The sequence below is a fragment of the Kitasatospora sp. NPDC052868 genome (assembly GCF_044547105.1).
Lineage (GTDB): Bacteria > Actinomycetota > Actinomycetes > Streptomycetales > Streptomycetaceae > Kitasatospora.
This window is the reverse complement of record NZ_JBITZW010000010.1, coordinates 198,779-256,449: the sequence shown is the minus strand read 5'-3', so window position 1 is coordinate 256,449 and position 57,671 is coordinate 198,779. Positions and strand designations below refer to the sequence as shown.

The 57,671-nt window shown below is 73.4% G+C and carries 43 protein-coding genes, 1 tRNA gene, 1 pseudogene and 1 riboswitch (1 of these 46 cut by a window edge); of the genes and pseudogenes, 13 read left to right on the top strand and 32 right to left on the bottom strand.

Annotation, left to right across the window (positions count from 1 at the left end; all coding sequences use genetic code 11):
• Positions 1-663, bottom strand: partial view of a cystathionine beta-synthase gene (locus ACIGZJ_RS19540; protein WP_392928645.1) — the 5' portion only. Its footprint begins 738 nt before the window's first position; 663 of the gene's 1,401 nt are visible here — the first part of the coding sequence; it begins with the start codon at positions 661-663; its stop codon lies beyond the left edge, outside the window.
• A gap of 233 nt (positions 664-896) precedes the next feature.
• Between ACIGZJ_RS19540 and ACIGZJ_RS19535 the strand changes: the two genes are divergently transcribed.
• The 3 genes from ACIGZJ_RS19535 (at position 897) to ACIGZJ_RS19525 (ending at position 4,554) form a co-directional block, all read left to right on the top strand.
• Positions 897-1,979 carry an SGNH/GDSL hydrolase family protein gene (locus ACIGZJ_RS19535; RefSeq protein ID WP_396458354.1) on the top strand — a complete coding sequence of 361 codons (1,083 nt, stop codon included), beginning with the start codon at positions 897-899 and terminating at the stop codon, positions 1,977-1,979.
• Positions 1,980-2,088: 109 nt separating this feature from the next.
• Complete coding sequence (locus ACIGZJ_RS19530; RefSeq protein WP_396458353.1) at positions 2,089-3,309, top strand: acetyl-CoA C-acetyltransferase; 1,221 nt, start codon at positions 2,089-2,091, stop codon at positions 3,307-3,309.
• A gap of 291 nt (positions 3,310-3,600) precedes the next feature.
• Positions 3,601-4,554: a hypothetical protein gene (locus ACIGZJ_RS19525; protein WP_396458352.1), complete on the top strand. Its 954-nt coding sequence runs from the start codon at positions 3,601-3,603 to the stop codon at positions 4,552-4,554.
• 151 nt (positions 4,555-4,705) lie between these two features.
• Here the strand turns inward: ACIGZJ_RS19525 and ACIGZJ_RS19520 are convergent, their stop codons facing one another.
• From ACIGZJ_RS19520 to ACIGZJ_RS19510, 3 genes are all read right to left on the bottom strand, one after another.
• Entirely contained in the window at positions 4,706-5,146 is a 441-nt protein-coding gene (locus tag ACIGZJ_RS19520; protein WP_396458351.1) for a hypothetical protein, read from the bottom strand.
• Between the two features lie 88 nt (positions 5,147-5,234).
• The gene (locus tag ACIGZJ_RS19515) at positions 5,235-6,146 is read right to left on the bottom strand and encodes a Bax inhibitor-1/YccA family protein (protein ID WP_396458350.1); all 912 of its coding nucleotides are present in this window, start codon (positions 6,144-6,146) and stop codon (positions 5,235-5,237) included.
• 138 nt (positions 6,147-6,284) lie between these two features.
• Positions 6,285-6,369, bottom strand: a tRNA-Leu gene (locus tag ACIGZJ_RS19510).
• Between the two features lie 298 nt (positions 6,370-6,667).
• Here ACIGZJ_RS19510 and ACIGZJ_RS19505 point away from each other — a divergent pair.
• Complete coding sequence (locus ACIGZJ_RS19505) at positions 6,668-7,519, top strand: ABC transporter ATP-binding protein (protein WP_396458349.1); 852 nt, start codon at positions 6,668-6,670, stop codon at positions 7,517-7,519.
• Between the two features lie 47 nt (positions 7,520-7,566).
• Positions 7,567-10,125 carry an ABC transporter permease gene (locus ACIGZJ_RS19500; protein ID WP_396458348.1) on the top strand — a complete coding sequence of 853 codons (2,559 nt, stop codon included), beginning with the start codon at positions 7,567-7,569 and terminating at the stop codon, positions 10,123-10,125.
• A 275-nt stretch (positions 10,126-10,400) separates the two neighbouring features.
• On the opposite strand, the gene ACIGZJ_RS19495 is transcribed toward ACIGZJ_RS19500, so the two are convergent.
• From ACIGZJ_RS19495 to ACIGZJ_RS19465, 7 genes are all read right to left on the bottom strand, one after another.
• Entirely contained in the window at positions 10,401-11,774 is a 1,374-nt protein-coding gene (locus tag ACIGZJ_RS19495) for an NAD(P)/FAD-dependent oxidoreductase (protein ID WP_387952114.1), read from the bottom strand.
• Positions 11,775-12,276: 502 nt separating this feature from the next.
• A complete protein-coding gene (locus ACIGZJ_RS19490; RefSeq protein ID WP_396458430.1) occupies positions 12,277-13,212 on the bottom strand; it encodes an exopolyphosphatase in 936 nt (311 codons plus the stop codon).
• 2 nt (positions 13,213-13,214) lie between these two features.
• Positions 13,215-13,883, bottom strand: coding sequence for a DUF501 domain-containing protein (locus ACIGZJ_RS19485; protein WP_396458429.1), 669 nt, complete (start codon positions 13,881-13,883; stop codon positions 13,215-13,217).
• Positions 13,855-14,364: a septum formation initiator family protein gene (locus ACIGZJ_RS19480; protein ID WP_392928629.1), complete on the bottom strand. Its 510-nt coding sequence runs from the start codon at positions 14,362-14,364 to the stop codon at positions 13,855-13,857. The genes ACIGZJ_RS19485 and ACIGZJ_RS19480 overlap by 29 nt, the downstream gene beginning before the upstream one ends.
• Positions 14,365-14,495: 131 nt before the next feature.
• Positions 14,496-15,782 (bottom strand): phosphopyruvate hydratase, encoded by a 1,287-nt coding sequence (gene eno / locus ACIGZJ_RS19475; RefSeq protein ID WP_387952110.1) that lies wholly within the window; start codon positions 15,780-15,782, stop codon positions 14,496-14,498.
• A gap of 354 nt (positions 15,783-16,136) precedes the next feature.
• Positions 16,137-17,054 (bottom strand): transglycosylase family protein, encoded by a 918-nt coding sequence (locus ACIGZJ_RS19470; protein WP_396458347.1) that lies wholly within the window; start codon positions 17,052-17,054, stop codon positions 16,137-16,139.
• A gap of 5 nt (positions 17,055-17,059) precedes the next feature.
• Positions 17,060-17,231, bottom strand: a riboswitch (cyclic di-AMP (ydaO/yuaA leader).
• A 210-nt stretch (positions 17,232-17,441) separates the two neighbouring features.
• The gene (locus tag ACIGZJ_RS19465; RefSeq protein ID WP_396458346.1) at positions 17,442-19,037 is read right to left on the bottom strand and encodes a cytochrome P450; all 1,596 of its coding nucleotides are present in this window, start codon (positions 19,035-19,037) and stop codon (positions 17,442-17,444) included.
• A gap of 156 nt (positions 19,038-19,193) precedes the next feature.
• On the opposite strand from ACIGZJ_RS19465, the gene ACIGZJ_RS19460 reads away from it, so the two are divergent.
• On the top strand, positions 19,194-19,628 hold the full coding sequence (locus ACIGZJ_RS19460) for an SDR family NAD(P)-dependent oxidoreductase (RefSeq protein ID WP_396458345.1): 435 nt from the start codon (positions 19,194-19,196) through the stop codon (positions 19,626-19,628).
• Positions 19,629-19,729: 101 nt separating this feature from the next.
• Here the strand turns inward: ACIGZJ_RS19460 and ACIGZJ_RS19455 are convergent, their stop codons facing one another.
• From ACIGZJ_RS19455 to ACIGZJ_RS19445, 3 genes are all read right to left on the bottom strand, one after another.
• The gene (locus ACIGZJ_RS19455; protein ID WP_396458344.1) at positions 19,730-20,746 is read right to left on the bottom strand and encodes a MazG family protein; all 1,017 of its coding nucleotides are present in this window, start codon (positions 20,744-20,746) and stop codon (positions 19,730-19,732) included.
• A gap of 313 nt (positions 20,747-21,059) precedes the next feature.
• Positions 21,060-21,662: a hypothetical protein gene (locus ACIGZJ_RS19450; protein ID WP_396458343.1), complete on the bottom strand. Its 603-nt coding sequence runs from the start codon at positions 21,660-21,662 to the stop codon at positions 21,060-21,062.
• Between the two features lie 425 nt (positions 21,663-22,087).
• Positions 22,088-22,309: a hypothetical protein gene (locus ACIGZJ_RS19445; RefSeq protein ID WP_396458433.1), complete on the bottom strand. Its 222-nt coding sequence runs from the start codon at positions 22,307-22,309 to the stop codon at positions 22,088-22,090.
• On the opposite strand from ACIGZJ_RS19445, the pseudogene ACIGZJ_RS19440 reads away from it, so the two are divergent.
• Positions 22,269-22,547 (top strand): annotated as a pseudogene (locus ACIGZJ_RS19440) (phosphatase PAP2 family protein); the annotation flags it as partial. The gene ACIGZJ_RS19445 and the pseudogene ACIGZJ_RS19440 sit on opposite strands and share 41 nt — an antisense overlap.
• Before the next feature lie 111 nt (positions 22,548-22,658).
• Here ACIGZJ_RS19440 and ACIGZJ_RS19435 read toward each other — a convergent pair.
• The 5 genes from ACIGZJ_RS19435 to ACIGZJ_RS19415 all read right to left on the bottom strand — a co-directional run bounded on the left by ACIGZJ_RS19435 (position 22,659) and on the right by ACIGZJ_RS19415 (position 30,466).
• Positions 22,659-23,384: a response regulator gene (locus ACIGZJ_RS19435; RefSeq protein WP_396458342.1), complete on the bottom strand. Its 726-nt coding sequence runs from the start codon at positions 23,382-23,384 to the stop codon at positions 22,659-22,661.
• 7 nt (positions 23,385-23,391) lie between these two features.
• Entirely contained in the window at positions 23,392-24,789 is a 1,398-nt protein-coding gene (locus ACIGZJ_RS19430) for a sensor histidine kinase (RefSeq protein WP_396458341.1), read from the bottom strand.
• Between the two features lie 376 nt (positions 24,790-25,165).
• Positions 25,166-26,986, bottom strand: a complete 1,821-nt coding sequence (locus tag ACIGZJ_RS19425; RefSeq protein WP_396458340.1) for a protein kinase — start codon at positions 26,984-26,986, stop codon at positions 25,166-25,168.
• Entirely contained in the window at positions 26,983-27,639 is a 657-nt protein-coding gene (locus ACIGZJ_RS19420; RefSeq protein WP_396458339.1) for a hypothetical protein, read from the bottom strand. The genes ACIGZJ_RS19425 and ACIGZJ_RS19420 overlap by 4 nt, the downstream gene beginning before the upstream one ends.
• A 646-nt stretch (positions 27,640-28,285) precedes the next feature.
• Positions 28,286-30,466: an N-6 DNA methylase gene (locus ACIGZJ_RS19415; RefSeq protein WP_396458338.1), complete on the bottom strand. Its 2,181-nt coding sequence runs from the start codon at positions 30,464-30,466 to the stop codon at positions 28,286-28,288.
• Positions 30,467-30,678: 212 nt separating this feature from the next.
• Here ACIGZJ_RS19415 and ACIGZJ_RS19410 point away from each other — a divergent pair, with 212 nt between their 5' ends.
• The gene (locus ACIGZJ_RS19410) at positions 30,679-31,296 is read left to right on the top strand and encodes a DUF4352 domain-containing protein (RefSeq protein ID WP_396458337.1); all 618 of its coding nucleotides are present in this window, start codon (positions 30,679-30,681) and stop codon (positions 31,294-31,296) included.
• A 264-nt stretch (positions 31,297-31,560) separates the two neighbouring features.
• Here the strand turns inward: ACIGZJ_RS19410 and mfd are convergent, their stop codons facing one another.
• Positions 31,561-35,187, bottom strand: coding sequence for a transcription-repair coupling factor (gene mfd / locus ACIGZJ_RS19405; protein WP_396458336.1), 3,627 nt, complete (start codon positions 35,185-35,187; stop codon positions 31,561-31,563).
• A 666-nt stretch (positions 35,188-35,853) separates the two neighbouring features.
• Between mfd and ACIGZJ_RS19400 the strand changes: the two genes are divergently transcribed.
• Positions 35,854-37,167, top strand: coding sequence for a nucleotide sugar dehydrogenase (locus tag ACIGZJ_RS19400; RefSeq protein ID WP_396458335.1), 1,314 nt, complete (start codon positions 35,854-35,856; stop codon positions 37,165-37,167).
• Positions 37,168-37,315: 148 nt separating this feature from the next.
• Here ACIGZJ_RS19400 and ACIGZJ_RS19395 read toward each other — a convergent pair whose 3' ends face one another.
• Positions 37,316-37,657, bottom strand: coding sequence for a beta/gamma crystallin domain-containing protein (locus tag ACIGZJ_RS19395; RefSeq protein ID WP_396458334.1), 342 nt, complete (start codon positions 37,655-37,657; stop codon positions 37,316-37,318).
• 388 nt (positions 37,658-38,045) lie between these two features.
• Between ACIGZJ_RS19395 and ACIGZJ_RS19390 the strand changes: the two genes are divergently transcribed.
• The gene (locus ACIGZJ_RS19390; protein WP_396458333.1) at positions 38,046-38,762 is read left to right on the top strand and encodes a hypothetical protein; all 717 of its coding nucleotides are present in this window, start codon (positions 38,046-38,048) and stop codon (positions 38,760-38,762) included.
• A 49-nt stretch (positions 38,763-38,811) separates the two neighbouring features.
• On the opposite strand, the gene ACIGZJ_RS19385 is transcribed toward ACIGZJ_RS19390, so the two are convergent.
• The 7 genes from ACIGZJ_RS19385 to ACIGZJ_RS19355 form a co-directional block, all read right to left on the bottom strand.
• Positions 38,812-40,320: a hypothetical protein gene (locus ACIGZJ_RS19385; protein ID WP_396458332.1), complete on the bottom strand. Its 1,509-nt coding sequence runs from the start codon at positions 40,318-40,320 to the stop codon at positions 38,812-38,814.
• Positions 40,321-40,585: 265 nt separating this feature from the next.
• Positions 40,586-43,312 (bottom strand): SUKH-4 family immunity protein, encoded by a 2,727-nt coding sequence (locus ACIGZJ_RS19380; RefSeq protein ID WP_396458331.1) that lies wholly within the window; start codon positions 43,310-43,312, stop codon positions 40,586-40,588.
• Positions 43,313-43,465: 153 nt separating this feature from the next.
• A complete protein-coding gene (locus ACIGZJ_RS19375) occupies positions 43,466-44,467 on the bottom strand; it encodes an SMI1/KNR4 family protein (RefSeq protein ID WP_392928596.1) in 1,002 nt (333 codons plus the stop codon).
• Positions 44,468-44,715: 248 nt separating this feature from the next.
• Positions 44,716-45,828, bottom strand: a complete 1,113-nt coding sequence (locus ACIGZJ_RS19370) for a DegT/DnrJ/EryC1/StrS family aminotransferase (protein ID WP_396458330.1) — start codon at positions 45,826-45,828, stop codon at positions 44,716-44,718.
• Between the two features lie 156 nt (positions 45,829-45,984).
• Positions 45,985-47,130: a DegT/DnrJ/EryC1/StrS family aminotransferase gene (locus tag ACIGZJ_RS19365; RefSeq protein WP_396458329.1), complete on the bottom strand. Its 1,146-nt coding sequence runs from the start codon at positions 47,128-47,130 to the stop codon at positions 45,985-45,987.
• A 51-nt stretch (positions 47,131-47,181) separates the two neighbouring features.
• A complete protein-coding gene (locus tag ACIGZJ_RS19360; protein ID WP_396458328.1) occupies positions 47,182-48,162 on the bottom strand; it encodes an NAD-dependent epimerase/dehydratase family protein in 981 nt (326 codons plus the stop codon).
• Positions 48,159-49,427 carry a Gfo/Idh/MocA family protein gene (locus ACIGZJ_RS19355; RefSeq protein ID WP_396458327.1) on the bottom strand — a complete coding sequence of 423 codons (1,269 nt, stop codon included), beginning with the start codon at positions 49,425-49,427 and terminating at the stop codon, positions 48,159-48,161. Before ACIGZJ_RS19355 ends, ACIGZJ_RS19360 begins: the two co-directional genes overlap by 4 nt.
• 363 nt (positions 49,428-49,790) lie before the next feature.
• On the opposite strand from ACIGZJ_RS19355, the gene ACIGZJ_RS19350 reads away from it, so the two are divergent.
• Together ACIGZJ_RS19350 and ACIGZJ_RS19345 are read left to right on the top strand one after the other, a co-directional pair.
• Positions 49,791-50,252, top strand: a complete 462-nt coding sequence (locus tag ACIGZJ_RS19350; RefSeq protein WP_396458326.1) for a YwqJ-related putative deaminase — start codon at positions 49,791-49,793, stop codon at positions 50,250-50,252.
• 44 nt (positions 50,253-50,296) lie between these two features.
• Complete coding sequence (locus tag ACIGZJ_RS19345) at positions 50,297-50,842, top strand: SUKH-3 domain-containing protein (RefSeq protein ID WP_396458428.1); 546 nt, start codon at positions 50,297-50,299, stop codon at positions 50,840-50,842.
• Between the two features lie 87 nt (positions 50,843-50,929).
• Here ACIGZJ_RS19345 and ACIGZJ_RS19340 read toward each other — a convergent pair whose 3' ends face one another.
• Positions 50,930-52,198: a sensor histidine kinase gene (locus tag ACIGZJ_RS19340; protein WP_396458325.1), complete on the bottom strand. Its 1,269-nt coding sequence runs from the start codon at positions 52,196-52,198 to the stop codon at positions 50,930-50,932.
• Positions 52,199-52,459: 261 nt separating this feature from the next.
• Here ACIGZJ_RS19340 and ppc point away from each other — a divergent pair, with 261 nt between their 5' ends.
• Positions 52,460-55,258: a phosphoenolpyruvate carboxylase gene (gene ppc, locus ACIGZJ_RS19335; RefSeq protein ID WP_396458324.1), complete on the top strand. Its 2,799-nt coding sequence runs from the start codon at positions 52,460-52,462 to the stop codon at positions 55,256-55,258.
• 184 nt (positions 55,259-55,442) lie between these two features.
• Here the strand turns inward: ppc and ACIGZJ_RS19330 are convergent, their stop codons facing one another.
• The 3 genes from ACIGZJ_RS19330 to ACIGZJ_RS19320 all read right to left on the bottom strand — a co-directional run bounded on the left by ACIGZJ_RS19330 (position 55,443) and on the right by ACIGZJ_RS19320 (position 57,276).
• The gene (locus ACIGZJ_RS19330) at positions 55,443-55,775 is read right to left on the bottom strand and encodes a hypothetical protein (RefSeq protein WP_392928583.1); all 333 of its coding nucleotides are present in this window, start codon (positions 55,773-55,775) and stop codon (positions 55,443-55,445) included.
• Between the two features lie 142 nt (positions 55,776-55,917).
• On the bottom strand, positions 55,918-56,499 hold the full coding sequence (gene pth, locus ACIGZJ_RS19325; RefSeq protein ID WP_392928581.1) for an aminoacyl-tRNA hydrolase: 582 nt from the start codon (positions 56,497-56,499) through the stop codon (positions 55,918-55,920).
• A 180-nt stretch (positions 56,500-56,679) separates the two neighbouring features.
• The gene (locus ACIGZJ_RS19320) at positions 56,680-57,276 is read right to left on the bottom strand and encodes a 50S ribosomal protein L25/general stress protein Ctc (RefSeq protein WP_396458323.1); all 597 of its coding nucleotides are present in this window, start codon (positions 57,274-57,276) and stop codon (positions 56,680-56,682) included.
• Positions 57,277-57,671 lie beyond the last annotated feature (395 nt).

Genomic DNA, 57,671 nt, shown 5'->3' with positions numbered 1-57,671 from the left:
GTACGGCCGGCCGGTGCCGCCCGAGTAGACCGAGCCCTCCGGGTCGGCGCCGATCACCTTGACCTTGCCGCCGGAGACCTCCTTCAGGTAGTTGCCGGTGCCGGAGATGGTGCCGCCGGTGCCGACGCCCGCCACGAAGTGGGTGATCCGCCCCTCGGTCTGCTCCCACAGCTCCGGACCGGTGGAGTGGTAGTGCGAGGCCGGGTTGTCCGGGTTGGAGTACTGGTCCGGCTTCCAGGCGTTCGGGGTCTCCCGGACCAGCCGGTCGGAGACGTTGTAGTACGAGTCCGGGTGCTCCGGGGCGACGGCGGTCGGGCAGACGACCACCTCGGCGCCGTACGCGCGCAGCGTGTTGATCTTGTCGGTGGACACCTTGTCCGGACAGACGAAGATGCACTTGTAGCCCTTCTGCTGGGCCACGATCGCCAGCCCGACACCCGTGTTGCCGGAGGTCGGCTCCACGATCGTGCCGCCGGGCTTGAGCGCGCCCGAGGCCTCCGCGGCCTCGATCATGCGCATCGCGATGCGGTCCTTGACCGAGCCGCCGGGGTTGAAGTACTCGACCTTGGCCAGCACGGTCGCGCTGATGCCCTCGGTGACCTTGTTCAGCTTGACCAGCGGCGTGTTGCCGACCAGGTCGATGATCGAGTTGTGGTACCGCACGGGGGTCCTCCCGGTCTGTGGGCATGCAAGTGCATTCGGTACTGCAAAGCCTAGGGCGTGCCACCGGCCCCAGCCCGCCCTTGCGCCACACCGGCCCCGGCCCGGCCGCCGGGGGGCCGCCCCACGGATGGCCCACGCCCGCCGATAGCTCACGGCCGGGGGCGGGTAGGAGGGGGGTGCAGGCAACGGGAGCGCCCCGCAGGGGCGGCACGAGGACGTGGAGGGGGCACCGGATGTCAGGGACACAGGAGTCGCGGGCCCGGGTGGCCCGGCGGATCGCCACCGCGGCGGCGTACGGCGGCGGCGGGCTGGGCCTGCTGGGGGTGGGCCTGGTGGGCCTGCTGCTCACCGAGAGCAAGCTGGCCGTGCAGGCCATCGGCATCCTGGAGGGCGACCCTCCCAAGGCCGACGGCGTCTACGGCGAGGCCTTCGCGGACACCGGCACCGAGCCGCAGCCACCGCTGGTGCTCGCCTTCCTCGGCGACTCCACCGCCGCCGGCCTGGGGGTGCTGCGCGCCCGCGAGACCCCGGGAGCCCTGCTCGCCGCGGGCCTCGCCTCGGTGGCCGAGCGGCCGGTCCGGCTGGTCAACGTGGCCCGCTCCGGCGGGCGCTCGGCGAACCTCTCCGGCCAGCTGGAGCTGGCCCTGCCGCACCGCCCCGACATCGCCGTGATCATGATCGGCGCCAACGACGTCACCCGGCACAGCCCGGCCCAGCTCGCCGTCCGCCAGCTCGGCGAGGCGGTCGCCGCGCTGCGCGCCAACGGCTGCGAGGTGGTGGTCGGCACCTGCCCGGACCTCGGGACGATCAAGCCGGTCCACCCGCCGCTGCGCTGGGTGGCCCGGCGCCTGAGCCGCCAGCTGGCCGCCGCCCAGACCATCGCCGTGGTGGAGGCGGGCGGCCGGACGGTCTCGCTCGGCTCGCTGCTCGGGCCGGAGTTCGCGGCCCGCCCGGAGATGTTCGCCGCCGACCGCTACCACCCCTCGGCGCAGGGCTACGCGACCGCCGCGATGGCCGTCCTGCCCTCGCTCTGCGCGGCGCTCGGCCTCTGGCCGGAGGAGGACCGCCCGAGCGGCCCGGTGCCCGGCGACACGGTGCTGCCGGTGGCGGTGGCCGCCGCGGCCGCGGCCGACCGGGCCGGCACCGAGGTGGCCGCCGTCGGAGCCGAGGGCGCGGCCCGGCGCTGGGCGCTGCTGCGCCACCGGCTGCGGGTCGGCCTGCCCGGCTCCCTGGCGGCCGAGGCGACCGTCGCCCGCCTGCCGGAGGCCGACGGGAACACGTCGGCGACCTCACACGCCGGGGCGGGTGACGCCTGACCTACCAGGCGGTAACTTTCCTCCCGGGCGTCCGACCGTCCCGCCCGGCCGCCCGTCGGCCCGGGACCGGGCGCCCCCAGCCCGAAGGTCACTCAGCGAGGAGCACGCCATGCCCGAAGCCGTCATCGTCAGCGCCGCCCGTTCGCCGATCGGCCGGGCGTTCAAGGGTTCGCTCAAGGACGTCCGCCCGGACGACCTGACCGCGCACATCATCGGCGCCGCGCTGGCCAAGGTGCCCCAGCTCGACCCGCGCGACATCGACGACCTGATGCTGGGCTGCGGCCTGCCCGGCGGCGAGCAGGGCCACAACCTGGCCCGCATCGTGGCCGTCCAGATGGGCATGGACTACCTGCCCGGCGCCACCATCACCCGGTACTGCTCGTCCTCGCTGCAGACCACCCGGATGGCACTGCACGCGATCAAGGCGGGCGAGGGCGACGTCTTCATCTCGGCCGGTGTGGAGACCGTCTCGCGCAGCGTCAACGGCACCTCGGACGGCATGCCGGGCACCATGAACCCGCTCTTCGACACGGCCCAGGCCCGGACCGCCAAGCGGGCCGAGGTGGGCGGCGGCGAGTGGCACGACCCGCGCGAGGACGGCCTCGTCCCGGACGCCTACATCGCGATGGGCCAGACCGCCGAGAACCTGGCCGCGCTCAAGGGCATCACCCGGGCCGAGCAGGACGAGTTCGGCGTGCGCTCGCAGAACCTCGCCGAGGCCGCCATCAAGGCCGGCTTCTGGGAGCGCGAGATCACCCCGGTCACGCTGCCGGACGGCACCGTGGTCAGCACCGACGACGGCCCGCGCGCGGGCGTCACCGTGGAGGGCGTCTCCGGCCTGAAGCCGGTCTTCCGCCCCGACGGCACCGTGACCGCCGGTAACTGCTGCCCGCTGAACGACGGCGCCGCCGCGCTGGTCATCATGTCCGACACCAAGGCCCGCGAGCTGGGCATCACCCCGCTCGCCCGGGTCGTCTCCACCGGCGTCAGCGGCCTCTCCCCCGAGATCATGGGCTACGGCCCGGTCGAGGCCTCCAAGCAGGCGCTGCGCCGCGCCGGGCTGAGCATCGGTGACATCGACCTGGTCGAGATCAACGAGGCCTTCGCCGCCCAGGTCATCCCGTCCTACCGGGACCTCGGCATCGACCTGGACCGGCTGAACGTCAACGGCGGTGCGATCGCGGTCGGCCACCCCTTCGGCATGACCGGCGCCCGGATCACCACCACCCTGATCAACTCCCTGCAGTGGCACGACAAGCAGTTCGGTCTGGAGACCATGTGCGTCGGCGGCGGCCAGGGCATGGCGATGGTCATCGAGCGGCTCAGCTGACCCTCCCGCGTCAAGCCCGCGCGGTCCAGACCACCCGTTTGGAGTGACGCAGAGTAATTGAGGGCCGGATCACACCGCGAGGTCGATCCGGCCCTCTTTCCTTTCGAAAACGGCCCGGAAATCGACAGTGCGGAGCGGATCAACTCCGCAGCGTAGAGCGGTGTTACCTAACAATTTGGGGACAAGTGCGAAAGTCACGGACAAATTAGACATTCGCCACTGCGGTAACACCCCCGCATGCGGCAGTGTGGAGAGGTAACCCCGTTCCACTCCTCCCTAGGAGTACGTTCCGTGAGCGCCGTCTACACCATCCTGCTGCTGATCCTGATCGCCGTGTCGACCACTGTGCTGGTCCATGTCCGGGGGCTCTCCCGCCGACTGGACGCGCAGGCCTCGGCCGAGCCCGCACCCGTCGACGAAGCCGCGATACGCCGGGCCGTGGCCGAGGCCCTCGCCGCCGACCGCGAGCGGGAGATCACCGAGGCCCGTGCGTTCTGGGCCGAGCAGGAGGCCCGCGCGGCCGAGGACGCGCCGCTGTTCGACTCCCCCTTCGCGAGCGTGCTCGGCAGCACCGAGGAGTGGCCGCTCTTCTTCCCCCGGCCGACCGGCCCACAGGACGCCGCCGACAACTCCGGCACCATGGACCCGGAGTTCGGTGAGGCGCTGCGCTCCGCGCTGGAGGACCTGATCAACGAGGGCGGCACCGGCCCGGTCGACCCGGGAGCGGGCCCCGAGGGCGGCGCCCCGCTGCGCCCCGCGCACCCGGCGGGCGCGCCCGCCGCCGAGACCGGCGGCGACGCCCGGGCCCGGCGCGAGGCGGACCTGCTGGCCACCGGCCTGGAGGCCGGGCTGCTGGACACCGAGTCGGCCGTCGAGGAGGCCCCGGTGGCCGCCCCCGACCCGCGCCGCCACCCCTCGCACCCCGACTTCGTGCCCAGCCAGGCGCCGTCCCGCGAGTGGACCGACACCCGGCTGGCCACGCTCGCCGAGGAGTGCGTCGCCCTGACCGACGTCCGTCCCGGCCCGCTCGGCACCCTGGACGTCTACGCCTTCGCCGACGGCACCACGCTCTGCGTGGCCCCGGGCGACCGCGAGGCCGCCTACCGGCTGATCGACGCCGTCCGGGCCGGCGAGGACGTCCGACTGCTCGGCGGCTCGCGGTTCTCCGGCTCGTACTCGCTGACCTTCTCCACCGACGAGGACGCCGTGTACGTGCTCGCCGACCGGGTGGTTGCGAGCATCTGACACCTCACCAGGAGGCCGGCCGGATCGGGGGGTTACCGATCCGGGCGGCCTTTCGCCTGTCCGGGCCCGCGCCGCTCAGGCGCAGGGCCGCTCAGGCGCAGGGCCGCTCAGGCGCAGACGCTCAGGCGCAGGGCCGCTCAGGCGCAGACGCTCAGGCGCAGAGGGCGGCGGTGGCGGCCACCTCGGCCAGGGCCCCGGCCAGCACCGCCGCACCGTCGACCCCCGTGCCGTCGACCGGGGTCGCGCTGCCGGCGGCGCCGTTGGCGGCGGCCGGGTCGTCCGCCGGGTCGTCCGCCGGTCCGGGCAGCAGCACCCGGGCACCCTCCGGCAGCGCCGCCAGCGCGGCCGCCAGATCGTGCCCGGCCACCGCGAGCTGGTCGCCGACCGCGAACGCCCCGGCGTCCGGGAAGTCCCGTACCGGCAGCCCCTCCACCGCCTGCGCCGCCCCGGCCAGCCACCGCGCCAGCACCAGCGCGGCCGCCGCCCGCGAGGCGTGGCCGGGCACCGCGCCCAGCAGCCGGCTCTGCGGCATGGAGCGGAAACGATCCGCCAGGGAGTCGACGGCTTCCACGAGGGGCGTTGCTTCGGGCATACGGCGAGCCTAACGAACGCCGCCGGGCCCCGGAGCGGGAGGCTCCGGGGCCCGGCGGGCCGTGCACAGTGCGGTGGGGCTGCGGGGACTAGTCGTCGCCGCGCAGGCTCGCGATCAGCCGCAGCATCTCGATGTAGATCCAGACCAGCGACAGGGTCAGCCCGAAGGCGGCCCGCCAGGCCTCCTTCTGCGGGGCGCCCTGGGCGATCGCCCGCTCGATCTCGCTGAAGTCCAGCGAGAGGTAGAAGGCACCGATGGCGATACCGACCAGCCCGACCACGACGCCCAGCGGGCCCTGCCAGAGGTTCAGACCGGAGCCGAACACCCCCGCGAGCACGTTGACCAGCATCAGGATCGCGAAGCCCATGCCGATCGCGATGCCGATCCGCTGGTAGCGGGCGGTCACCCGGATCCGGCCGGACTTGTAGGCGAGCAGCATCGCGGCGAAGACCGCCGCGGTGCCCAGCACCGCCTGGATCGCGATGCCCTCCAAGATGGTGTTGAGGAAGTGCGTCATCGCCCCGAGCGCGAAGCCCTGCAGACCCGCGTACACGAGGATCAGCGCCGGGCTGACGTTCGGCTTGAACGTGATGAACAGGCCGACCACGAGGGCGATCAGCGAGGCGCCGGTCGCATAGCCGTAGTTCTCGGTCGGCAGCACGAACCAGGCGACCGCGCCGGCGGCGACCAGGGTGAGCAGCGTCATGGCGGTCCGCGCGACCACGTCGTCGAGCGTCATCCGACCCGTCGCCAGCGGACCGGCCGACGGCGCCTGGTACATCTCGACGAGCTGCTCGTCGGTCAGCGGGCCCTGCCCCTGCGGCTGCTGGCCGTACGGGCTGCCCGCGTACGGGTTGTTGCCGTACGGGTTGCCCTGCCCACCGGGCTGGTTCGCGTACGGGCTCCCGGCCGGCGGGGCCTGCGTGGCGCCGAAACCCGCGTAGCCGGGCTCGCGGGTGAAGGATCCCTCCCGCGAGAAGACCGGGTTGCTGCTTCTCATTGCTCATTCCCTCCGTGGCGGCACTGGCGCCGCCCGAAGCACAAGGGTAATGGCTTGGCAAAAAAATAGGGATACGCCGCGAGGAGGATCTACCAGGGGGCGCTCGGCGGGGACGCCCGGCGGCGCCCCCGCTTCGAGTGGTGCCCGGAGCCGGACTCGAACCGGCACGGCCTCACGGCCAAGCAGTTTTAAGCTGCCCGTGTCTGCGTTCCACCATCCGGGCGCGCTGCGGACCGGCACCGCCGCCGGCCGGAGGTAAGCCGCTCCGGGGCGGGCCACCCCTGAGCCTAGTCGCCCGCCTCCCCCTTTCGCATGTTCCCGGCCAGGGAAGTTGTCATGTTTCCTTGCCATCTGACGAACAGTCCGTGATTTGGCCACCGGAAGCGCGGGTTCCGGCCAACGGCCCCCGCTCAGGGTCCGTGTCATACCGGAGGATGAGGCCTTCATCAGGGCGTACGCCCAGCGGCGGTCCCCCCAACCGTCCCGCGGAGCGACGAACAACCATGATCACGTAGCGGAGTATGGGGATACCGCCGGAACCTCCGGGGATCCGGCCGTCCAACCCCTCTCCCCCAGTCCGCTACACAAGGAGCACCCCCGTGACCACGTCGACCGCAACCGCCGTCCGCACCGGCCGGGCGGCCGCCCGCGCCACCGGCCTCAACAAGGTCTACGGGGAGGGGGAGACCCGCGTCGTCGCCCTGGACAACGTCAGCGTGACCTTCCCGCAGGGCGAGTTCACCGCCATCATGGGCCCCTCCGGCTCCGGCAAGTCCACCCTCATGCACTGCATGGCCGGCCTGGACACCGTCACCTCCGGCTCCTCCACCATCGGCGACACCGAGCTGGTCGGCCTCAAGGACAAGCAGCTCACCCAGCTGCGCCGCGACCACATCGGCTTCATCTTCCAGGCCTTCAACCTGCTCCCCACGCTGACCGCGCTGGAGAACATCACCCTCCCCATGGACATCGCCGGCCGCAAGGCCGACAAGCCCTGGCTCGACCGCGTCGTCGACACCGTCGGCCTCTCCGGCCGTCTCTCGCACCGCCCCAGCCAGCTCTCCGGCGGACAGCAGCAGCGCGTCGCCTGCGCCCGCGCCCTCGCCGGAAAGCCCGACATCATCTTCGCCGACGAACCGACCGGCAACCTCGACTCCCGCTCCGGCGCCGAGATCCTCTCCTTCCTGCGCAACTCCGTACGCGAACTCGGCCAGACCGTCGTGATGGTCACCCACGACCCCGTCGCCGCCGCCTACGCGGACCGCGTCGTCTTCCTCGCCGACGGCCGCATCGTCGACGAGCTCACCAACCCCACCGCCGACACCGTCCTGGACCGCATGCGCCGCTTCGACGCCAAGGGCCGGACGAGCTGACGCTCCGCCGGTAGCAGCCCGTCCCTCCTCCAAACCCAGGACACCCCATGTACCGCACCGCACTGCGCAATGTGCTGGCCCACAAGGGCCGACTCCTGATGACGGCTCTGGCCGTCATGCTGGGCACCGCCTTCGTGGCGGGCACCATGGTCTTCTCCGACACCTTCGGCAAGGCCATGGAGGACAGCAACTCCAAGAGCTACTCCGACGTGTCGGTGCAGATCGTGGACCGGGCCGCCGGCTCCGGCGCGAGCGCCCGGGACAAGAGCGAGAAGAGCCAGGCCACCCTGACCGACGCGACCGTCCAGCAGCTCGCCGCGCTGCCCGGCGCCGCCGGCGCCCGCGGCGTGGTCAGCGGCTTCACCGGCGTCGCCGACCGCAGCGGCAACCTGATCGGCCAGGCCTGGACCGCCAAGGGCGCCAACTTCGCCCCGGGCCCGGACGGCAAGGACGCGCGCTACCCGATAGCCGAGGGCCAGGGCCCGAAGACGGCCAAGGAGATCGCGCTCGACCGCAAGACCGCCGACAAGGGCGGCTACAAGGTCGGCGACACCGTCCGCGTCGCCTCCAACGGCCCGGTCGTCGAGGCCCGGCTGACCGGCATCTTCACCACCGACGACCCGGTGGTCAGCACCGGCGGCACGCTGACCCTGTTCGACCGCGGCACCGCCCAGCAGCTGCTGCTGGAGCCCGGCCGCTACAGCAGCATCGTGCTCGCCGCCAAGCCCGGCACCACCGAGGACGCCCTGCTCGCCCAGGCCGAGCAGAAGCTCCCGACCGGCCAGCAGATCCACGTCGAGACCGGTCAGCAGCTCAAGGACGAAGACCAGAAGATGATCGCCCAGGGCACCGACGGCATGCGCACCATGCTGCTCGCGTTCGCCGGGATCTCGCTCTTCGTCGGCATCTTCATCATCGCCAACACCTTCACCATGCTGGTCGCCCAGCGCACCAAGGAGCTCGCGCTGCTGCGGGCGATCGGCGCCAGCCGCAAGCAGGTCACCGCGTCCGTGCTGATCGAGGCCCTGGCGATCGGAGCGGGCTCCGCCGTGGCCGGTCTGGTGGCCGGTGTCGGCATCGGCGCCGGGATGCAGTCCCTGATCGGCGCGCTGGGCACCGACATGCCCTCCGGCTCGCTGGTGATCAAGCCGCTCACCGTGGCGGTCACCCTGGTGGTCGGCGTCCTGGTGACGGTGCTCTCCGCCCTGCTGCCCGCCCTGCGCGCCGCCCGGATCGCCCCGGTGGCCGCGATGAGCAGCGGCGACCAGCCGAGCAGCCAGAAGAGCCTGGTGGTCCGCAACGCGATCGGCTCGGTCGGCGCGGCCGGCGGCGTCGCCCTGATCGCCTTCGGCGCCTCCACCGGCAACGGGGACGGCCGGATGCCGGTCGCCCTCGGCGCCTTCCTGGCCCTGGTCAGCGTCTTCGTCCTGCTGCCGCTGCTCTCCCGGCCGGTGATCGCCCTGCTCGGCCCGGTGCTCGCCAAGCTGGCCGGCACCCCGGGCAAGCTCGCCCGGCGCAACGCGGTGCGCAACCCGCGCCGCACCGCCTCCACCGCCGCCGCGCTCACCATCGGCCTGACCCTGGTCTCCGGCCTCACGGTGATCGGCGCCTCGGTCGGCGGCGCGCTCGACAAGGCCGTCACCAGCTCGATGAACGCCGACTACCTGGTCTCGGCCGCCAACGGGATGAGCCTCTCGGCGAAGGTCCCGGCCGAGATCGCCAAGGCCCCGGGGGTGGCGGCCTCCTCGCCGCTCACCACCGTCTACTGGGACCTGAACGGCACCCAGAAGTCGATCACCGGCCTGAACACCGACAGCTTCGACAAGCTCGTCGCGGTCAAGCTGACCAGCGGCTCCACCGCCGGGCTCGCCAAGGGCCAGATCCTGGTCGACGCGGACTACGCCAAGAAGAACACGCTCAGCCCCGGGTCCACCATGACGGTCACCTACTCGGACGACAGCACCGGACAGGTCACCGTCGGCGGCGTCTACGAGGCGAGCGCGATGCTCGGCCCGGTCATGATGGCCAACTCGGAGATCGCCAAGCACGAGCCCGAGCCGTACATCAGCGACGTCCTGGTCAAGGGTGCCGACGGCGCCACCGGCCCGCTGAAGCAGGCCCTCAAGGACGCCACCGGCGCCAACCCGGTCATCGAGGTCAAGTCCAAGCAGGACGTCCGGGACGACTTCAGCCAGATCATCACCTTCGCCCTGAACATGATGTACGGCCTGCTGGCGATGTCGGTGATCGTCGCGATCCTCGGTGTGGTCAACACGCTGGCGATGTCGGTCTTCGAGCGCAAGCGCGAGATCGGGATGCTGCGGGCGATCGGCCTGGACCGCGGCGGCATCAAGCGGATGGTCCGCCTGGAGTCCGTGGTGATCTCGGTCTTCGGCGCCGGCGTCGGCCTGCTGCTCGGTTGCTTCATCGCCTGGGCGATCAACGGCACCCTGAAGTCCAGCATGGCCGGTCTGACCACCGTGCTGCCCTTCAGCCAGCTGCTGCTCTTCCTCGCCCTGGCCGGTCTGGTCGGCCTGGTGGCCGCGATCTGGCCCGCCCGCCGGGCCTCCAAGCTGGACATCCTGGAGAGCATCAAGACCGACTGACCCATCCGGGACGCCCCACCGCCCGGACCGCCCGGACCGCCACCCAGGCGGTCCGGGCGGCGGTCCGTTCCGGGCCCGCACCACCGGCCCACTCGCACTATCCGCACAAACGGGAAGTCCCCCACCGGAGGGTTCGGTGGGGGACTTCCCGTACTTCTGTACTCCGCCCGGTCGCACGGCCGGCTGAGCACCACGGAGGTCGTGGTCCGGCGACGCTGCCGGGCGGAGGGCCTCCGACTCATTTCCCGGTGCTCCCACACCGGGATCTCAGTCGCTTACTTGCTGGTGGCGAGTTCCTTGTCGGCGGCCGGCTTGGCGGCCTCGACGGGCTTCGGCGCGGGCGCCGCAGCCTCCTGGAACGCCTCGAACGGCTTCTCCATCTGGGCCAGGCCGACGGCCTCGCGCTTCAGGAACACGGCCAGGGTCCAGTCGGTGAACACGCGGACCTTGCGGTTCATGGTCGGGACCATGGCGCCGTGGTACAGGCGGTGGAACCACCAGGCCGGACGGCCCTTCAGCTTGTACTTGCCGAAGAGGATCGCCACACCCTTGTGCAGGCCGAGACCGGCGACCGCACCCAGGTTCTTGTGCTTGTACTCCTGCTGCGGGAAGCCGCGCATGCCGGAGATCACGTTGTCGCCGAGGACGGCGGCCTGACGGACGGCGTGCTGCGCGTTCGGCGGGCACCAGGCGCCCTCACCGGCGGCGAGGTCCGGGACCTGCGCGTTGTCACCGGCGGACCAGACGTAGTCGAAGCCCTGGACCTGCAGGGTCGGCGCGGTGTCGACGTGGCCGCGCGGGCCCAGCGGCAGGCCGAAGTTGGCCAGCACCGGGTTCGGCTTCACGCCCGCCGTCCACACGATGGTGGAGGCGTCCGCCTCGACGCCGTTCTTCAGCACGACGTGCTGGTCGACGCAGGAGTCCATCGAGGTCTCGATGTAGATCTCGATGTTGCGCTCTTCGAGCTTCTCCTTGGTCCACAGACCGAGGTCCGGGCCCATCTCCGGGAGGATGCGGTTGGCCGCCTCCACCAGGATGAAGCGCATGTCGTCGCGGCTGACGGTCCGGTAGATCTTGGCGGCGTCGCGCGCCATGTCCTCGATCTCGGCGATCGTCTCGACGCCGGCGAAGCCGCCGCCGACGACGACGAAGGTCAGCGCCTTGCGGCGGACCGCCTCGTCGGTGGTGGACTCGGCCTTGTCCAGCTGCGCCATGACGTGGTTGCGGAGGCTGATGGCCTCTTCAACCGTCTTCATGCCGATGCCGTGCTCCGCCAGACCCGGGATCGGGAAGGTGCGGGAGACCGAGCCGGTCGCGACGACCAGGTACTCGAAGGGCAGCTCGTACGAGTCGCCTGCCGCCGGCTGGATCGTGGCGACCTTGCGGGCGTGGTCCACACCGGTGACAGCACCGGTGAGCACCTCCGCCTTCTTCAGGGCGCTGCGCAGCGGGGCGACGAGGTTGCGAGGCGCGACGTTGCCGCCGGCCGCCTCGGGGAGGAAGGGCAGGTACGTCATGTACGACCGCGGGTCGACGACCGTGACGGTCGCCTCCCCGTAGCGCATCTTCTTGAGGATGCGCATCGCGGCATACAGGCCGACGTAACCACCGCCGACAATGAGGATGCGAGGACGCTCCGTGGTGCTCATATCCGAAAGTATCCAGCACCGTCCGGAGCAGCCTTCGTGAGCCCGGTCACAAGCTCCTGGACACCCTGTGATACACTTCGCGGCCCCTTTTCGGGGTGCCGGGTACCGAACCTCCGGCCGAAGGGGCGCCCGGCGGGCACCCGGGCGGCAATGACCCGGCTGAGCAGCAACGATCCGCACCAGGCCTGGGTTCCCGCATGTGATTTCGATTTTCAAACCTGCAGGGGGGCGTCACCTGCGATCCAGCGGTCGGCGCGCCGAACAGGCCTTCGGTCCCACATTTCGGACGTAGCGGACCATCGGGTGCAACGAATGGCCCGATCGCCATGTGAAGAAATTCACGAACTTTCCCGCGGAGCCCCGGGCGCGGCGCGGCCCCGGGCCCCTGAACGGGGCTCCGGGGCCGAAAACGTAAGGCCCGCACATGGTCTGGAGACCGTACCGGCCGTACTCCGCCGGACCGGCCGGGAGGCCCCGAGGGGCGGCCCGGCCGGTCCGCGGCTCAGGAGGCGATGCTCCAGGCGATGCCGTCGAGGATGTCGTGCTCGCTGACCACCAGCTCGGCGGCGCCCGTCCGCTCCATGATCTCCAGCAGCTCCAGCGCACCGGCCGCGATCACGTCCACCCGGCCCGGGTGCATCGACGGGATGGCCGCCCGCTGGGCGTGGGTGGCACCGAGCAGGTCGGCGGCGATCGCGGCCACCCGCTCCCGGCTGATCCGCGAGTGGTGGATCGCCTCGCTGTCGTACGCGGGCAGGTCCTGGGCGATCGCGGAGACCGTGGTGACCGTCCCGGCGAGACCCACCAGGGTGGCCGCACCGGTCAGCGGGACGGCCTGCTCGGCCTTGTCCAGCTCGGCCCGGACGTGCGCCCGGGCCTCCTCGACCTGCTCCGGTGTCGGCAGCTCGGCGCCGTCGAAGTGGCGCTCGGTCAGCCGGACGCAGCCGATGTCCACCGAGCGGGCCGCCTGGACGTCCTGCGTGCCGAGCACGAACTCGGTGGAGCCGCCGCCGAGGTCGAAGACGAGATAGGGCGCCGGGAACTGACCGCCGGTGAGCTCCTTGGTCGCACCGACGAAGGAGAGATGTGCCTCCTCCTCGCCGCTGACCACCTCGGGTCGGACGCCGAGGGCGTCGTGCACGCCCTGGGCGTACTCCTCGCTGTTCTCGGCGTCCCGGGAGGCGCTGGTGGCGACGAAGCGGATCCGGTCCGGGCCGACCCCGTGGGCGGCGATCACCTCGGCGTACTCACGGCAGGCCGCGAAGGTGCGGGCCAGCGCGTCCGGGTGCAGCCGGCCGGTCCGGTCCACGCCCTGGCCGAGCCGGTTGACGACCATCCGGCGGTCGAGGTCCGTGATCTCCCCGGTCTCCGGGTCCAGGTCGGCGACCAGCAGCCGGATCGAGTTGGTGCCGCAGTCGATCGCGGCGACCCGGGTCATGCTCATTCGCCGGCCTCCTCGGCGCCCTCGGCCGCGGCGGCCTTCCTGGCCGCGCGCTCGGCGGCCTTCTGCTGCTTGGCCGCGATGACCGCCTCGTGGTCCTGCGCCTTGGCGCGGTTGCGCGCCACCCGCTCGCCGGCGGCCTCGACCTCGGCGGCGGAGACGCACGGGCCCTTGGCCCACCAGTCCTCCAGCATGCCGATCGCCTCGTCGCCGAGCGGGTTGACGCCCTCGCCGGCCGCCAGCGAGTGGCCGACCAGCACGTGCAGGCACTTCACCCGGTCCGGCATGCCGCCGGCGCTCGGGAAGCCCTCCAGCACCTCGATGGCATCGCGCCGGGCGATGTAGTCCTCGTGCGCCTTCTGGTAGGCGGCGGCCAGCTCCGGGTCCTCGGCGAGCCGGGCGGTCTGCTCCTTCATCACGCCGTCCGCCTCCAGGGTGCCGATCAGCGAGGCGGCCTTGGGGCAGGTCAGGTAGTACAGGGTCGGGAACGGCGTACCGTCCGCGAGCCGGGGGGCCGTCTCCACGACGTCCGGGTTGCCGCAGGGGCAGCGGTGCGCCACCCCGCGCAGGCCGCGCGGGACACGGCCGAGCTGCGCGGCGATGGCCGCGACGTCGGTGTCGGAGACGTTGGGGTGGTTCTCAGTGGTCATGGGGGGAGCTGTCTCCAGCGGAGGCGGGGGCGGGGACTGTTGGGGCGGGCGGGGCGAGGGCGGCGGTATCGGCGGCATCCACCGAGTCCCAGACGCTCGCGTACCAGGGCTTGGCGGCCTTCACCGGCCCGGTCGAACCGGACGGACCGGACGAACCGGGTGCGGAGGGGTTGGCGGGGGGCGGTCCGGCGGGCGCGGAGGAGCCGACGGCACCCTGGCCGGCCGGGGGCACCGAGATGTACGGGGTCTCCCCCGGCATCGCGTAGTGCAGCCGGGCGCGGGCCTGCGCCTTGACGTACTCCGGGTCCTGCCAGCGGGCCTTGTCCCGGCGCAGCTGCTCGACCTGCTGCCTGGCGTGCTCGGCCTTCGCCCGCTGGGCGGAGATCTCGGAACGCTGGGAGATGAACTGCCGCGTCGGATAGGCCAGGATCGCCACCAGCGAGCAGAGCACCAGGACGAGGACGGTCGCCCGGCTCGTGAAGCGAGGCCGGGCCGCCAAGCCCGGGATCCTCCAGCCTGCCATCTCCCGTATCCCCTCCTGGTCGCGACGGTGCCCCGCCGTCCACCCTACGGGGTGAACGGCGGGGCACCGGTCAGGCGTGCGCTACCGGACGGGCTCGGCCGTCGTGCTCAGCCCTCGTGCTTGAACCGCGGGAAGGCGCCGCGGCCGGCGTACTCGGCGGCGTCGTCGAGGATCTCCTCGATGCGCAGCAGCTGGTTGTACTTGGCGACGCGCTCGGAGCGGGCCGGGGCGCCGGTCTTGATCTGGCCGCAGTTGGTCGCGACGGCGAGGTCGGCGATGGTGACGTCCTCGGTCTCGCCGGAGCGGTGCGACATCATGCAGCGGTAGCCGTTGCGCTGGGCCAGCTCGACGGCGTCCAGGGTCTCGGTCAGCGAACCGATCTGGTTCACCTTCACCAGCAGCGCGTTGGCGGTGCCGGTCTCGATGCCCTTGGCCAGGCGGGCCGGGTTGGTGACGAACAGGTCGTCGCCGACCAGCTGGACCTTGTCGCCCAGCTTGACGGTCATGGCCTTCCAGCCGTCCCAGTCCGACTCGTCCAGCGGGTCCTCGATGGAGACCAGCGGGTACGCGGCGACCAGCTCGGCGTAGTACTCGATGAGCTCGGCGGCGGAGATCGCCTTGCCCTCGAACTGGTAGGCGCCGTCCTTGTAGAACTCGGAGGCGGCGACGTCCAGGGCCAGCGCGATGTCCTTGCCGGGCACGTAGCCGGCCTTCTTGATGGCCTCGGTGATGAGGTCCAGGGCCTCGCGGTTGCTGTCCAGGTTCGGCGCGAAGCCGCCCTCGTCGCCGAGGCCGGTGGACAGGCCGCGCTCCTTCAGCACGCCCTTGAGCGTGTGGTAGACCTCGACGCCCCAGCGGACGGCCTCGGAGAAGGACTCCGCGCCGATCGGAGCGATCATGAACTCCTGGATGTCGACGTTGGAGTCCGCGTGCGAGCCGCCGTTGAGGATGTTCATCATCGGGACGGGCAGGACGTGCGCGTTCGGGCCGCCCAGGTAGCGGAACAGCGGCAGGTCGCTGGCCTCGGAGGCGGCGTGCGCGACGGCCAGCGAGACGCCCAGGATGGCGTTGGCGCCGAGCGAGGACTTGTCCGGGGTGGCGTCCAGGTCGAGCATGGCCTGGTCGATCAGGCGCTGCTCGGTGGCGTCGTAGCCGACCAGCTCCGGGCCGATCTGCTCGATGACGGCCAGGACGGCCTTCTCCACGCCCTTGCCGAAGTAGCGGTTCTTGTCACCGTCGCGAAGCTCCAGGGCCTCGAAGGCCCCGGTGGAGGCACCCGACGGGACAGCGGCACGGCCGGTGCTGCCGTCGTCGAGGCCGACCTCGACCTCGACCGTGGGGTTGCCACGCGAGTCGAGAATCTCACGGGCTACGACGACATCGATGGACGGCACGAGGCATCTCCTAGCGGAAGCAGGGGTCCCGCTGACGGTGGTGATGTCGGCGGGACGATTGCGGAGTCGTTACGAACCAGAGCCTAACCGCACGGGCTCCCAGGGCCACGTCGGCCTCGGTCCCGTCTCAGCGTGTGGCCTGGCTACCCACCGGTAGTTCACCTGGTTGACCGATGGGATGTACCCAGAGGCGGACGAAGGGGGCCGAACCGGCCCCCTTCGTGACACCGCGTCGGTGGTTGCGGCCGTGGAGCCCGCGGGGTGCCGCGCTCCTGGCTGCCGTGGGTGCCTCGGCTTCCGCGGTTCCGGCGGGTGCCGTGGTTGCGGCGGGTGCGGGCGGCCGGGGTGCGGCGGTCAGCCGAGGGTGAGCACCTGGCCGGGGACGATCAGGTCCGGGTCGCCGCCGACGGTGCCCCGGTTGCCGTCGTACAGCGCCTGCCAGCCGCCGGAGAGGTTCTGGTCGGCGGCGATGGTGGACAGCGTGTCGCCGGACTGGACGGTGTAGCCGTGACCGCTCCTCGGCGCGGCCTGGGCCGCGGGAGCAGCCGGAGCGGCCGGGGCGGCGGCCGGGCGGGTGTCCTGGCTCGCGCCCTGGTACCCGGCCTGGCCGGCGTACTGCTGGTAGACGCTCTGGTGGCTGGTCCAGTACCAGGCGCCGTTGTTCTGGTACCAGAACACCTTGGCGTCGGCGTCCCAGCCGGACTGGCCGGAGAAGCCGGGCGCCTGGGAGTACTGCTGCACGGGCTGCTGGGCCGGCTGCTGCACGGCGGGCTTCTGGGCGGCCGGCTTCTGGACCGGCTTGGGGGCGGCCGGCTGCTGGGGGGCGGGCTTCTGAGCCGGCTTCGGGGCGGCGGGCTTGGCGTCCGTCGAGGTGTCGACCGAGGCCGGCGCGCCGCCCTTGCTCAGCCCGGCCTTCTGCGAGCAGACGGGCCAGGCGCCCGGGCCCTGCGAGGCGAGGACCTTCTCGGCCACGGAGATCTGCTGGGCCTTGCTGGCCTGGTTGGCCTGCGGGGCGAAGGAGCCGCCGCCGTACGCCTTCCAGGTGCTGGGGGTGAACTGCAGACCGCCGTAGAAGCCGTTGCCGGTGTTGATGCTCCAGTTGCCACCGCTCTCGCACTGCGCGACCGCGTCCCAGGTGGAGACGGGGGCCGCCGAGGCGCCGGTGGCGGAGAGGAGCGGCAGTGCGAGTCCGACGCCTGCCACGCCTGCGACGGCGATGGCCTTCTCGGTCTGGGTGCGACGACGGTGACGGCCGGTTCCAACGAACAGCATGAAGGTGTCCCTCTCCGCACGCCTGCGAGGTGAGCTGTCGGGTTCGGACCGGGAGGTGGCCCGGCCGCGTCGCGCGGAAGGCTTTCAGCCCGCGCGGGCGGCTTCACCCCAAGCCGTGGGGAACGGCACTAAACCTGGGTCCCCCGCCCCTGCCCAAGGGTCTGGTCGGTTTCCCGTGAAGCGGCGGGCAGGATTCGGCGTTCCGCGCACGAGGTCCGCAGCTGCGAACTTCAGGGAGAGTAGACAGATCCTCACATCAATCACAAGCTCATATCGCCGGTATCACATAGAAATTACGACGCGTGGCCGATCGCCTACCAACAGAGCAGATATGTCCGGATTGATGACGGTTCAGATCGGCCACACCGGGGTACCGGCGACGCCTCGTCAGCGCGTCGAGGTCTCGGAGGGGTCGCCTGACGGGTCCTCCGGCGGGCCCTCGGACTGCACGTCAGCCGATGTGCCGACAGGGATCTCCGGCGCGAATTCCACCGGCAGTTCGCGAAGTCCGCGCATGATCAGACCACCCCGCCAGCGCAGGTTCTCCGGGCTCTCGGCGAGCCGCAGATCGGGCAGCCGGGTGAACAGGGTGGACAGCGCGGCGCGACCCTCCAGCCGGGCCAGCGGAGCGCCGATGCAGTAGTGGATGCCGTGGCCGAAACCGAGGTGCGGGTTGTCGGCGCGGGCCAGGTCGAGGGTGTTCTCGTCGGCGAACCGCGCCGGGTCCCGGTCCGCCGCCGCGAGCACCACCAGCACCGGGTCGCCGACCGGGATCTCCACCCCGCCGATGGTCAGCGGGCTGGTCGCGAACCGCCAGGTCGCCAGCTCCACCGGCCCGTCGTAGCGCAGGAGTTCCTCGATGCCGGTGTCCAGCAGGCCCGCCTCGCCGCGGGCGATCGACCCCTGGAGCAGGGCCCGCTGGTCCGGGTTACGGAATAGCGCGTACATGCCATTACCGATGAGGTTGATGGTCGTCTCGAAGCCGGCGAACAGGAGCACGAAGCACATCGCCGCGGCCTCGTTCTCGGTCAGGTGCTCACCGTGGTCGCTGGCGCGGATCAGACCGGAGATCAGGTCGTCGCCGAGGTCCGCCCGCTTGCGGTGAATCAGGTCCGCCAGGTACGCCCGCATCCGCTTGACCGCGCGCGCCACGCCGCCGCGCGGGCCTCCGCCGTGGCGGATCATCATCCCGGCCCAGTCCCGGAAGTCGTCCTGGTCCTCGGGCGGCACTCCGAGCAGGTCGCAGATCGCGTAGATCGGCAGCGGGAAGGCGAACTCGTGGATCAGATCCGCCGAGCCGCGCTGCGCGAAGCCGTCGATCAGCCGGTCGGTGAGCTGCTGCACCCGGGGCTCGAACTCGGCGATCCGGCGCGGCGTGAACGCCTTCGACACCAGGCGGCGCAGCCGGGTGTGGTCCGGCGGGTCGATGTTCAGCAGGTGGGTCATCAGATCGGCCTGGCGTTCGCCCGGGATGCCGACCCGCCCGGTGCGGTGCGCCTGCCCGCTGTGGTGGGCGGGGTTCTTGGAGAGCCGGCTGTCGGCGAGTGCCTGCCTGGCGTCGGCGTACCTGGTCACCAGCCAGGCGTCCACCCCGCTCGGCAGGGTGGTGCGGTGCACCGGCGCGTGCTCGCGCAGCCAGGCGTACGCCGGGTAGGGGTCGGCGGCGAACTCCCACGTGAAGAGTGGGGGGCGGGGGGTTTCGGCGGTGGGTCCGGGGGTGTCGGCCTCGGGGGTGCCGGTCTCGGGGGTGCCGGTCTCGGGGGTGCCGGTCTCGGGGGTGGGGGCTGCGGAGGTCGGGGCGTCCGGCGTGGGGGTCTCGGAGGTGGGGGTCTCGGAGGAGGAGGTCTCCGGGGTGGGGGTCTCCGAGGAGGGCGAAGCGGCGACCGGGCAGGCGGGGGCCGGGGAGGCAGGGGTCGACGGGCCCGGCTGGGCCTGGCTCGGCCGGCCCCCGCTCGGCTGGTCGGAATCGGGCTGAACTGGCATGCGACGACCGTATCCGGTGGATGATCGTCGGCCGTGAGGCGTGAGCCTGGTCACCTGCGGGGTAATCCCTGTTGCGGAGGGTCAGGACCTGCCTACGATCCTCCGACGGAAATCGTGGGCGCCGGTGCGGAGTCGCCCACCAGGGAGGAGCCCAGCATGCGGGTAACCGGGGCGGTCGTGGTCATCGCCGTACTGGAAGGCGGGTCGGGTGCCGACCTCGCCCGCCGCTTCACCGCCGCCGGCGCCGCCGGGGCACTCATCGCCGACCAGCGGGTCGCCATCGCGGAGGACCTCGCCGCGGAGCTCGACCGGCCGGGCTGCCCGGTCGTCGGCGTGTCCGCCGACATCCGGCGCCCGAGCGACGTCGCGGCCCTGGTCGACACCGCCGAGAAGCACCTCGGCCCGATCGACCTGTTCTGCGTGGCCGGGCCCGACGGCGAGCGGATCATCTCGCTCGCCGAGCTGCCCGCCCACCTCGACCTGGAGCGCCTCGTCGAGCTGGTCGCCCTGGTCGGCGAGGCGATCGGAGAGGTCATCGGCCAGGTCGTGCCGCGGCAGCGCCGGTCGGTCGAGGACCGGGCCGCCGTCTAGGGCCTGTCCGTGTCCGGTACGCCGTGAGGGCGCGGCCCGAGGTGTTTCCTCGGGCCGCGCCCTCACTGCGTGTCCTCAGGTCGTGTTCCCAGGACGTGTCCTCAGGGCTTGAGGCCCTCGGCCGCCCGGACCGCGTCCCGGTAGCCGCGGGCGGCCGCGCGCAGTGCGGCGTCCACGTCCACATCGGCGTCGTGCGCCCGCTGCGCCACCGCGAGCAGCAGCCTGCCCGCCGACTCCGCGGTGAGCGCGGCGGGCAGCACGTACTCCTCGTCCGGTACGCCCGTGAAGCCCGACCGGCGCACCCGCGAGACCAGCTTCGCCGCGTACGCCAGCGACGGCAGCCCGGCCGGGACCCCGTCCAGCACCGACTCGCGATCCGACTTCTCGGCGGCCTTCAGCTGCTCCCAGTTCGCCTCCACCTCGGCGGCGCCCTCCGCCTCGACGTCGCCGAACACGTGCGGGTGGCGGTACATCAGCTTCTCCACGATGTCGCCGGCCACGTCGTCGACGGAGAAGGGGTCCGTGGGGTGCTCCTCGGCGATCCGGGAGTGGAAGAAGACCTGGAGCAGGACGTCGCCCAGCTCCTCGCGCAGGGTGTCGCGGTCCCCCTCCTCGATCGCCTCGACCAGCTCGTAGGCCTCCTCGACCAGGTACTTCACCAGACTGTCGTGGGTCTGCTCGGCGTCCCAGGGGCAGCCGCCGGGCGAGCGCAGCCGGTCCATGACGGAGGCCAGGTCGAGCAGCCGCGCGCCGGGCAGGTCGTACGAACCGGGCAGCACCTCGATCTCCGGCACCTCGCCCGCGTGCTCGACCGCGAGGCGCGCCAGTGCGTCGGTGAGCCCCGGGTCGCCGTCCGGACTGCCCAGCCAGACCACGGAGCCAGCCTCCGGGGACCCTCCGGTCAGCAGCCGGGCGAGGGCCGGCGCGGAACCGGGCGCCACGACCTCCACCTCGACCCCGGCCTGCCGCACCGCCGCCAGCTGGGGGTGCTCGGCGTCCCCCGCCAGCACCCGGCCGGCCGTACGCAACGCCTCCCAGGCGGGCCACGCCAGCAGCCCGGGGGCCACCCGGTGGGTGGTGGTGAGCAGGATCAACTTCGCGCCCGGAAGATTCGTCACGCTCCGAACCTACCCGGCCGGGGCGGTGCCCTGCGCGGGGGTTTCGGCGGTCCTGCTGCGCGCGGCGGGCGGCGGCGGGGGCACGGCGGGTGGCGAGGGTGGCGCGGCAGCACGGGCAGTGGCGACAGTGCCGGGCGACGGCCGCGACAGCGGGAGGGCGGCGGCTGGCCCTAAAAATATGTAGACCGATCTACTGACTTGGTTCTCTGTAGACCGATCTACTGATTCCTGCTCTATAGACCGGTCTACAGATTCTGCCTGCCTCCTCAGATTCTGTAGACCGGTCGAGATATTTTCTCGGCCCTGGCGGTGGTCAGCGCTGCGGAGTCAGCCAGGGCGGGTTGTCCGGGAGCAGGGCGACGTGCTCCGGGTCCCAGGTGCCGTAGCGGGGGTTGACGCGCAGGTGCAGGGCGATGGCCGCGTCGGCCAGGGCCCGGCGGACGACCGCGTCACCCGCCGGAGTGGTGGCGTCCTGGCCGGCCTCCGCGGCGAGGCGGCGGAGGCCCACCTGTCGGCGGTAGTAGGCGTCGATCGCGCCTTCCGGCACGCCCTCCCCGGCCAGCACGCGGCCGAGCTGTCCGGCGCCACCGAACCTCTCCTGCTCCGCCGCCCGGGCGGCCGCGACCTCGGCGCCGGTGACGGTCAGCCGCCGGTCGGACAGTGCGCGCGCCACCACCGCGTCGAGCACCAGGTCCGTCACGGCCTGCCGCGCCGGCGCGTCCGCCCGCTCGCGGGCGTCCGTCGAGGCTCCGCCCGTCCCGTCCCGCAGCTGCGCCACCCTGGCCTCGACCGCGCCGATCGAGATCCGCCGACCGTCCAGCACCGCCGCCGTTCCGGCGGTCAGCCCGCCGCCCCCGCAGGCGGTCAAGGCCGAGGCGGCGAGCAGGACGCCGACGACGGCGGTCCGACGGTGCATGGCTGGTCTCCCGGTGACGGCGGCCCCCGGCCGGGCGCTCACCCGAGAGTAGGGCGGCCGGGCACCCGACGCCCGGACCGTGCTCCGAATGGGTCATCCGCTGCGGCGGCACACGGCGGCCGTCCGAGTGGCCGTCCGAGTGGTCGTCCGAACGGCCGTCAACCCTGACGATCGTCCAGGTCCCGGTCTGTCTTTCGGGTCGGGTCGTCGCGCCCGGCCGCTCCTACGGTCCTGACCATGACGAACAGGGGCAGGACGACAGACAGACGGCGGCAGGGTGGCCTGGGCGCCGGCGCGCGGTCGGCGGTGGCGGTGGCGCTGCTCGGGGCGGGTACCGGTGTGGTCGGGTGGCTGGCCCCCGCACGACCACCCGACGGTGCCGGGGGCGCCCCGGCGCGGGTGGTCGGCGGGGTGTCCGCCGGGGGCTACCGGCGGGTGGTCGAGGGCGTATCCGACGCGCCGCACTGGTTGGCCTCGCTGCTGGAGCCCGCCACCGAGGCCGGACTGCTCGTGCTGGGCCTCCTGCTGGCACTCTGCTGGTGGACCGCCCGGGGCCGGCGTTCGGTCCGCCTGGTCGCGGGCGTCCTGCTGACCGGTCTCGGCACGGTGCTCGCGTACGGGGCGAGCGAGGTGCTGAAGCTCGTCATCGACGAGGAACGCCCCTGCCGCGCACTGACCGGCATCTCCGCCGCTGCCGAGTGCCCACCACCCGGAGACTGGTCGTTCCCCAGCAACCACGCCACCCTCGCCGCCGCTCTGGCCACCGGTCTGGTCCTGCTGCGGCCGCGCTGGGCGCTGCTGGTCCTCCCGGTGGGCGGCGCCACGGCCGCCCTGCGGGTGGCAGCGGGAGTGCACTACCCGCACGACGTGCTGGCCGGGGCCGTGCTCGGCGCCACCGTCACGGCGGCCGTGCTCATCGCCTTGCTCCCACTGGGCACCGGGCTGGTGGGGACGCTGGGCGGCGTGCCGGTACTCGGCGCGCTGCTGTCGGCCCCGTCAGTCGCGCGGCCCGCCCGCGCAGGTGCCGCCGACGGTCAGGCCGGCCTCGTGCGCGAGGACGGCGGCCGCCGCCCGGTTGGCCACCCCGAGCCGGGCCAGGACGGAGCTCACATGGGCCTTCACGGTGCCCTCCACCACACCGATCCGACGGGCGATCTGGCCGTTGGACAACCCGGCGGCGACCAGCGCCAGCACGTCGCGTTCCCGGACGGTCAGCGCGGCCACCTGATCCCGGGCGGCGGTCCGGCGGTCGGCCGACCCGCCCGCCCCGCCGGCGGCCAGGTGGGCGACCACCCGGGCGGCCACCTTGGGTGACAGGTAGGCGGCGCCGTCCGCGACCGCCCGCACCCCGGCGATCAGCTCCTCGGGTTCGCCGGATTTGATCAGGAACCCGTTGGCGCCGCCGCCGAGTGCCCGCAGGATGTAGTCGTCCTCGCCGAAGGTGGTCAGCATGACGATCCCGGCTGCGGCGCCGGCCCGGCGGATCTCGGCGGCCGCGGTGATGCCGTCGGTACCGGGCATCCTGATGTCCAGCACGACGACGTCCGGCCGGTGGCGCAGGACCAGGTCGACGGCCGCGCGACCGTCCCCGGCCTCCGCGACGATCTCGATGTCGGGGTCGGTGGCGAGCACCGCGCGCACGCCGGCCCGCACCATCGGTTCGTCGTCGGCGATCACCACGCGGATCCGTGCCGCGTCCTCGGCCCGCTCCTGGCCGCTCATCCGGCGATCACGAGATCAGCGCGTCCACGGAGATCAGCACGTCCCTCTGGAAGCAGAGCCGATAGGCATCCCCGGAGCGGTCGTTGTTGAACGGTTCGGCCGTGATCGCGTAGTACTCGCACGTCACTCCTTCTCCCCGGGGCGGCGGGTTCTTCTCCGACGAATGGTACGGATACTGACGCTCCGGCAGGAATCGCTGCACTGTGGCCCGGTCCTGGCCGACCCGCAGCGAGGCGTAGTCCGCCGGGTCCAGCACGGCGCGGGCGGTGGTGTAGATCGTCCATCCGCGCAGGACGGCGGTCAGCACCAACGCGGTGGCCAGCGGCACCAGGACGACCGCTGCCATCATCCGGCCCACCCGGTGGCGGGTGCGGTGCAGTTCACCGGCCGGGGACACCGCGGTGGGCCCGGGGGCCGGTTCGGCGCCGACGCCGGGGAGTTGCGCGGAGACTTCGAAACCGCCGCCGTCGGCACGGACCCCCTGACTGAAGGTGCCGCCCGCCAGTCTGACGCGCTCGGCCAGGCCGATCAGCCCCCGGCCGCCTTCACCCGGCGGAGCCGCCGGCCCCGTCGGCGACGGGCCGTTGGCCACGCGGATGCGGGCGCCGTCCGACGTGTAGGCGAGTTCCACCGCGACGGGTGCCTGCGGTGCGTGCTTGGCCGCGTTGGTCAGCGCCTCCTGGACCACTCGGAACGCGGCGTGTTCGACCGCACGCGGCAGGCCGTCCGGTTCCCCGGTGACGGTCAGCCGGACGTCCAGACCGGCCGCGACCGCCTCCCCGACAAGCTGGGGGACACCGGTGTCGGCCGGACGGGCCGCCGCCTCGTCCCGCTCGTCCCGCAGGATTCCGATCACCTCGCCCAGACGCTCCACGGCCGCCGCCACACCCGCCCGGATCTCCTGCGCCGCCTCCCGATGCGGTGGGGCCAGGTCGGGCGCCAGCTTCAGCGCACCGGCCCGCAGGGCGATCAGGCTGAGGTCGTGGCCGAGAGCGTCGTGCATGTCCTGCGCGATCCTGGCCCGCTCGCGCAGCCGGGCCTGCTCCGCCACCAGTTGCTGTTCGCGCTCCAGCCGCTCGGCCCGTTCCCAGCCGGCCCGCACCAACTCCTGCGACTGCCGCCAGAACCGGCCCACCATCCAGGGCCCCATCCCGGCGCAGACCGCCAGGGACACGAACGACGTCCCCGGCACCATCCACTCGGGTATCAGCACCGCCGCCGCCACACCCACGGCAACCATCCCGGTCAGCACCACCAGCGCCGGCCGGGCCCGCTCCATCCGTCGGCCGGCCAGGAACGCCGCCGCGATCGCGGCCAGCACCCACCAGATGTCGACCAGGCACAACCCGATCGCAACCGCCGCCACCGCCAACAGCCCGCCGTCGACCCACTGCCGTCTGCTCATACGCACAGGCACGACAGTACGGAGGGAGGGGGGCGGACGGATCTGCCGAAAGTCATGCCCCGCACCGCACAGGAAGTCGGCGGGTCCGACTTCCTGTGCGCGGCAAGTGGCGGACAGCACGGGAGCGCCCAGGGCGGGCCGCACACAAGGCAGGCCGTCCCTAAAGCTTGTTGCAGAAGGTTGGGCGCGGGCAGGTGGGGGCGTGGTCTGACCTGCTGGTTCAGGTGGTTCGGGCGAGGCACCGCCAGGGCCGTCGCCACCACGCTCCCGCACCAGACCCTCGAACTGCCGCACACGCAGCCCCGTGAACGTCTCCACCCATACCGGGGAAACGCCCGGCCCCGGACCTTCCGGAAGAACCTTCAGGGCGAGCGGGTCAGGAGCCGGGGGCGTAGGGGTTGCCGACCGGCCAGGGGGTGGCACGGGGGTCTGGCGGCTGGGGGTTGTTGGTGGTGCGGTGCGGCTGCAGTTGGTCCAGGCTCTGCCGGAGACGGCGCACGGCCTGGTGGTGCGGACCGTCGCGGCGCTCCCGGTCGAAGAGCAGCTGCAGCAGCCACTGCCAGGCGCCCTCGGCGTCGCCACCCGCCGCGAGCAGCAGACCGATCCGTTCGCGGAGGTCGAGCGCCCGCTCCGCGTCGGCGTCCAGCCCCGCGTCGAGTCGCGCGGTGTGGGCGGCGAGCAGAGCCCGGTACTCGGCGAGGGCCTCCGCACCGTGGCCGAGCTGTTCGAGGCAGTCCGCCGCGCGGTACCGGTGCTCAAGCCCCTGCGGCCCGTGTGGGCCTCCGTCGGCGGTGACCGCGAGGATCCGGTACTCGGGGAGCGCGTTCCGGTAGCGGCGCTCCTGGAGCAGCGTGCGGGCGTAGATGGTCCGGATGGTGCGGACGAGTGGTGCTCCGTCGCCGAGTTCAGCCTGGGCGCGGGGCAGCAGACGGGCCGCGAGGTCGAGCACCTCGGCGTGGCGCCCGGCATCGACCAGGTCGGAGAGCCGGGCGCAGGCCGCCGCCAGATCCGGGGCGGAGGGCGCGGACACGGGCGTGGAGGCAGGGGCAGGAGTGGGAACCGCGGTCGACGGGGTGATCGGGACGGCCGTCATCAGCAGTGGCTGCGGCTCCACGCGTGCGGCGGCCTGCGCGGGGTGGGCGAAGGGCTGCCGGGCCGTCGGGGCGGGCGCGGGCGACGGGACCGGTACGGGGACGGCGGTGTCCAGCGGCCGGGGCTGCGGCTGGTGCGGGTGACGGTACGGGCGGGCGGGATCGGGCAGCGGACCGTACCGGGGCTGCGGGGCCGCCTCGGCGGGCGGGAGCAAGGGAAGCAACCGCCCGTAGACCTGCTGGGCGTCGGCCGGGCGCTCGGCCGGCTGCTTGGCGAGCAGGTCCAGGACCAGCCGCTCGAGAGCCTCCGGCACCTCGGGGCGCAGCTCGCGCAGGGGCGTCGGCGGCTCGTCGACGTGTCGGCGCAGCACGCCGAGGGCGGTGGGCGCGCGGAACGGCTCCTCGCCTGCGAGCATCTCGTGCAGCAGGCAGCCGAGGGCGTAGAGGTCGCTGCGCGGGTCGGCGGTCGCGGCCAGGGCCTGCTCGGGCGCCATGTAGGCGGGACTGCCGATCGGGACGCCGGTCAGGGTGAGGCGGGTGGCATCGGTGTCGAGGGCGGTGGCGATGCCGAGGTCGAGCAGGACCGTCCGGCCGTCGTCGCGGACCATCACGTTGCTGGGCTTCAGGTCGCGGTGGACCACGGGTACGGCGTGCACGGCGGCGAGGGCGCCGCAGAGCTGGGCGGCGACGGCGACCGCGCGCTCGACCGGCAGGGGCGAGTCCTCGGCGATCAGGTCCGCGAGGCTGAGGCCGGGGACGCGCTGCATGACCAGGTACAGCTCGCCGCCGTCCTCCCCGGCGTCGAAGACGGTGACCAGGCCGGGGTGGTCCAGGGCGGCGGTGATCCGGCACTCCCGCAGGAAGCGGCGGCGCAGCTCGTCGCCCCGACTGCCGCGCTCGGGGCTCTCGTCCGCGGGCAGGAGGAGGTCGGGGCGGAGCAGCTTGACGGCGACGGGGCGGTCGAGCCGTTCGTCGTAGCCTCCCCAGACCTGGCCCATGCCGCCGTGGCCGATCTTCTCGGCCAGGCGGTAGCGGCCGCCGATCACCCGGGAGCCGGTCGACCCGGCACCGTTCGGGCCGGCGGCACCGACCGGTCCGGCGGTCACGGCCGGCCTTCGCGGGCCTGACGGCGCAGCAGTTCGCCCAACTCGCGCAGGTCGTCGGCGGGTGCGGGGGCTGCAGTGGGAGGCACAGCGGGAGACGCAGCGGCGGGCGGTGCGGGGGGCACGGCGGTGTTGGGCATGGGCAGAGGCATGGGCATAGGCGTCGGGCCGGGGGTGGCATAGCCGGGCGCCGGGGAGTACGGCATGGCGGGGGCGGTCTGCGCGTAGGGCGAGGCGGGCGGCGGGTAGTAGGCGGGCGCTGCGGGCAGCACGGTCGGCTGCGGGCGGGCGGCGTTCCAGAGGGTTCGACTGTCCATCAGCAGGTAGTGCAGCGGGGCTCCGAACCACATCAGCAGCATCGCCGTCATGCCCGCGGTGTCCGCGGTGTCCGCGCTCTTGTCGTTTCCCGCCACCCCGGCGCCGACCAGGTAGGTGAGGAACAGTCCGGCGAACACCACCGCGCCCAGGATGTCGAACCAGCGCCGCCGCCGGATCGCCAACAGCAGCGAGGGGATCATGCCGAGCAGACCGACCGTCACCACCGGGGTGACGGCGCACAGCACCTTGCCGAGCACGCCGTACGGGCCGGCGGCCATCCCCGGGCGCAGCGGCCGGGCGGCGGGAACGGGGCCGGGCGGCGGGAGGTGACCGGCCATGGGCATCGGGGCGGTCGGCTGTGCCGCATTCGGTATCCCGCCGGGGAAGGCGCCACCAGGAACCGCGCCACCGGGCGGCGGTCCGAACTGCCCGGGGTACTGCCCTGACATGTGCGCTCCTGAGCGGGTGAGAACGGCGGTCTGCCGGAGTACGGAGGAACCCAGCACACCGTACCGCCCGAGGCCGACGCGCTGGAGGGCTTCCCTCCGGGAGGTCGGCCCGCCGAGAACACGTCCCGAGTGACGGACTGTCCGGGTGGGGCACCCGGAGGGTGCGGGCGGGACGGAGTATGTGGACCGGTCGAGATAGGAATTGGAAATATGTCGACCGGTCTACATAGATGGAATCGCTGGACCGGTCTACATATTTTGATGCCATGCGGCCCGCGAGGACGTGGGTACAGCCTGGGGATTATGTGGGCCGGTCTATAGAGAAGATTAGGTCGACCGGTCTACATATTTATTCGCCCTGCCCGCCGGTATCCGGCGGGCGGGCAGGGCGGGTGCATTGGACACGGCGGCCAGGGCGGAAACGGCAGGTGAGCCGGGCGGGCAGCGGCAGGCAGAAACGGCGGGCGGGCCCCGTCCCGAGGCCAGCCCGAAGTCTGGTCAGGCCCGCGACCGAGCCCCGCCCGATGCGCCGAGCTCAGGCCCCGGGGTGCGCCTGTGGAAGGGGGAGGGTCCCAGTGGCGAGGCCGTCGGTGAGGGACTGCGCGAGGCCGTGGGCGAGAGCGGCGGCCTGTTGGAGGGAGGCGTCGAAGGTGGCGATCCGGGCGAAGGCCTCGCCGAGACGGCGTTGGTCGGCGATCGGGAGGCGGGGCAGTTCGACTCGGCGGATGTCGAGGCGCGCGGTGGTGGTGGCGTGGCTGGCGGCCCGTCGGGTGCTCGCCGTGGAGCGGAGCTGGCCAGCCAGGAACTCGGGGTCGACCGCATCGAGGTCTGGCCGCAGCAGGTGCAGTTGGCGGCCGAGCGCGGCACCCACGAGCGGGCCGTCCGCCTGGACGACCCGGGCCACGCCACCGCCCAGCGCGGGGACCAGCACGTCACCGGGCCGGGTCCGGACGCCGGACGCCGGACCGGCGGAACCACCCGGGTCGGGGGCCCCGCTCGGCGCGCCCCCGGCGATCAGGTCCTGATCCGTCAGAACGGCCACTCCCGGCTCGACACCGGCACCGGAGCCCGACGAGTACACCTCCAACACCCCGTTGCGGACCAGCTCCCCCAGCGTGATGACCGGGGCCACCGCCGCGGTCGGCGGGACCACGGCGGACGGCTCGGACGGCTCGGACGGCTCCGGCAGCAGGCTGTCGGGCGCGGCCAGACCCGCCAGCAGCTCCGTCAACCGGCCACTCAGGTGGGCCAGTTCGGCGACTCCGCCGGCCGCGCCGGCGGGCGGGATGTGGCGGGCGGGCGAGAGGTCGGTCTCGTCATCGAGCAGGTCGATCGCGGCCATCACCCGGTGCACGCCGGGCCGGTCGTCCGGCAGTGGCAGGCCCTCGCGCGCGGCAAGGTCGAAGGCGCGCCAGGCGTCCAGGACGGTCCGGCGCAGTTCGGGCCAGTCGACCCGGTCGCGCCCACCCTCCCCGGACGAGCCGGACGAGCCGGACGAGCCGGCAGCCGAAAGGGCAGCGGAGGAGGACGCGTCGAGCAGCAGGACCTGCCGGAATTCCTCCCCCGGCCGGGGCGCGCGCAGCACCCACAGGTGCAGCGGCACCCCGTACGGCGGCGCGGCGCCGGCCGGGAGCGCGATCACGGCGCGCAGTGCGCCGGAGCGCAGCAGTTCGGCGCGCACCCGGCGCCCGGCCCGGCGGCCGACGACGGCAGGCGGCAGCAGGAGGGCGGCGAGCCCGCCGGGGCCGGTGCGGGCCAGGCAGTGCAGCACCCAGGCGAGTTCGGACTCCCCGCGCGGCGGCACCTGGCCGCCGGGCCAGCGCGGGTCGAACTGCAACTGGTCGTGCCCCCAGTCCCGTTCGTTGTACGGCGGCTGGCAGAGCACGGCCTCGAAGGTGCGACCGGAGTAGGCGTCGGCGCGCAGCGAGTCGCCGCCGCGCAGGTCGAGCGGGAGCGGTCCGGGGTCGGCGGCGGGGGCGTGCAGGGCGAGCCGGAGCAGGGCGAGCGCACTGGTCACGGGGTCGGCGTCCTGCCCGTAACGGCCGGTGGTCGACGGGAGGGCGAGCAGTACGGCGCCGAGGCCGGTGGCCGGGTCGAGCACCGTGGCGGGGACGCCGGCCACAGCGGCGAGCAGTTCGGCGGCCTCGGGCGGGGTGGGGCTGAGCTGCCGGGTGTTGGCCTCGGCGTAGCGGGTGAGCAGTTGCTCGTACGCGCCCGCGGCTCCGGTGCCCGCGGCCAGCTCGGCGAGCAGGCGGGCCAGGTCCAACTGGGTACTCCCGAGCAGGCCGGGCAGCTGGAGGGCGGCGGCGCCCTCCACGCCGAGGGTCTGCACCGCCACACCGGACAGCGCCCGGGGCAGCGCGGTGGCGAGGCGGGTGTCGGGTTCGGCGGTGAGCGCGGGCCAGCGGTCCGGCTCGCGGTGCAGCAGCAGGAGGACGGCGCCCGCCTGAAGCAGCGGCGCAGCCGGGTGGCCGGCGGGGTCGCGCAGGGTCTCGACCAGCCGCCAGGTCCGCTCCAGCAGCGGCAGTTCGGCGATCTTGCCCTGCCCGCGCAGCCAGGCCTCCACCTCGGTGAGCGCGAAGGTCGGGCTGCTGTCGGTACCGCCGACCGGGCGCGGGAAGTCCGGGTGGCGGCGACGCCAGTTGCTGACGGCGGCCCGCCCCACCCCGGCCAGCCGGGCGATCTCTACGGCGGTCACCTCGGGACGGTCCGGCATGGGGGCTCCTTCGGCGCACGGGCGGGTGTGACCACACAGCATAGCCAGCGCATCACTCACCCTCGTTCACACGTGAACATAGACGTTTCTCGAATCGACGTTGACATCGTTCACAGTCGATGGTGTGATTCTCTCATCGAGGCCGCACCAACCGGGCACACCGAACGGCCACACCGAGACCGGGCACCGAGCCCGAGAAACCGGAGAACCCCATGTCCGCCACCACCACCCGCCGCCGCACCGCCGCCCTGCTGCTGGGCGCCGCGCTGGTCACGCTCACCGCGACCGCCTGCAACTCGACCGCCGGCACCACCGTCTCCACGGAGGCCAAGCAGACCGCCCCCGCCGACAGTGCGGCCGGCACCACCGCCGCCAAGCCCGCCGAGAGCAAGCCCGCCGACGCCCCGAAGGCGGCGGCCAAGGTGGGCGACACCATCGCGCTCAAGGGCATGGACAAGGGCCTCACCGCCGACATCACCACGGTGAAGGTGGTCGACCCGGCCGAGAGCGCGAACGAGTACCTCAAGCCGGAGGCCGGCAAGCGCTACGTCGCCGTCCAGTTCCAGATCAAGGCCACCGGCACGCAGGCCTACAGCGAGATGCCGTGGAGCAGCGCCAAGGTGGTCGACACCCAGGGCCAGTCGTACGGGCCGAGCCTCGCCGACACCAAGGCCGGCCCGACCTTCCAGACGCCCACCAACATCGCCGCCGGCGAGACGGGCAAGGGCTTCGTCACCTTCGAGATCCCGACCGACGCCAAGCTCGACAAGGTGCAGTTCGCCCTGGACAACGGCTTCTCCAACCAGGTCGGCCAGTGGAAGATCGGCTGACGGCTCCGTTCACAGCCACCGCCACCCTCGCCGCCCGCACCACCAGCACCGGCCACACATGCAAAACAGCGGTCTCAGGCACCGTCGCCTGAGACCGCCGCTCGCCCGGGGAACCGGGGGGAGCCCGGAACCGGGGGAAGCCCGGGGAGCCCGGAGGCCCCGGCTCCTACTCCCCCTCCCCCACTACACCAACGCCCCGCTACCCCAACGCCCCGCTACCCCAACGCCCCGCTACCCCAACGCCCCGCTACCCCAACGCCCCCGCTACTTCTTCGCCCCCGCCAGATCGTCGAACATCGCCGACAGGAACTCCCGGCACCAGCCGAGCAGTTCACGCCCGACCAGCGGCTTGCCGCCGATCCGGCCGGTGCTCGGCCGGGGCACCAGCAGCTGCTGGGTGGTGGCCTTCACCTGGCTGCGCGGGTAGAGCCGGTTCAGCCGCAGCTGCTGCGACTCACGCAGGTCCACCGGCCCGAACCGGACGTTGGAGCCCTGCAGCGTGATGTCCGAGATGCCGCAGCGACGGGCGTACAGCCGGAGCGCCGCCACCAGCAGCAGGTTCTCCACCGCCTCCGGCAACTTGCCGTAGCGGTCGACGAGTTCGTCCCGGACCTGCGTGATGTCCTGCTCCGAGTTGACCGCCGCGATCGAGCGGTACGCCTGCAGCCGCAGCCGCTCCCCCGGCGCGTAGTCGTGCGGTACGTGGGCGTCCACCGGAAGCTCGATCTTCACCTCCAGCGGCTCCTCCTCGGGCGCGCCGCCACCGTTGGCCAGCGACTCGCGGAACTCCGCCACCGCCTCGCCGACCATCCGCATGTAGAGGTCGAACCCGACCCCGGCGATGTGCCCGGACTGCTCGCCGCCGAGCAGGTTGCCCGCACCGCGGATCTCCAGGTCCTTCATCGCCACGTACATACCGGCACCCATCTCGGTGTGCTGGGCGATGGTGGCGAGCCGCTCGTGCGCCGTCTCGGTCAGCGGCTTCTCCGGCGGGTACAGCATGTAGGCGTACCCGCGCTCCCGCCCGCGACCGACCCGGCCGCGCAGCTGGTGCAGCTGGGAGAGGCCGAAGGTGTCACCGCGCTCGACGATCAGGGTGTTGGCGTTGGAGATGTCGATGCCCGACTCCACGATCGTGGTCGACACCAGGACGTCGAACTCCTTCTCCCAGAAGTCGACGACCACCTTCTCCAGCGCGGTCTCCCCCATCTGCCCATGAGCGGTGGCGACCCGCGCCTCGGGGACGAGGTCCTTCAGCCGGGCAGCCGCCTTGTCGATCGACTCGACCCGGTTGTGGATGTAGAACACCTGTCCCTCGCGCAGGAGTTCACGCCGGATCGCGGCCGAGATCTGCTTCTCGTCGTACGGTCCGACAAAGGTCAGCACCGGGTGGCGCTCCTCCGGCGGGGTGGTGATGGTGGACATCTCGCGGATCCCGGTGACGGCCATCTCCAGGGTGCGCGGGATCGGCGTCGCCGACATGGTCAGCACGTCCACGTTGGCCCGCAGCTTCTTCAGCTGCTCCTTGTGCTCGACGCCGAACCGCTGCTCCTCGTCGACGATGACCAGGCCCAGGTCCTTGAAGCGGGTTTCCGAGGAGAACAGCCGGTGGGTGCCGATGACGACGTCCACCGAGCCCTCGAACAGGCCCTCCAGCACGGCCTTCGCCTCGCTGTCGGACTGGAAGCGGGACAGCGCCTTCACCGTCACCGGGAAGTTGGCGTACCGCTCGGCAAAGGTCGAGAAGTGCTGCTGCACCAGCAGCGTGGTCGGCACCAGGACGGCCACCTGCTTGCCGTCCTGCACCGCCTTGAACGCCGCCCGCACCGCGATCTCGGTCTTGCCGTAGCCGACGTCGCCGCAGATCAGCCGGTCCATCGGGACGGACTTCTCCATGTCCGACTTGACCTCGGCGATCGTGGTCAGCTGGTCGGGCGTCTCCGCGTAGGGGAAGGCGTCCTCCAGCTCGCGCTGCCACGGGGTGTCCGGGCCGAAGGTGTGGCCGGGGGCGGCCATCCGGGCCGAGTACAGCTTGATCAGGTCGGCGGCGATCTCCTTGACCGCCTTCTTGGCCCGCTGCTTGGTCTTGGCCCAGTCCGCGCCGCCGAGCCGGTGCAGCGTCGGGGCCTCGCCGCCGACGTACTTGGTGACCTGGTCCAGCTGGTCGGTCGGCACGAAAAGCCGGTCGCCGGGGTGGCCCCGCTTGGCGGGCGCGTACTCCAGCACCAGGTACTCGCGGGTCGCGCCCTGCACGGTGCGCTGCACCATCTCGACGTACCTGCCGACGCCGTGCGCCTCGTGGACGACGAAGTCGCCGGCGGCCAGCGCCAGCGGGTCGATCGCGTTGCGGCGCCGGGACGGCATCCGCCGCATGTCCTTGGTGGAGGACTTCTGGCCGGACAGGTCGGTCTCGGTGATGACGGTCAGCTTCAGCGCCTCGTCCACGAAGCCGTGCTCGATCGAGCCGCAGGAGACGTACACGACGTCCCGGGTCGGCGCCTCGGCGAGGTCGGCGACGAGTCGGGCCGGGATGCCCTCGTTGCCGAGCACCTCGGCCAGCCGGGAGGCCGGCCCGTGGCCCTCCGTCACCATGACGACCCGCCAGTCGGCGGCCAGCCGCTCCTTGGCGTCGGCGATCGCCCGCGCGGTGTCGCCCCGGTACGCCTCGACGGCGTGCATGCCCAGCGTCAGGGTGTTGGCGTCGAACTCCAGCACCTCGTGGACGGCGGACTCGCTGGTGGCGAACGGGCTGACCGACCACCAGGGCAGCCCGATCTCGGCGGCGTGCTCACGGACGTCGGCGAGCGAGCGGAGCGAGGCGGCGGAGACGTCGATGGCCTCCAGGTCGATCGGCCGGTCCCCGCCGGACGCGGCCGCCACCCAGGAGGCGTGCAGGAACTCCTGGCTGGTCGCCACCAGATCGGCGGCCCGGGTGCGGACCCGCTCGGGGTCGCAGACCACGGTGACCGAGCCGAGCGGCAGCACGTCCAGCAGCAGCTCCATGTCGTCCACCAGGACGGGCGCCAGCGACTCCATGCCCTCGACCGCGATGCCTTCGGCGATCTTGTCCAGGATCTCGGCCAGCCCGGGGTGCTCGGCCGCCAGCTCGGCGGCCCGGGCCCGGACCTCGTCGGTCAGCAGCAGCTCGCGGCAGGGCGGCGCCCACAGTCCGTGCTCGGCGATCTCCAGCGAGCGCTGGTCGGCCACCTTGAAGTAGCGGATCTCCTCGACGTCGTCGCCCCAGAACTCCACCCGCAGCGGGTGTTCCTCGGTCGGCGGGAAGACGTCCAGGATGCCGCCGCGCACCGCGAACTCGCCGCGCTTCTCGACCAGTTCGACGCGGGCGTAGGCGGCCGCGGCCAGCCGTCGGGCCACCGCGTCCAGGTCGTGCGACTCGCCCCGCCGGACGGCCACCGGCTCCAGCTCGGCCAGCCCCTTCACCTGCGGCTGGAGCACCGAGCGGACCGGCGCCACGACCACCTGGACCGGGCCCGCCGCCGGGTCGTCCGCCCGCGGGTGCACGATCCGGCGCAGTACGGCCAGTCGGCGGCCGACCGTGTCCGAGCGCGGCGAGAGCCGCTCGTGCGGCAGGGTCTCCCAGGCCGGGTACTCCGCGACCGAGTCCGCCGGCAGCAACGAGCGCAGTGAGGCGGCGAGGTCCTCCGCCTCCCGGCCGGTCGCCGTGACCGCCAGCACCGGGCGGCCGCGCTCACCGGCCGCCTGCCCGGCGAGCGCACGGGCCAGCGCGGCGATGGCGAACGGCCGGGCGGCGGGCGGGCCGACCAGGTCCAGGTGGCGGCGGCCACCGGCGGCGGTGGCGGTCGCGGCCTCGATCGCCTCGGCGAGGGCCGCGTCCCGCGCGACGACATCGAGCAGTCCGGTCAGGCTCATCTGGAGTCTCTTCTTCGTCCCGTGGCTGGTGCTGCCCCCGGGCGGCGAAGGCCCGCCAGGGCAACGCGAACGGCCCGGCACGCCGAGCGGCCGGGGGTCTCAAGCGTACGCCGCGGCGCCGACGGCCACGCGGCGCACGGGCCCGGCGGGGCCGATGCGCGGACGAAGGATCGGCCCCCACCCGGGCAACAGGGCTCCGCGATCTGCCACGAACTGGACATACTCCTGTCACTGGCCGTCCATGGAGATCGCGCACCATAGTGAACGTGCCCGCCGCACCCAACCGTGGGGGATGGCTGCGGAGGGGCACAGTCGCACACCCGATGGGGGTCGGGAGTGCGAGGCCGGGCGACCCTGGGTGGGGGCGCCCGCCCAAGCGCCGGGAACCGTGGCGCCCCTTCCTGGGGGGCGCCACGGGTCTCGGCCTCCTTTGTCTGCGCGCCCCTCTCCTCCCCGCGCCCCGCCCCTTCCCCTCTTTCCGCACCTCTCCCGCACGAAGACCTGTGCACTGTCCCGCCCCTCCGCTGCGGGCCCAGCCGCCTTCCCCGGCGCCCTCTTCGCCGAAAACCCACGCGGCCCGGCCCCGCTCCCTACCCTGTTGTGAAGACCGTGTGGGGACGCCCCGGAGGGGCCTGGTGGGCGTCGCGATGGAGGGGGTTCTTCGTCATGCGCGTTGTCATCGCAGGTCAGGGGTATGTGGGGCTGCCACTGGCGGTCCGGGCAGCCGAGGTCGGGCATCAGGTGGTCGGCTACGACGTGGACGAGCGCCGGATCAAACGGCTGGCCGTCGGCGAGTCGTACGTCGAGGACATCCCCGCCGAGCGGCTGCGGCCGCTGCTGGAGAGCGGGGCCTACCTGCCGTCCGCCGAGCCGGGGGACGTGGCGGCCTTCGACATCGCCGTGATCACCGTGCCGACTCCGCTGCGCGACGGGGTGCCCGACCTGTCGTACATCGAGGCCTCCGCTCGGCTGCTCTCCCAGCACCTGCGGCCGGGGGCGACGGTGGTGCTGGAGTCGACCACCTACCCGGGCACCACCGAGGAGCTGCTCGCACCGCTGCTGGAGGAGGGTTCGGGGCTGACCGCCGGCCGGGACTTCCACCTCGGCTACAGCCCCGAGCGGATCGACCCGGGCAACCCGACCTGGCGGCTGGAGAACACCCCGAAGGTGGTCTCCGGCATCGACCCGGCCGCACTGGCCGCGGTCGAGGGCTTCTACGGGCAGCTGGTCGAGCGGACGGTCCCGGTGTCCTCCTGCAAGGAGGCCGAGCTGACCAAACTGTTGGAGAACACCTTCCGGCATGTGAACATCGCGCTGGTCAACGAGCTGGCGATGTTCGCGCACGACCTCGGCATCGACGTCTGGGAGGCGATCGACGCCGCCTCGACCAAGCCGTTCGGCTATCTGCGCTTCACCCCCGGTCCGGGCGTCGGCGGCCACTGCCTGCCGATCGACCCCTCCTACCTGTCCTGGCGGGTCGAGCGCGCGCTCGGCCAGTCGTTCCGGTTCGTGGAGCTGGCCAACGACGTGAACAGCCACATGCCCGACTACGTGGTGCGGCGGCTGGCGGAGGCGCTGAACGAGCGGCAGCGGTCGGTGAACGGCTCGCGGGTGCTGCTGCTCGGGCTCGCGTACAAGAAGAACACCGGTGACGCCCGGGAGACCCCGGCCGCGCGGGTCGCCGAACTGCTGACCCGGATGGGCGCCGAGGTCCGGGCCGCCGACCCGCACGTGGTGGTCGGGGTGCACGTCCCCGAGCCGGTGATCCCCGGCCAGCGCGCCGCCGAGCAGGACCGGCACGGCGACCCGTTCGCCGCCGTCCGCCGGGTCGAGGCGACCCCCGAGGAGCTGGCGGCCGCGGACGCGGTGGTGCTGCTCGCCGACCACGACGAGTTCGACTACGAGGCCGTCACCACGCACGCCCGGTACGTCCTGGACTGCCGCCGCCGGCTCTCGGGCGCCGCGGTGGAGGTGCTGTAACCCCCGCAGACCCGGTCGCGAACACCCTCCCCGACACCCTCGCGAACACCCTCCCCGACACCTCCCACAAGGCCCTCGGAAGACTCCGCGGAACGCGGTGCCGGGCGTCCGCACCCGCCCGGCACCGCGAAGCGCGGAAGGCGCCCGGCTACCAGCGGGAGAGGTTGATGTCGTACATCATCACCTCGTACCCCTGGTTGCCGTTGAAGTCGTACTGCTCCCAGTTGAAGACCGTCCAGGAGCCGAGGCCGCCGCCGAGATAGGTGACGACCCGGTTGTTCCCGGCGTCGATACGGTCGACGTTGTAGACGCGGACCGACATCCAGCCGTCATTGGCAAAGCACAGTTTGCTGCTGTAGCCGTAGTTGTACACCTTTGCGTAATCACTGCGGTTTCCGCAGTCGACCCGGTTCACGGCATTGGCATCGGCCGCCGGTATCAGCGAGGCCGCGGCGGCGGTCAGGACGGCGAGGACCCCGGCCCTGCCCATCCGCGCATTTCTCGGACCACGGTCGGTGCGGGGATCTGTGCGGCGAATCATGGAACCCCTCCATCGGCAACGGTTTGCGACTCCAGAGGCTGACACGGCGGCCCGCCGCCGAACAGCTTCTTTCCGGCCAAGCAGGAAAGCGGATCGCCCGCCCCGACCGGCCACAGGCGGAATGCGCTAGGGTCCGGACATCCTTGCCACACTTGAGGATCGGAGCACTGGATTGGCACGCCCACCCCGTTTCGGCCGATTCGCCGCGATATTCCTGGCCGCCGCTTTACCGCCTTTCGCCGCAGGCTGCTCAAGCGCCGCTAGCGGACCGTCGGAATCCGCATTGACGCCGCCCGCAATCACCACCACAAAAGCACCGGAGTCCGGGCGCGCCGGAATGACCGGACTCCCGCTCTCCGCTTATCAGGCCGACGACCTGAGCACGGTGAAGGAGATTCAGGTCAGGAATACGCTGGTCGTCTCCTGCATGCGGCGGGCCGGATTCGCCTCGTTCGACGGCGACGGGCTCCAGCCCGCCCAGGCCCCGGACAACGCGACGGCGCTCCCGTCCGGTGCCTGGGGGTACCTGGGGGCCGAGGTCGCGGCCGTCCAGGGGTTCCACCCGCCGCAGCGGACCGCGCCCCGGCAGCCGGCGCCACCCCAGGAGGCCTCCGAGGCGTTCGACGGTGCCCGGGTCGACTGCGACCGGCAGGCGGCCGAGCGGCTGGGCTCGCCGCCCTCCGCCGGCGCCGAACTGATCGGCCGGCTGTTCGACGAGTCGATCCAGGCGACCGGTCGGGACGGCCGGGTGGTCGCGGCGACCAAGGGGTGGTCGGACTGCATGGGCGCCGCGGGCTTCCAGGCGACGGATCCGTCGGCGCTGCCGGAGCGGTTCCGGGCCGGGCGGGAGATCACCCCGGCCGAGCTGGCCACGGCCCGCGCCGACGCCGAGTGCACCGCCGGGAGCAACCTGGCGGGGATCTGGTTCGCCGTCCTGGCCGGGTACCAGCGGCAGCAGATCGACCGCAACGCGCAGGCCCTGAACGCCCAACGGGAGGCGGTCAGGGCCCAGGACGCGAAGCTCTCGCGGCTGCTCGCGGGGGACGGCTCCTGAGCACCCGCCCAGGAGCCGTCCGACGGTCGCGGCCGGCGGCCGCCGGCCGTCAGTTGCGCTTGTTGTAGCTCACCGTGTTCGGGGTGGCGTAGTCGCTGCCGTCGTCCACGATCACGATCTTCGGGATGATCCGGGTCTCCTCCTCCGGCTGCCGCGCCGCGGCCGGAACGCCCGCACCGCCCGCCGGGCCCCCGGTACCGCCGGCCGCCGGCACGCCCGCGCCCGAGGCGGAGGAACCGCTCGGCGGCGAGGCCGGCCGCGGCGGCACCCCGGGTGCGCCGGCGGCACCGGCGGTTCCCGCGGCAGGGGCCGGAGCCGAGGCCGGGACGGGCACGGACGGCACCACCGGTCCGGGCGTGACCGGGCCGGTGGAGACGGGCCCGGTGGCGACCGGAGGGCCGGCGACGGGCGAGGTGGCAACCGGTCCGGAGGAGACCGGTCCGGTGGCGACCGGAGCCGGGGTGACCGACAGCACCGCCGTCGCCGCCTCCGTGACCACGCCGACCGCACCGCCACCCGTACCGACATCGGCACCGGCACCGGCACCCGCTGCGGCGACCTCCTTGCGCAGGTTGGCCACCGCGATCTCCCCGGTGTCCGCCTCCGAGTCCACCGCCGGAGCGTCCTGCGGAGCGGCCGCCTGCGCGGCCACCGCCTCGACGGGCTCGGCGGGCTCGATCGCGCCCACCGCCGCGCCGGTGAGCGAGGCGAGGGTGCCCTTGATGTGGTCGAGGTGCTGCTGCACCGTCTCCTGCCGGGCCGCGAACGCGACCTGCTCGCGCTCGCTCTCCGCGTTGACCGCCTCGGCCTCGCGCCGGGCCTGCTCGATCAGCTGGTCCGCCCGGGCCTGCGCCTCGGCGTCCGCCTGCTTGATCCGCCCGAGCACCGTCTCCCGGTACTGCTCGGCCTCCTTGAGCCGGCGCTCGGCGGTCGCCGCGATCGCGGAGTCCTCGCCGTCCGCCTTCGCCTCGGCGGCCGCGAAGGCCTCGTCGGCGTTGCGGCGCAGTTCGGCCAGCTTGGCCTCGGCCTGCTCGGACGCCTCCGCCGCGGCGACCCGCACCTTGGCGGCGTGCGCGGTGGCGGAGTCCCGGGTGGTGCGGATGTCCCGGTCCGCCTCGGCCCGGATCGCCTCCGCCTCGGCCCTGGTCCGCTCGTCGGTGCGCCGGGCTGCCTGGTCGGCCTCGGAGCGGGTGGTGGCCGCGTACTCCTTTGCGGCCCGGGCCAGTGCCTGACCGGCCTCGTACACCTCGTCCCGGGTGTCCTCGGCGTACCGCTCGGCGGCGTCCCGGACGGCCCTGGCCTCGTTCTCGGCCATCTTGGCGAGCCCGGCGGCCTGCTCGCTGAGCACCTCGTAGTCCGGTTCCGGGGCGTCGGCGGCGGCCTGGCGGACCTCTTCCAGGCGTCGCTCCATCTCCCGGATCCCGGCGCCGAGAATGCTCAGCCGTTCCCAGGACTCGTCGCGTTGGGCGGTCAGCGCGGCGAGCGCTCGGTCTACCTGCTCGGGCGCGTAACCGCGCCGGGCAGCGGTGAAGCCGTACTGGGGGACGGCATCGCTCATGGGCTCTTCCCCTCGGGTCGCGGGCTGCGGAGCCCATGATCGGACGGAACGGACGGACTGGGAACCCGATCGGAGACCGGGTCTGGATTCCGACGGAGTGCGGATCGGAACATGTCGAGGAATGGACGAGTAGACCCATCCTCTTGACCTATTTTGCGCAGATCGTGGCGAAACCCCAACGAGGCAGAGCCGCGACGGCACGCCGAAGGGGTCGCCCCGGGCACCGGAACGACCCCTTCCACCTGCGCGGATCCGTGCCGGTCCGCTACAGCAGGCCGTCCCAGAACTGCTCCAGCAGGACGGCCCACCACGTGTCCGAGGACTGGAGGGCCGCCGGGTCGATCGCGGCGAGCTGGGCCTGGAAGTCGGTCGTCCAGCGACCGGCCTGGTCAGGAGTCAGCCCGTACCGCAGCCGCCACATCCGGCCCAGCAGGGCCATCGCGCGGACGAACTCCGGTACACCGCTGTTGACGAAGCGCGGCGGCTCGCCGGTTCCGTCGACGTCCACCGCGACCACGTGCGCTGTGCCGTACTGCACACACAGCTGGCGGCCGTAGTCGTTGCCGAGCACCAGGTACCCGCCGAAGTCCGGTCCGCCGGGCAGGCCGCGCTCGGCGGCCAGCTCGGCGAGCGTCGGGATCGGGCGCCCCTCCTGGGCCTGCGCCCAGAAGAACGGTCCGAACTCGCGCGGCAGGCCCGCCCACATCAGGGTCTGGGCCACCGGCTCGGGGACGCCCTGACGGGAGACCGCGCGCTGCTCGAAGTGGAACACGTTCGGGCCGAAGGCCTGACCGACCTCCTGCGCGAGCTGCTGCGGCGCGATCGGCGGCAGCGGCGGGACGGTCCCGGGGGCGGGCAGCGGCACCCGGAACGGGCGGACCCGCTGGGCGCCGGACGCCAGCTGGTGCAGCTCGTCCAGGTGGTCGAGCAGCTGGGCCATGCCGGCCTGCCGGGAGTGGTGGTCGCGGCCGTAGTCGGCGGTGTGGGTGAGCCGGACGTTCGGCCAGGAGACGGCGATCATCCGGTTGCAGTAGCCGCCCGGCAGGTCGCAGGACTCCAGCTCGGTGTAGAGCTCCAGCACCTGCTCCGGCGGCACGTTCAGCCGCCGCAGGTCCTGGAGGATCTTCCACTCGGGGTGCGGGGTGCCGGGCTCGCTGCGGTGCAGCAGCTTCTGCTCGGAGCCGTCCGGGCCCCGGTAGCTGAGCGCCGCGAAGTAGCCCGGACCGACCGCGGGCACGCCGGGCGGCACCGGGGCGCCCTGCGGCGGACCGGGGACGGGCGCGGGCGGGGCGGACGCCGGGGCGGGGGCGCTCGGCGAGGCCGCGCCGGGGTAGCCGTAGCCGGCCGCCGGGGCGCCGGGGCCGGGCGGCGGCGGGACGGCCGGACCGCCGGACGGCGGGGTGCCGGGGTCGGCGGGCACGCCGCCGAGGGAGCCGAGGTCGATCGCGCCGGCCAGCTGGGTGCGCTCGTACGCCAGACCGGCGGCGGGCGCGCCGGGGGCGGCCGGGGCGGGCGGCGGCGGGCCGTCCGCGCCGCGCAGACCCGCCGGGGGCGGGGGCGGCGGAGTACCGGCCGCACCGCGACCGCCCGTTCCATGGGCGGCCGGACCGGCGCCCGGGCTCTGCCGGAGCTCGCCCGGCGGGGGCGGCGGCGGGGCTCCGCCGGGGTTGCGGCCGAGCCCGACGGGGGCGGCGGACGGACCGGACGAGCCGCCGCGCAGGCCGGCGGGCGGCGGGGGCGGCGGGGCTCCGCCCGGGTTGCGGCCGAGCCCGCCCTGCGGCGCGTCGGGCGCGGGTGCGGGTGCGGCGGGGGCACCGGGGCCGCCGGGGGCACCGGGCAGACCCATCAGGCCGGGCATGCCGTCGGGCGAGGCCAGCATGGTCGGGGCGTGCTCCACGGCCGGACCGCCGGGCGCGCCCGGTCCGGCGGTACCCGGAGCACCGGGCAGACCGGCCAGTCCGGGCAGACCGTCCGGCGGCGCCAGCATGGTCGGGGCGTGCTCCATCGCCGAGGCAGCCGGAGCGCCTGGAGCACCCGGAGCACCGGGAGTACCCGGAGCAGCAGGAGCGAACGGAGCAGCAGGCGGCGCGGTCGGCACACCGGGCGCACCCGGCAGGCCCGCCAGTCCGGGCAGCCCGTCCGGCGGCGCCAGCAGGGTCGGCGCGGGCTCGGCCGCCGGAGCGGCCGGCGGGGCGACCGGCGGCGGCACCGGGGCCATGCCGTAGCCGCCTTCGGGCAGCAGCACGGTGGCCGCTTCGGCACCCGGCGCAGGCGTACCCGGCAGACCGGCGCCGTTGGTCCGCAGGCCGTCCGGCAGCAGGACGGTCGCCGCCTCGACACCGGGCGCGGGCGCCGGGGCGGGCGGCGCGACCGGAGCCTCGAACGGGACCGCGGGCGCGGCGGGCGGAACGGGCGCGGCAGGCGGCGGGAAGGCCGGCTCGTCGTGCCCGGGGGGCGGGGCGAGCATGGTCGGCGCGTCCCCGGCAGGCCGCTCGGAGACCGGCGGCGTGGTCAGCACGGCGGGCGCCGACACGGGCGCCGGAGCCGGTGAAGGCGCGGGTGAAGGCGCGGCCGCGGCCTCCGGAGCCGCTCCCAGCCGCTCCGCCTCGGCCGCGATCGCCGCGGCACCGGCCTCCTGGAGCCACTGCGGTGGGCTGAGCAGGAAGGAGGTCGCCTCGACCGGCCCGGGTGCGGGCTTCGCCGCGCCCGCCGGGTTGGCCGCGACCGGTCGGCCGTAGACCTCCTCGTACTGCCGGACCACCTCGTTGACCGGCAGGGCCGGCCAGAGCGTGCTGGCGCCGGAGTCCCGGGCGATCACCAGCCGCGCCTCACCGGAGGCGCCGTCGTCCGCGGCGCCGTCGGCCGACTGGACCGCCCAGCAGACGAAGCCCAGGTCGAACTCCCGGACCCGCACCTCGCGCTGTTGCGAACGCGGCACCCCGCCGTTGATCCACTCGTCGGCGAGTTCCTGCGCCTGCGCGTACGTCACCACGCCCGGTTCACCCCTGTCCCCTTCGTCCCCGCTCGATCTCCCACGACCACGACCACGACCACGACTCCGACCTCAGCCCCGGCCGGAGCCACGACCCCGGCCGTACCCGACGCCGCACCCGGCACCGCGGCCCTCACCGCCACCGACACCGCGTCAGCCCACCGGCACGGCGCGGGCGAACCCGCCGTCCACCATCAGCTCCGCGACCGTCTCCAGCTCCGGCGGGCTGCCGGCCAGCCGGAGCAGGAAGGCGTCGAAGTCCTCGCCGCACGGCAGCAGCAGCCGGGCGACCCGGTCCTCCGGGGCCTCGGACCCACCGGAGTCGCGGGCGTCGTCGTAGAGGCAGAACCAGACCGAGCCGGTCTGCTCGCCGCGCACCTTGATCGCCACGATGCCGCCCTGGGCGTAGGCGATGCCGAGGTAGTCCTTGGTGAAGTGGTCGCGCAGGCACTTGTTGGCGTACACCAGGTCCTCGGTGCCGTACTCCTCGCTGAGGGTGAGGAACGGCTGGTCGAGCAGCATCCCGAGCTCGGTGTCGAGCGCCACCCCCACGGGCGCGCGGCCGCCGCCGAGCTTGAGGAAGGTCCGGTAGGCGCCGGGCAGCCGGTAGCCGAGGCGCTCCTCGGCGCGCTGCACGAGGTCCTCGGGCACGCCGATCGGGTCGCTGCCGTCCAGGGCGAGCTGGAAGTGCACCGGCCGCTTCTCCTGGAGCGGACGGGTGCCGCGCCGGCCGTGGTCGGCGGAGGAGGTGGCCAGGCCGCCGTGGTGCCGCAGCAGGGCCTTCACCTCGACCGGCACGAGCTCCATCCGGCGCCAGCCGGGTGCGGCCCGTCCGACCACGTGGTGCCAGGTCCAGCCGGGCGGGGTGGCGACGGCGGTCTCCAGATCGGCCCAGAGCGGATGGCCCTGGGTGAACAGCGCCGCGTTGGCCGAGACGTAGTCGGTCAGCCGCAGTTCGTCGACGCCGAAGCCGTCCGGCGGGTCGGCGACCTCGGCCGCCGCGGCCGCGTACGAGCCGAAGTCGGGGTGGCCGTACTCGTCCACCCTGACCCCCGCGGGGTGCCGCTCCGCGCGGACCGGGTCCGGGAACTGCACCACCTGACCTGCGTACGCCGCGTTTGGCGCGGCGACGACGCCGGGCCGACCTGTCGTCATCTGGGAGCCCCCACTGGCTGCTGCACACTCTCCCGCGCTCATGCGCGATTGCTGGACACCAGGGTAGGGGGTCTGTCCCGGACCCGACCCCCCGCCCGGGAAGACGCCGGGAAGACAGGGGGGCCGGGAGGACGGCGGGGAGCCCGGGCCGGACGGCCGCAGGGCCGCGGCCGGCGGGGACGAGGCGTCGGGGTCAGGCGGCGGGATCAGGCGGCGGGGACCAGACGTCGGGGATCAGACGTCGGGGATCAGGCGGCGAGCGCCTTGGCCAGCGCCTCGGCGACCCGCTCCTGCTGGGCCCCGGTGATCTGCGGGAAGAGCGGCAGGGTCAGGATCTCCCGGGCGGCCCGCTCGGCCACCGGGAAGGCGCCCGCGTCGTGGCCGAGCTCCCGGAAGGCGGGCTGGAGGTGGACCGGCACGGGGTAGTGGACGCCCGCGCCGATGCCGGCGGCGTTCAGCGCGGCCAGCACCGCGTCCCGGTCGCGGCCGGGGCCGATGCGCACCGCGTACAGGTGCCAGACGTGCTCGTTGCCGGGCGCGGTCCGCGGCAGGCCGACGCCGTCGAGGTCGGCCAGCAGCCGGTGGTAGCGCTCGGCGGCGGCCCGGCGGGCCTCGTTCCAGGCGGGCAGCCGGCGCAGCTTGGCGCGCAGCACGACGGCCTGCAGGGCGTCCATCCGGGAGTTGAAGCCGAACCGCTCGTGCACGTACTTGCGGCCCGAGCCGTGGTCGCCGATCAACCGGACGGCGCCGGCCAGTTCGTCGTCGTCGGTGACGACCGCGCCCGCGTCGCCGTAGGCGCCGAGGTTCTTGCCGGGGTAGAAGCTGGTGGCGGAGATCCGGCCGTGGAAGGCCCGGCCGTGCTGCCGGGCGCCCTGGGACTGCGCCGCGTCCTCGACCACCGGCAGCTCCCCGGCGAGGTCGAGCAGCGCCGCCATCGGGGCGAGTTGGCCGTTCAGGTGGACGGGCAGCAGCGCCACCGCGCCCGGCAGGGCGTCCGCGACCCCGGCCGGGTCGATCAGGAGGGTCTCGGGGTCGGCGTCGACCAGCACCGGGCGCAGCCCGGCCCGGACCACGGCCTCGGCGGTGGCGACGAAGGTGTTGGCGGGCAGCACCACGCCGCCGCCGGGCGGCAGCCCGAGGGCGCGCAGGGCGAGTTCGAGCGCGTCGGTGCCGTTGGCGGCGCCCACGCAGTGCCGGGTGCCGGAGAAGGCCGCGTACTCCTCCTCGAACCCGGCCACCTCGGGGCCCTTGATGTAGCCGCCGGTGGCGAGCACCCGGTCGAAGCCGTCCCTGACCTCCTCGGCGACCTCGGCGTGCGCGGCCTTCAGGTCCACGAGCGGGACGGGCTGGTCGGTGGTCATCCTTGGTCTCCCCCTGGGTCGTCTCGGCGGATGGGGTCGGATCGGGTCGGACGTACGGCGGCGATCCGCAAGGCCGCGCGGGTCGGATCGGACGTACGACGACGAGCCCCCGGGCCCGGTCCGCCCTTCGAGGCGGGGCGGACCGGCCCGGCAAGGTCAGCCGAGGGCGGTGCGCAGCGCCTCGACCACCCGGTCCTGCTGCTGCACGGTGAGCGCGTGGTAGAGCGGCAGGATCAGCGAACGGCGGGTCAGCAGTTCGGTGGCGGGCAGCGGAACCCGGGCGGCGCCCTTGTACGGGGCCTCCAGATGGGCCGCCATGATGCCGCGCCGGGCGGAGACGCCGGCGGCGGCGAGCCGGGCGAGCAGCTCGGTGCGCTCGGGGGCGCCGTCGGCCGGCAGCAGCCAGCAGGACTGGTAGTTGGTGGTGCCGTGCGCCGGGTCGGCGACCAGCCGGGCGCCGGTGCCGACCAGCAGCTCCCGGTAGCGCCCGGCGAGTTCGCGGCGCCGCGCCACCATCTCCGGGAGCCTGCGCAGCTGGACCAGGCCGATCGCGGCCTGGATGTCGGTCATCCGGTAGTTGAAGCCGATCTCGTCGTACGTCTCCGGCAGGCCCGCGCCGCCCGCGGTGTGCCGGTCGGCGGCCGAGACGCTCATCCCGTGCTCGCGCAGCCGCCGCAGCCGGGCGGCGAGCTCGCCGTCCTGGCAGGTGACCATGCCGCCCTCGCCCGTGGTGAGCAGCTTGCGCGGGTGGAAGGAGTACGCGGCGATCGCGGCGCCGGCGCCCACCGGCCGTCCCCGGTACACCGATCCCGCCCCGCAGGCGGCGTCCTCGACCACCGTGATGCCGCGCGGTTCGACCAGCTCGCCGATGCCGTCCAGGTCGACCGGCACGCCGCCCTGGTCGACGGCGATGACGGCCCTGGTCCGCGCGGTGAGCAGCGGTTCGACCGTCCCGGCGGTGAGGTTGCCGGTCTCGGCGTCCACGTCGGCGAAGACGGGCACCGCGCCGAGGTAGGTGACGGCGTTGGCGGTGGCGATGAAGGAGAGCGAGGGGACGACCACCTCGTCACCCGGCCCGACCCCGGCGCCGATCAGCGCCAGGTGCAGGGCGGTGGTGCAGGAGGAGACGGCGACCGCGTGCGGGGCGCCGAGGTGCTCGGCGAAGGCCCGTTCGAACTCGGCGACCCGGGGGCCCTGGGCCACCCAGCCGGAGCGCACGGCCTCGGCGGCGGCCTGGGCCTCCTCCTCGCCGAGCCAGGGCAGCATCACGGGAATGGTGGGCGGGACGGGGGAGGTGGACACAGGTGTACTCCGAACTGCCGTGCAGACAAGGGGACCAGGGCCCGGCCGGCGCTACTGCTCGCGCCACCAGCCGACCAGCCTGCGCAGGCCGTCGTCGAGGCCGAGTTCGGGCTTCCAGCCGAGGTCGCGCTCGGCGGCGGTGATGTCCGCCAGCCGCCGCACCACGCCGCCGGCCGTGCCGCGGGCCGGGCCGTGCTCGACGTCCAGGTCTGTGCGGTCCATCGCGGCGAGCAGCGCGTCGGCCAGGCCGCGTAGCGAGACCTCGGTGCTGCTGGCGATGTTGTAGACCCGGTCGGTGACGGGGGCCGCGGCGGCCAGCAGGTTGGCCCGGGCGATGTCCTCGGTGTAGACGAAGTCCATGGTCTGCGCGCCGTCGCCGAAGATCAGCGGCGGCTGCCCGGCGGCGATCCGCTCCATCCAGCGGATGAACACCTCGGTGTACTTGCCGTGCACGTCCATCCGGGGCCCGTACACGTTGAAGTAGCGCAGGGCGACGTAGTCCAGCCCGTACATGGCGTGGAAGCTGCGCAGCAGTCCCTCGTTGAAGACCTTGGCCGCCCCGTACAGGGTGTCGTTGTGGTACGGGTGCTGGGTCTCGGGGGTCGGGAACTCGTCGGCTAGGCCGTAGACGGAGGCGGTGGAGGAGGCGACGAGCTTGCCGACGCCGGTCTCGGCGGCGGCCTCGACCACGTCGAAGGCGCCGTCCACCATGACCTCCAGGGCGAGCCTGGGCTCGGTGGCGCACTGGGTGATCCGGATCGCGGCGAGGTGGAACAGCAGGTCGGTGCCGGGGTTGAGCAGTTCGCGCAGCAGGGCGCGGTCGCGGATGTCGCCGTCGACCACCCGCAGCCGGCCGGGTGCGGCGATCTCCTGGGCGTAGGCCAGGTTGGCCATCCGGCCGCGGGCGAAGTTGTCGAGCACGACGACCTCGCGGGCGCCCGCCTCGATCAGCTGGTCGACGACGGTGGAGCCGATGGTGCCGGCCCCGCCCGTGACGAGGCAGCGCGAGCCCTCGATCTGTACAGCGTTCACCGCGTCGCGGCCCTCTCGTGTGCGTCGGACAGTCGGTCGGCCGGCCCCGCCTCGGCGAGCCCGGAGGCAGTGGTCCCGGAGACCTCGCGCGCTGAGACCTCGTGCCCGGAGGCCTCGCGCCCGGAGGCGTCGCGCCCACCCTCGGCGATCCCGGCGCCCACCGGGACGGTGGCGCCGCCGAGTTCGAGGCTGAGCGAGGCGGCCTCCAGCAGCTGCAGCACGCGCAGCCCGGAGCGCCCGTCGGTGAGCGGCGCCCGGCCCTCGGTGATGGCGGCGGCGAACTCGGCCATCACGTTGCGCAGCGCCTCCTGCTCGACCAGCGCGGGCGCGACCATCTCGCCGACCCGGTAGGAGATCAGCGCCTGGTGGCGGATCGCGTCGGTCAGCTCGTCGGGCGGGGTGAGGTCCACCCCGCGGTCGTACACCGCCAGCCGGGCCTGCGGGTTGAGGTCGTCCCAGACCAGGGTGCGCCGGGAGCCGCCGATCATGGTGGTGCGGACCTTCGTCGGGGAGAGCCAGTTGACGTGGCAGTGCGCCAGCGCGCCGTTGCTCAGTCGGACCGCCAGGTAGGCAACGCAGGCGCGGCCGGCGCCGATCGGATCGGCCCCCTGGGCGGACACCCCGACCGGCTCGACGCCCGGCGGCAGCACGAAGTCGAGGATGGACAGGTCGTGCGGGGCGAGGTCCCACAGCACGTCGACGTCCGGCTGGACCAGCCCGAGGTTGATCCGCACCGAGTCGAAGAACTGGACGTCGCCGATCTCCCCGCCGTGCACCAGCTCGCGGATCCGGCGTACCACCGGGGTGTAGCAGAAGGTGTGGTCGCACATCAGCACCAGCCCGCGCTCCTCGGCGAGCGCGACCAGTTCGGCCGCCTCCGCGGCGGAGGTGGTGATCGGCTTCTCCACCAGGACGTGCTTGCCGGCCTCCAGCGCGGCCCGGACCAGTCGGTAGTGCGCGGCGGCGGGCGTGGCGACGGCGACGGCACCGACCCGCTCGTCGGCGAGCACCTGCTCGAAGGAGGTGGCGGCCCGGACGGTGCTGTACTCGCCCAGGACCCGCCGGGACTTCGCCTCGTCCAGGTCGCAGAGCCAGTGCAGGCGCAGCGCCGGCGTCTGCTGCACGTTGCGGACCAGGTTCGGTCCCCAGTAGCCGGCCCCGACCACGGCGACGCCGATCGGGTGCGCGGGTGCGGGCTGCGGCGGCGCGCCCGGTGTGGGCACGTGCTCGCCGGGCGCCTCATTGGCGGTTTCCGTCTCCGTCATCGCAAGACCCCCCTTGCTCGACGCCGGGGCGCCCTTGCCCCGGCAGCCTCAACGGCCAGACAGAGCAAAGGAGTTGTAGTCAAAGACCGGCCATCCCCATGGACCGGCCGCCCCCTTGGCTCGCTGCTGGAACGCTACCGGCAGCCGCCACCGACCGGAGGCGGATTCGGGAAACCCGGGGACGAGTCGTGACGATCGCGTGCGGATCCGGCCACGATTGCGTGCCCTACCGGTCGGTCCCGGAAGCCGATCGGACACCCTCGCACCCCGGTTGTGCGAATGTCAGGGCCATTTGACAGGCTTGCCCCGTACTGACCCCGTCAGCCGTGCCATCAGCGGAAAGCAGTGAGGAGGAGGCGACCAATGACCACCGGGGACCGGGCCGACCCGCCCGTGCTGCGCCACCACCGGGACAGCCTGCTGCCCGCCGTCGCCGCCGCCCTGTCGCTGCGCGGCGGGGAGGTGCACACCCTGGCCGGCGACAAGCCGTCCCGCCGTCCCGTCCTGCACCCGCTGGTCGGCGACTTCCTGGACGACCTGCCGGTCGAGCACCGCGAGCGCTTCACCGGCCGCTGCCCCGAGGCCGTCCTGCTGTCCCAGTACCTCACCGCCGTGGACGGCAAGCGTTCCAAGCGCGCCGCCCGCAAGCCGATGAGCCTGCACGAGGCGCGCAAGGCGCTGAAGGGCTCCCGGCTGACCACCGTCCGGATCCGCGAGGAGCACGACCCGGCGCACGGCACCCACGCCCCGCCCTGCCGGTCCTGCGTACCGCTGCTGGAGCACTTCACCGTGCAGAGCGTCGCGGTCGGACCCCCCGCCGGCTGACCGCGCCCTCGTACGCCCCCCGTCCCCGAGCCCTGGAGCCCGCCCTGAACCCGCCCAGCCCGCCCCCGCCCCCGCCGGCCACCCTCGGCGGACCGGCCACCCGGACCCGCCCGCGCTTCCCCGCCGACGTCGCCGCCGAGCTCAAGTCGGCCGGCTGGCACCCCGGCCGGTGGGAGATCCGACAGGCCGAGGAGTGGGCCGACGCCCTGGCGGGGTACGGCAACCCGGCCGGGGCGCGACACGCGGTGTTCCCGGCGGCCGTGGAGGCCTGGGCCGAGTTCGGCGGCCTGGCCTTCGACATCGGCGGGCCCGGCCGGCAGCAGGCGCGGACGCCGTTCCTGGTGGACCCGCTCTGCGGACTGCACCAGCCGCGCACCCTGGCCGACCTCGGCCGGGCCCTGGGCACCAGGCTCGCCCCGCTCGGCGAGGAGCTCTACGGGCAGGCGCTGCTGGCCGTCGACGAGGAGGGTCGGGTCTACAGCCTGGACCACGCCGGCGAGTGGTTCCTCGGCCACGGCATCGACCAGGCCGTCTCCGCCCTGATCCTGGGCACCGCCCCCGAGCGGCTGCGCACCGCCGACGAGGACTGAGCCGCCGGTCCGACACGCCCCGGGTCCGGTCCGGCAGACACCGAAGGGCCGGCCCGGATCGGAGGCCGGCCCGGACCGGAGGCCGGTTCAGACCAGCCGGTCGGTGCGCACCGCGAGCCGGGAGGGCAGCACCGCCTCCACCCGGAACCCGCCGTCCCGCTCCGGGCCCGCGGAGAAGCTGCCGCCGAGGGCGACCACCCGCTCGCGCATCCCGACCAGCCCGTTGCCGCCGCTGGGCAGCCCCGCGGCGACCCGCTCGCCACCGGGGCAGCCGTTCACCACGGCCACCCGCACACCGTTGGGCGCGTACGCCAGCAGCACGGCCACCTGCGCCCCGCCCGCGTGCTTGTGCGCGTTGGTCAGGCCCTCCTGCACCACCCGGTACGCGGTCTGCTCGGCCTCGGTGGTGAACTCCTGACGGCTGCCGCTGACCGTCAGGGTGACGGCCATCCCGGCCGCCCGCGACTGGTCGACCAGTCGCGGCAGCGCCACCAGCGAGTCCGGCTCCGGCGCGGCCTCCTCCGACATCCGCAGCACCCCGAGGATCTCGCGCAGCTCGTTCAGCGCCTGCCGGCCGACCTCGCCCATCAGCTTGGCGCTCTGCGCCGCCTTCTCCGGATCCTTCGCCACGATCCGCTCCAGCGCCCCGGCGTGCACCACCATCAGCGACACCCGGTGCGCGACCACGTCGTGCATCTCCCGGGCGATCCGGGTGCGCTCCTCCAGCCGGGCCCGTCGGGCGCGCTCGCGGGCCTGCTCGGCCAGCAGGTCCAGCTCGGTCTCCAGGCCGTGCGCACGGTCCTTCAGCGACTCGATCAGCCGCCGCCGCGCCCCCACGTACAGGCCGGTCACCACCGGCGGGACGGTCAGCCCGACGGCCACCAGCACCGCCAGCAGCACCTGGCCCCAGAGCGGCGGCTGCTCCACCGACCCGTCGGAGGGGGTGAGCATCGAGACCAGCATCACGCCGACCGCCTCGACGAAGGCCAGCGCGGACAGCGCCACCACCCGGCGGCGCCGCGAGGGCCACTCCCAGGTCTCCGCCAGCGTGTACAGCGACACCACCAGCAGGATGACGCCGAGCATGCCGGGCATCGCCACCAGCGCCACCAGCACCGGGACGGCGGGCCAGCGCCGCCGTACCACCAGGCTGGCGCCCGAGAGCGCGCCCACCAGCGCGACCCCCACGATCGCCAGTGTCCCCAGGTGGACCCGGGGCGCCAGGAACGCGACGGCGCTGGCCGCACACTCCAGTGCCGCGAGCGCGGCCAGCGCGATGTCCAGGAGGGCGCTGCGCCGGCGCTCCCACCACCAGAACGACCGGCTCGGCACGCGCTCCCCAGGCGACTTGCTCATAGTCCTACAGACTAAGCGTGAACCTTGATCCATCCCCACCGGGATATGCCACGACACTCCTTCGGGCCCTTAAGTGGTCCAGACCACATGCCCAGCTCGGCGATCGTGTCCGCCATCCGGCCACCTCGCGGACAGCGACCCCCGCGACACCTATGCTGGTCGCGTCGGACAGCGCGGTCCGCACGCGTCACACGCGACACACGTACGCGGGCACTGTGACGATGAGCCGTTGCCGAACCCCACCACCACAGGGAGCCAGCCGTGACCGCTCCGGTCCCCACCCCGGCGGACAGCCCCACCCCCGCCGTCGCCGACAACGCAGCCCTGCGGGCGGACATCCGCCGTCTCGGCGACCTGCTCGGCGAGACGCTGGTCCGTCAGGAGGGCCCCCAGCTCCTGGGCCTGGTCGAACAGGTCCGGCTGCTCAGCCGCACCGACGGCGAGGCGACCGCCGAGCTCCTCTCCGACATCGACCTGGACACCGCGGCCAAGCTGGTCCGCGCCTTCTCCACCTACTTCCACCTCGCCAACGTCACCGAGCAGGTGCACCGCGGCCGCGAGCTCGCCACCCGCCGCGCCCGCGAGGGCTCGCTGCTCGCCCAGACCGCCGACCAGCTGGCCGAGGCCGACCCCAAGCACCTTGAGGACACCCTCGCCCACCTGGCCGTCCGCCCGGTCTTCACCGCCCACCCCACCGAGGCCGCCCGCCGCAGCGTCCTCAACAAGCTCCGCCGGATCGGCGAACTCCTCGACCGCATCCACCGCGAGCAGATCGCCGCCGGCCTCTCGCACGCCGACCCGGCCCGCACCTCCTCCGCCAAGCGCCAGGCCGACCGCCGGCTGGCCGAGGTCATCGACCTGCTCTGGCAGACCGACGAGCTGCGGATCGCCCGCCCCGAGCCCACCGACGAGGCCCGCAACGCCGTCTACTACCTGGACGAGCTCTACCGCGAGGCCGTCCCGGCGGTCCTGGAGGAGCTGCACGAGGAGCTCGCCCGGGTCGGCCTCACCCTCCCCGAGGGCGTCCGCCCGCTGACCTTCGGCACCTGGATCGGCGGCGACCGCGACGGCAACCCGAACGTCACCCCGCAGGTGACCTGGGACGTCCTCAACCTGCAGCACGAGTACGGCATCAAGGACGCCCTCGCGGCGATCGACGACCTGCGCAACTCGCTCTCCACCTCCGAGCGGCTGGCCGGCGCCTCGGTCGAGCTGCTCGCCTCGCTCAACACCGACCTGAACCTGCTTCCCGAACTCAGCCCGCGCTACAAGCGGATGAACGCCGAGGAGCCCTACCGCCTCAAGGCCACCTGCGTCCGGCTCAAGCTGGAGAACACCCGCGAGCGCCTCTCCGCCGGCACCCCGCACGTCGAGGGCCGCGACTACCTCGGCACCCGCGAGCTGATCGCCGACCTGCGGCTCGTCCAGGACTCGCTGCGCACCCACCGCGGCGGCCTGATCGCCGACGGCCGGCTCGCCCGCGCGATCCGCACCATCGAGGCCTTCGGCCTCCAGCTGGCCACCATGGACGTCCGCGAGCACGCCGAGGCGCACCACCACGCGCTCGGCCAGCTGTTCGACCGGCTCGGCGAGGAGGCCTGGCGCTACGCCGACATGCCGCGCGAGTACCGGCAGAAGCTGCTCGCCAAGGAGCTCCGCTCGCGCCGGCCGCTCGCCCCCACCCCGGCCCCGCTGGACGCCGCCGGCACCAAGACCCTCGGTGTCTTCAACACCATCCGCGAGGGCTTCGACCGGTTCGGCGACGAGATCGTCGAGAGCTACATCATCTCGATGTGCCAGGGCGCCGACGACGTCTTCGCCGCCACCGTGCTCGCCCGCGAGGCCGGCCTGATCGACCTGCACGCCGGAATCGCCAAGATCGGCATCGTGCCGCTGCTGGAGACCACCGACGAGCTCCAGGAGGCCGACCGCATCCTGGACGAGATGCTCTCCGACCCGTCCTACCGCCTGCTGGTCTCGCTGCGCGGCGACGTCCAGGAGGTCATGCTCGGCTACTCCGACTCCTCCAAGTTCGGCGGCATCACCACCTCCCAGTGGGAGATCCACCGCGCCCAGCGCCGGCTGCGCGACGTCGCCCACCGCTACGGCATCCGGCTGCGCCTCTTCCACGGCCGCGGCGGCACCGTCGGCCGCGGCGGCGGCCCCTCGCACGAGGCCATCCTGGCCCAGCCCTGGGGCACCCTGGAGGGCGAGATCAAGGTCACCGAGCAGGGCGAGGTCATCTCCGACAAGTACCTGCTGCCGTCGCTGGCCCGGGAGAACCTCGAACTGACCATCTCCGCCACCCTCTCCGCCTCCGCGCTGCACACCGCGCCGCGCCAGGCCCCCGAGGAGCTGGCCCGCTGGGACGCCGCGATGGACAGGGTCTCCGAGGCCGCCCACACCGCATACCGCGGCCTGGTCGACCAGGAGGACCTGCCGAAGTACTTCTTCGCCGCCACCCCGGTCGACCAGCTCGCCTCGCTGCACCTGGGCTCCCGCCCGTCCCGCCGCCCCGACTCGGGCGCCGGGCTGGACGGCCTGCGGGCCATCCCGTGGGTGTTCGGCTGGACCCAGTCCCGCCAGATCGTCCCCGGCTGGTACGGCGTCGGCTCCGGCCTCGCCGCCGCCCGCGAGGCCGGCCTCGGCGACGTGCTGGACGAGATGTACGGCCAGTGGCACTTCTTCCGCAACTTCCTGTCCAACGTCGCCATGACGCTGGCCAAGACCGACCTGCGGATCGCCCGCCACTACGTCGAGCAGCTCGTCCCCGCCGACCTGCGCCACATCTTCGACCAGATCGTCGCCGAGCACGAGCTCACCCTGCGCGAGGTGCTGCGGCTCACCGGCGAGAGCGAACTGCTGGAGCACAACCCGGTGCTGAAGCAGACCTTCACCGTCCGCGACGCCTACCTCGACCCGATCTCCTACCTCCAGGTCGCCCTGCTGCGCCGTCAGCGCGAGGAGGTCGCCACCGGCCGCCCGGAGGACCCGCTGCGCGCCCGTGCCCTGCTGCTGACCGTCAACGGCATCGCCGCCGGTCTGCGCAACACCGGCTGACCGACCCCGCGGCACCCCAAGGGCCCCGCGGCACCCCCCACTTCGGGGGTGCCGCGGGGCCCTTCGCTTCACTGCTCACCAACGCCCGACGGGCCACGCCCGGCGCCCGGCGGACAACACCCGACGGACAACGCCGAAAGGGGCCGGTGCCCGGTTCCCCGGACCCGGCCCCCTTCGGAGGGGGTCACTCCCCCAGATCGCCCGCGCGCCGGCGCCGCACCCACAGGGCCGCTCCGCCGGCCGCCACGACCAGGCCGCCGCCGACGGCCAACAGGCCGGCGTCACCGCCGACCGAGCCGCCGAGCACCGGACCGAACTGGGCCGCGGCCGGATCCGGGGACACCACACCCGGATCGGGCTCGGCCACCGATTCGGCGTGCGCCACCCCGGCACCCGCACCTGACAACAGCACTCCGGCCGCTCCCAGCGCGCCGGCCTTGCCGACCCGCCGTCCGAGCTGCCTCAGCCGTACCACCCGGATCCGCCGCAGGCGCCGGACCGGCCGCAAACTCCGCATCGAGAACTCCCCAGGACCCGTTCGCGTACTGGCCCGACGCTATCGGATCCCGCACAGGGTTCTCACACCAATTCAGGTTTGGTCACCAAGCGTTGTACGACTGTTGCGTACCCGCTCGATGAATTGACGCCGGGTCAACACCTCAGGAGTTGTACGTCCCCTGCGCCCGCTCCAGTCCCTCCGACAGAAGCGCCTCCACCGCGTCGGCGGAGCGGTCCACGAACCACTCCAGCTCCTTGCGCTCGGTGCCGGAGAAGTCCTTCAGCACGAAGTCCGCGACCTCCATCCGGCCCGGCGGGCGGCCGATCCCGCAGCGCACCCGGTAGTACTCCGGGCCCAGCGACTTGGTGATCGACTTCAGCCCGTTGTGGCCGTTGTCCCCGCCGCCGAGCTTGAGCCGCAGCGCCGCGTAGTCGATGTCCAGCTCGTCGTGGACGGCCACCAGGGCCGAGGCCGGCGCCTTGTAGAAGTCCCGCAGGGCCGTCACCGGCCCGCCCGAGAGGTTCATGAAGGACATCGGCTTCGCCAGCACCACCCGCCGGCCCGCCAGCCGCCCCTCGGCCACCTGGGCGCGGCTCTTGTGCGCCTTGAACTTCGCACCCATCCGCTGCGCCAGCAGGTCCGCCACCATGAACCCGATGTTGTGCCGGTTCCGGGCGTACTGCTCGCCCGGGTTGCCGAGCCCGACCACCAGCCAGGGGCCCTCGTACGCGTCCTCGCTCATCCCACCGCTCCTCGCACTCACGCTCATCGCCATCATCTCGAACACACCGCGCCGGGACCCGCCGGGCCCCGGACAGACCGCTGCCCCGGCCGCTCCAGTACGGAGCGACCGGGGCAGCGGTCCTCAGGCAGATACCTCAGGCGGTCGCCTCAGGCCGATGCCTCAGGCAGAGCGCCGGGCTCAGGCCTCGGCGCCGGCCTCGGCCTCGGCGGCCTCGGCGTCCGCGTCGGCCTGCGAGGCCTGGGCGCCGATGACCTGCAGCACGACGGTGTCGGCCTCGACGGCCAGCGAGGTGCCCTTGGGCAGGGCGATGTCACCGGCGATGATCGAGGCACCGGCCTCCAGGCCCTCGACCGAGACGGTCACGGACTCGGGCAGGTGGGTGGCCTCGGCCTCGATCGGGAGGGCGTTGAGGACGTGCTCCAGCAGGTTGCCGCCGGGGGCCAGCTCGCCCTCGGTGAGCACCGGGATCTCGACGGTGACCTTCTCGCCGCGCTTCACGAGGAGCAGGTCGACGTGCTCGATGGTGCGCTTGATGGCCTGACGCTGGATCGCCTTCGGCAGGACGTACTCGTCCTTGCCCTCGATCGGAACGACCAGCAGGGCGTTCGGGGTCTTCAGGGCCATCATCAGGTCGTGGCCGGGCAGGTTCAGGTGAACCGGGGCGTGGCCGTGGCCGTAGACGACACCGGGGACCAGGCCGGCACGACGGGCACGACGGGCGGCACCCTTGCCGAACTCGGAACGGGTCTCAGCGGCGATGCGGATCTCGGACACGACTGCACTCCTCGTGAAAACTGGCGCGGGGGTGCAGGCAACGCGAAAACCGCCGGGACCACACCCACAAGAACGTTCGGGGGTCACTCGGCGGCGCACGACCTCTGCCGGCAGTGGAGAAATCCGGCACCGGCAGCGCGTCGATCACGGAGCGGGCACCCGTCGAGCAGGCACACGGCATCCCTCGCCGAGCATTTTCACGAGTCTAACCGCACCGGCGGCCTCCCGTGAAATCGGCGGGGGGGGCCCCGCCCCCGGGGGCGGCGGGGGGCCCCCCCCGGGGGGGGGGGGGGGCGCCCCCCCCGGGGGGGGGGGGGGGGGGGGGGGGGGGGGGGGGGGCGGGGCCCCGGCCGGCGGTGGCGAGGAGTGGGCGGGGGGGGGGGTAAACTAGGCCG

Coding starts and splice junctions, on each gene's coding strand:
- ACIGZJ_RS19535 (WP_396458354.1), top strand. CDS start 897: ATGTCAGGGACACAGGAGTCGCGGGCCCGGGTGGCCCGGCGGATCGCC.
- ACIGZJ_RS19530 (WP_396458353.1), top strand. CDS start 2,089: ATGCCCGAAGCCGTCATCGTCAGCGCCGCCCGTTCGCCGATCGGCCGG.
- ACIGZJ_RS19520 (WP_396458351.1), bottom strand. CDS start 5,146: ATGCCCGAAGCAACGCCCCTCGTGGAAGCCGTCGACTCCCTGGCGGAT.
- ACIGZJ_RS19515 (WP_396458350.1), bottom strand. CDS start 6,146: ATGAGAAGCAGCAACCCGGTCTTCTCGCGGGAGGGATCCTTCACCCGC.
- ACIGZJ_RS19505 (WP_396458349.1), top strand. CDS start 6,668: ATGGGGATACCGCCGGAACCTCCGGGGATCCGGCCGTCCAACCCCTCT.
- ACIGZJ_RS19500 (WP_396458348.1), top strand. CDS start 7,567: ATGTACCGCACCGCACTGCGCAATGTGCTGGCCCACAAGGGCCGACTC.
- ACIGZJ_RS19495 (WP_387952114.1), bottom strand. CDS start 11,774: ATGAGCACCACGGAGCGTCCTCGCATCCTCATTGTCGGCGGTGGTTAC.
- ACIGZJ_RS19490 (WP_396458430.1), bottom strand. CDS start 13,212: ATGACCCGGGTCGCCGCGATCGACTGCGGCACCAACTCGATCCGGCTG.
- ACIGZJ_RS19470 (WP_396458347.1), bottom strand. CDS start 17,054: ATGCTGTTCGTTGGAACCGGCCGTCACCGTCGTCGCACCCAGACCGAG.
- ACIGZJ_RS19465 (WP_396458346.1), bottom strand. CDS start 19,037: ATGCCAGTTCAGCCCGATTCCGACCAGCCGAGCGGGGGCCGGCCGAGC.
- ACIGZJ_RS19460 (WP_396458345.1), top strand. CDS start 19,194: ATGCGGGTAACCGGGGCGGTCGTGGTCATCGCCGTACTGGAAGGCGGG.
- ACIGZJ_RS19450 (WP_396458343.1), bottom strand. CDS start 21,662: ATGCACCGTCGGACCGCCGTCGTCGGCGTCCTGCTCGCCGCCTCGGCC.
- ACIGZJ_RS19445 (WP_396458433.1), bottom strand. CDS start 22,309: ATGACGAGCTTCAGCACCTCGCTCGCCCCGTACGCGAGCACCGTGCCG.
- ACIGZJ_RS19435 (WP_396458342.1), bottom strand. CDS start 23,384: ATGAGCGGCCAGGAGCGGGCCGAGGACGCGGCACGGATCCGCGTGGTG.
- ACIGZJ_RS19430 (WP_396458341.1), bottom strand. CDS start 24,789: ATGAGCAGACGGCAGTGGGTCGACGGCGGGCTGTTGGCGGTGGCGGCG.
- ACIGZJ_RS19420 (WP_396458339.1), bottom strand. CDS start 27,639: ATGGCCGGTCACCTCCCGCCGCCCGGCCCCGTTCCCGCCGCCCGGCCG.
- ACIGZJ_RS19415 (WP_396458338.1), bottom strand. CDS start 30,466: ATGCCGGACCGTCCCGAGGTGACCGCCGTAGAGATCGCCCGGCTGGCC.
- ACIGZJ_RS19410 (WP_396458337.1), top strand. CDS start 30,679: ATGTCCGCCACCACCACCCGCCGCCGCACCGCCGCCCTGCTGCTGGGC.
- mfd (WP_396458336.1), bottom strand. CDS start 35,187: ATGAGCCTGACCGGACTGCTCGATGTCGTCGCGCGGGACGCGGCCCTC.
- ACIGZJ_RS19400 (WP_396458335.1), top strand. CDS start 35,854: ATGCGCGTTGTCATCGCAGGTCAGGGGTATGTGGGGCTGCCACTGGCG.
- ACIGZJ_RS19395 (WP_396458334.1), bottom strand. CDS start 37,657: ATGGGCAGGGCCGGGGTCCTCGCCGTCCTGACCGCCGCCGCGGCCTCG.
- ACIGZJ_RS19390 (WP_396458333.1), top strand. CDS start 38,046: ATGACCGGACTCCCGCTCTCCGCTTATCAGGCCGACGACCTGAGCACG.
- ACIGZJ_RS19385 (WP_396458332.1), bottom strand. CDS start 40,320: ATGAGCGATGCCGTCCCCCAGTACGGCTTCACCGCTGCCCGGCGCGGT.
- ACIGZJ_RS19375 (WP_392928596.1), bottom strand. CDS start 44,467: ATGACGACAGGTCGGCCCGGCGTCGTCGCCGCGCCAAACGCGGCGTAC.
- ACIGZJ_RS19370 (WP_396458330.1), bottom strand. CDS start 45,828: ATGACCACCGACCAGCCCGTCCCGCTCGTGGACCTGAAGGCCGCGCAC.
- ACIGZJ_RS19355 (WP_396458327.1), bottom strand. CDS start 49,427: ATGACGGAGACGGAAACCGCCAATGAGGCGCCCGGCGAGCACGTGCCC.
- ACIGZJ_RS19350 (WP_396458326.1), top strand. CDS start 49,791: ATGACCACCGGGGACCGGGCCGACCCGCCCGTGCTGCGCCACCACCGG.
- ACIGZJ_RS19340 (WP_396458325.1), bottom strand. CDS start 52,198: ATGAGCAAGTCGCCTGGGGAGCGCGTGCCGAGCCGGTCGTTCTGGTGG.
- ACIGZJ_RS19330 (WP_392928583.1), bottom strand. CDS start 55,775: ATGCGGAGTTTGCGGCCGGTCCGGCGCCTGCGGCGGATCCGGGTGGTA.
- pth (WP_392928581.1), bottom strand. CDS start 56,499: ATGAGCGAGGACGCGTACGAGGGCCCCTGGCTGGTGGTCGGGCTCGGC.